The 41,390-nt window shown below is 50.3% G+C and carries 36 protein-coding genes, 1 tRNA gene and 1 rRNA gene; 20 read left to right on the top strand and 18 right to left on the bottom strand.

Annotated features, from left to right (window positions below):
• The first annotated feature begins 2 nt into the window (after positions 1-2).
• Positions 3-118, top strand: a 5S ribosomal RNA gene (gene rrf / locus ACSTTG_RS23690).
• 93 nt (positions 119-211) lie between these two features.
• Positions 212-302: transfer RNA gene (locus ACSTTG_RS23685), tRNA-Ser, on the top strand.
• A 150-nt stretch (positions 303-452) separates the two neighbouring features.
• On the opposite strand, the gene ACSTTG_RS23680 is transcribed toward ACSTTG_RS23685, so the two are convergent.
• On the bottom strand, positions 453-782 hold the full coding sequence (locus ACSTTG_RS23680; RefSeq protein ID WP_438476564.1) for a DUF3135 domain-containing protein: 330 nt from the start codon (positions 780-782) through the stop codon (positions 453-455).
• A 309-nt stretch (positions 783-1,091) separates the two neighbouring features.
• Between ACSTTG_RS23680 and ACSTTG_RS23675 the strand changes: the two genes are divergently transcribed.
• Positions 1,092-1,382 carry a co-chaperone GroES gene (locus tag ACSTTG_RS23675; RefSeq protein WP_438461252.1) on the top strand — a complete coding sequence of 97 codons (291 nt, stop codon included), beginning with the start codon at positions 1,092-1,094 and terminating at the stop codon, positions 1,380-1,382.
• Positions 1,383-1,439: 57 nt separating this feature from the next.
• The gene (gene groL, locus ACSTTG_RS23670; protein ID WP_438476562.1) at positions 1,440-3,086 is read left to right on the top strand and encodes a chaperonin GroEL; all 1,647 of its coding nucleotides are present in this window, start codon (positions 1,440-1,442) and stop codon (positions 3,084-3,086) included.
• A 145-nt stretch (positions 3,087-3,231) separates the two neighbouring features.
• On the opposite strand, the gene glpX is transcribed toward groL, so the two are convergent.
• Positions 3,232-4,239: a class II fructose-bisphosphatase gene (glpX, locus tag ACSTTG_RS23665; RefSeq protein ID WP_438461250.1), complete on the bottom strand. Its 1,008-nt coding sequence runs from the start codon at positions 4,237-4,239 to the stop codon at positions 3,232-3,234.
• 255 nt (positions 4,240-4,494) lie between these two features.
• Here glpX and zapB point away from each other — a divergent pair, with 255 nt between their 5' ends.
• Positions 4,495-4,737 (top strand): cell division protein ZapB, encoded by a 243-nt coding sequence (zapB, locus tag ACSTTG_RS23660; RefSeq protein ID WP_438461249.1) that lies wholly within the window; start codon positions 4,495-4,497, stop codon positions 4,735-4,737.
• Between the two features lie 62 nt (positions 4,738-4,799).
• Here the strand turns inward: zapB and metF are convergent, their stop codons facing one another.
• The 3 genes from metF to ACSTTG_RS23645 form a co-directional block, all read right to left on the bottom strand.
• Positions 4,800-5,696, bottom strand: coding sequence for a methylenetetrahydrofolate reductase (gene metF, locus ACSTTG_RS23655; protein WP_438461248.1), 897 nt, complete (start codon positions 5,694-5,696; stop codon positions 4,800-4,802).
• A 212-nt stretch (positions 5,697-5,908) separates the two neighbouring features.
• Positions 5,909-8,323: a bifunctional aspartate kinase/homoserine dehydrogenase II gene (locus ACSTTG_RS23650; protein WP_438476561.1), complete on the bottom strand. Its 2,415-nt coding sequence runs from the start codon at positions 8,321-8,323 to the stop codon at positions 5,909-5,911.
• Position 8,324: 1 nt separating this feature from the next.
• Positions 8,325-9,491: an O-succinylhomoserine (thiol)-lyase gene (locus ACSTTG_RS23645; RefSeq protein WP_438476560.1), complete on the bottom strand. Its 1,167-nt coding sequence runs from the start codon at positions 9,489-9,491 to the stop codon at positions 8,325-8,327.
• Between the two features lie 210 nt (positions 9,492-9,701).
• On the opposite strand from ACSTTG_RS23645, the gene metJ reads away from it, so the two are divergent.
• Positions 9,702-10,022: a met regulon transcriptional regulator MetJ gene (metJ, locus tag ACSTTG_RS23640; protein ID WP_438461245.1), complete on the top strand. Its 321-nt coding sequence runs from the start codon at positions 9,702-9,704 to the stop codon at positions 10,020-10,022.
• A 73-nt stretch (positions 10,023-10,095) separates the two neighbouring features.
• Positions 10,096-11,103 carry a substrate-binding domain-containing protein gene (locus ACSTTG_RS23635; RefSeq protein ID WP_438476558.1) on the top strand — a complete coding sequence of 336 codons (1,008 nt, stop codon included), beginning with the start codon at positions 10,096-10,098 and terminating at the stop codon, positions 11,101-11,103.
• Positions 11,104-11,151: 48 nt separating this feature from the next.
• On the opposite strand, the gene edd is transcribed toward ACSTTG_RS23635, so the two are convergent.
• Positions 11,152-12,948 (bottom strand): phosphogluconate dehydratase, encoded by a 1,797-nt coding sequence (edd, locus tag ACSTTG_RS23630; RefSeq protein WP_438461243.1) that lies wholly within the window; start codon positions 12,946-12,948, stop codon positions 11,152-11,154.
• The gene (locus tag ACSTTG_RS23625) at positions 12,948-13,466 is read right to left on the bottom strand and encodes a gluconokinase (RefSeq protein ID WP_438476557.1); all 519 of its coding nucleotides are present in this window, start codon (positions 13,464-13,466) and stop codon (positions 12,948-12,950) included. Before ACSTTG_RS23625 ends, edd begins: the two co-directional genes overlap by 1 nt.
• A gap of 151 nt (positions 13,467-13,617) precedes the next feature.
• On the opposite strand from ACSTTG_RS23625, the gene ACSTTG_RS23620 reads away from it, so the two are divergent.
• Together ACSTTG_RS23620 and ACSTTG_RS23615 are read left to right on the top strand one after the other, a co-directional pair.
• Positions 13,618-14,994: a GntP family permease gene (locus ACSTTG_RS23620; RefSeq protein ID WP_438461241.1), complete on the top strand. Its 1,377-nt coding sequence runs from the start codon at positions 13,618-13,620 to the stop codon at positions 14,992-14,994.
• A 9-nt stretch (positions 14,995-15,003) separates the two neighbouring features.
• Complete coding sequence (locus ACSTTG_RS23615; RefSeq protein ID WP_438461240.1) at positions 15,004-15,615, top strand: bifunctional 4-hydroxy-2-oxoglutarate aldolase/2-dehydro-3-deoxy-phosphogluconate aldolase; 612 nt, start codon at positions 15,004-15,006, stop codon at positions 15,613-15,615.
• A gap of 166 nt (positions 15,616-15,781) precedes the next feature.
• Here ACSTTG_RS23615 and gorA read toward each other — a convergent pair whose 3' ends face one another.
• The 3 genes from gorA to ACSTTG_RS23600 form a co-directional block, all read right to left on the bottom strand.
• Positions 15,782-17,137 carry a glutathione-disulfide reductase gene (gene gorA / locus ACSTTG_RS23610; protein ID WP_438476555.1) on the bottom strand — a complete coding sequence of 452 codons (1,356 nt, stop codon included), beginning with the start codon at positions 17,135-17,137 and terminating at the stop codon, positions 15,782-15,784.
• Between the two features lie 212 nt (positions 17,138-17,349).
• Positions 17,350-18,048 (bottom strand): glutathione S-transferase family protein, encoded by a 699-nt coding sequence (locus tag ACSTTG_RS23605; protein ID WP_438461238.1) that lies wholly within the window; start codon positions 18,046-18,048, stop codon positions 17,350-17,352.
• A gap of 169 nt (positions 18,049-18,217) precedes the next feature.
• Complete coding sequence (locus ACSTTG_RS23600; RefSeq protein WP_438476554.1) at positions 18,218-19,057, bottom strand: 23S rRNA (adenine(2030)-N(6))-methyltransferase RlmJ; 840 nt, start codon at positions 19,055-19,057, stop codon at positions 18,218-18,220.
• A gap of 193 nt (positions 19,058-19,250) precedes the next feature.
• On the opposite strand from ACSTTG_RS23600, the gene prlC reads away from it, so the two are divergent.
• The gene (gene prlC / locus ACSTTG_RS23595) at positions 19,251-21,293 is read left to right on the top strand and encodes an oligopeptidase A (RefSeq protein WP_438476553.1); all 2,043 of its coding nucleotides are present in this window, start codon (positions 19,251-19,253) and stop codon (positions 21,291-21,293) included.
• Positions 21,294-21,439: 146 nt separating this feature from the next.
• Here prlC and ACSTTG_RS23590 read toward each other — a convergent pair whose 3' ends face one another.
• From ACSTTG_RS23590 to ACSTTG_RS23575, 4 genes are all read right to left on the bottom strand, one after another.
• Complete coding sequence (locus tag ACSTTG_RS23590; protein WP_438461235.1) at positions 21,440-21,895, bottom strand: DoxX family protein; 456 nt, start codon at positions 21,893-21,895, stop codon at positions 21,440-21,442.
• 11 nt (positions 21,896-21,906) lie between these two features.
• A complete protein-coding gene (locus tag ACSTTG_RS23585) occupies positions 21,907-22,662 on the bottom strand; it encodes an HvfC/BufC N-terminal domain-containing protein (protein WP_438476552.1) in 756 nt (251 codons plus the stop codon).
• 1 nt (position 22,663) lies between these two features.
• Positions 22,664-23,557, bottom strand: a complete 894-nt coding sequence (gene bufB, locus ACSTTG_RS23580) for an MNIO family bufferin maturase (RefSeq protein WP_438476551.1) — start codon at positions 23,555-23,557, stop codon at positions 22,664-22,666.
• An 88-nt stretch (positions 23,558-23,645) separates the two neighbouring features.
• Positions 23,646-23,906, bottom strand: coding sequence for a BufA1 family periplasmic bufferin-type metallophore (locus ACSTTG_RS23575; RefSeq protein ID WP_438461232.1), 261 nt, complete (start codon positions 23,904-23,906; stop codon positions 23,646-23,648).
• A gap of 263 nt (positions 23,907-24,169) precedes the next feature.
• On the opposite strand from ACSTTG_RS23575, the gene uvrD reads away from it, so the two are divergent.
• Entirely contained in the window at positions 24,170-26,344 is a 2,175-nt protein-coding gene (gene uvrD, locus ACSTTG_RS23570; protein WP_438461231.1) for a DNA helicase II, read from the top strand.
• 669 nt (positions 26,345-27,013) lie between these two features.
• Here uvrD and ACSTTG_RS23565 read toward each other — a convergent pair.
• Both ACSTTG_RS23565 and rarD read right to left on the bottom strand, forming a co-directional pair.
• Positions 27,014-27,676, bottom strand: a complete 663-nt coding sequence (locus tag ACSTTG_RS23565) for a LysE family translocator (protein WP_438476550.1) — start codon at positions 27,674-27,676, stop codon at positions 27,014-27,016.
• Positions 27,673-28,575: an EamA family transporter RarD gene (rarD, locus tag ACSTTG_RS23560; RefSeq protein ID WP_438476549.1), complete on the bottom strand. Its 903-nt coding sequence runs from the start codon at positions 28,573-28,575 to the stop codon at positions 27,673-27,675. The genes ACSTTG_RS23565 and rarD overlap by 4 nt, the downstream gene beginning before the upstream one ends.
• Before the next feature lie 154 nt (positions 28,576-28,729).
• On the opposite strand from rarD, the gene recQ reads away from it, so the two are divergent.
• The 3 genes from recQ (at position 28,730) to ACSTTG_RS23545 (ending at position 31,745) form a co-directional block, all read left to right on the top strand.
• Positions 28,730-30,565 (top strand): ATP-dependent DNA helicase RecQ, encoded by a 1,836-nt coding sequence (gene recQ, locus ACSTTG_RS23555; protein ID WP_438461228.1) that lies wholly within the window; start codon positions 28,730-28,732, stop codon positions 30,563-30,565.
• A complete protein-coding gene (locus ACSTTG_RS23550; protein WP_438476548.1) occupies positions 30,558-30,881 on the top strand; it encodes a DUF3630 family protein in 324 nt (107 codons plus the stop codon). Before recQ ends, ACSTTG_RS23550 begins: the two co-directional genes overlap by 8 nt.
• 192 nt (positions 30,882-31,073) lie before the next feature.
• The gene (locus ACSTTG_RS23545) at positions 31,074-31,745 is read left to right on the top strand and encodes a 7-cyano-7-deazaguanine/7-aminomethyl-7-deazaguanine transporter (RefSeq protein ID WP_438461226.1); all 672 of its coding nucleotides are present in this window, start codon (positions 31,074-31,076) and stop codon (positions 31,743-31,745) included.
• Between the two features lie 73 nt (positions 31,746-31,818).
• On the opposite strand, the gene gppA is transcribed toward ACSTTG_RS23545, so the two are convergent.
• Together gppA and rhlB are read right to left on the bottom strand one after the other, a co-directional pair.
• The gene (gppA, locus tag ACSTTG_RS23540) at positions 31,819-33,315 is read right to left on the bottom strand and encodes a guanosine-5'-triphosphate,3'-diphosphate diphosphatase (protein WP_438461225.1); all 1,497 of its coding nucleotides are present in this window, start codon (positions 33,313-33,315) and stop codon (positions 31,819-31,821) included.
• Between the two features lies 1 nt (position 33,316).
• Positions 33,317-34,642: an ATP-dependent RNA helicase RhlB gene (rhlB, locus tag ACSTTG_RS23535; protein ID WP_438461224.1), complete on the bottom strand. Its 1,326-nt coding sequence runs from the start codon at positions 34,640-34,642 to the stop codon at positions 33,317-33,319.
• A gap of 109 nt (positions 34,643-34,751) precedes the next feature.
• Between rhlB and trxA the strand changes: the two genes are divergently transcribed.
• From trxA to fre, 6 genes are all read left to right on the top strand, one after another.
• On the top strand, positions 34,752-35,078 hold the full coding sequence (gene trxA / locus ACSTTG_RS23530; protein WP_438461223.1) for a thioredoxin TrxA: 327 nt from the start codon (positions 34,752-34,754) through the stop codon (positions 35,076-35,078).
• A gap of 202 nt (positions 35,079-35,280) precedes the next feature.
• Positions 35,281-36,540 (top strand): transcription termination factor Rho, encoded by a 1,260-nt coding sequence (gene rho, locus ACSTTG_RS23525; RefSeq protein WP_438461222.1) that lies wholly within the window; start codon positions 35,281-35,283, stop codon positions 36,538-36,540.
• Positions 36,541-36,648: 108 nt separating this feature from the next.
• Entirely contained in the window at positions 36,649-37,641 is a 993-nt protein-coding gene (locus ACSTTG_RS23520; protein ID WP_438476547.1) for a hypothetical protein, read from the top strand.
• A 61-nt stretch (positions 37,642-37,702) separates the two neighbouring features.
• Positions 37,703-39,550, top strand: coding sequence for a 4-hydroxy-3-polyprenylbenzoate decarboxylase (ubiD, locus tag ACSTTG_RS23515; protein WP_438476546.1), 1,848 nt, complete (start codon positions 37,703-37,705; stop codon positions 39,548-39,550).
• A gap of 255 nt (positions 39,551-39,805) precedes the next feature.
• On the top strand, positions 39,806-40,075 hold the full coding sequence (locus tag ACSTTG_RS23510; protein ID WP_438476544.1) for a 2Fe-2S iron-sulfur cluster-binding protein: 270 nt from the start codon (positions 39,806-39,808) through the stop codon (positions 40,073-40,075).
• A gap of 29 nt (positions 40,076-40,104) precedes the next feature.
• Positions 40,105-40,818 carry an NAD(P)H-flavin reductase gene (gene fre, locus ACSTTG_RS23505; RefSeq protein ID WP_438476542.1) on the top strand — a complete coding sequence of 238 codons (714 nt, stop codon included), beginning with the start codon at positions 40,105-40,107 and terminating at the stop codon, positions 40,816-40,818.
• Positions 40,819-41,390 lie beyond the last annotated feature (572 nt).

The following is a 41,390-nucleotide window of genomic DNA, read 5'->3' as shown; positions in this document are numbered from 1 at the left end:
TGCTTGGCGACCATAGCGATTTGGACCCACCTGATTCCATGCCGAACTCAGAAGTGAAACGAATTAGCGCCGATGGTAGTGTGGGGCTTCCCCATGTGAGAGTAGGACATCGCCAGGCTATTATTTATTTTCACTTTTTCGAAAAGTGAAGACAAAAGACAATATCGAACTAAAGCAGTAATAGTAAGACTTTGGTGAGATTACATATTGTGGAGAGATGGCTGAGTGGTTGAAAGCACCGGTCTTGAAAACCGGCATACGTTAATAGCGTATCTAGGGTTCAAATCCCTATCTCTCCGCCACATACTAAGCCCAAGTCGAAAGACTTGGGCTTTTTTACGTCTAAGGGACGAGAAGCGTGTACGCTATCTCTTCGAGGTGCGAGGCATTGTAATGCTCTTCCTCATTCCCCGAAGGGCATAGCCCGTCCTCGAACCTCGCCCCTGAAATGTCTAACTCAAAGAATCTTCGCGAGCACCAAAGTTAATGACATTTCCCTGCTTATCATCAAGCTTTCCCTCACTCAGCACCTGGCGAAATTTTTGAAACTGGACGAGCAATTCACGCCTAAGCAAGACGTTGGCGTGAATGGGGTTTTTACTTTGGCTGACGAGTCTGTCTAGGTGGCTCTGCTGTGCCCTCAGTCGTTGCTGCATTTGAGGTGAAGAGGCATCGATACAGGCTTGGCATAATGATGCTTTGAGCTCATCAAAGGCTTTAGGATCTTTTTGTGCGAGCTCTGCTAACTCATCAAAGCTCGGTAGGGCTGGGTGTGTCGTCATAATCACCATCCATGTCAATGACTTCACTTTAATTGTATGCAACCAGTTTTCACGCCGAGCACAATCTGTGCTCTTTCTCACAACTAAGAAGCTTTGGCTAACCTCAACTCGATGAAGCGTCCATTTTTGGGCCGCTAATCGCATTTTTTTTATTTCTACCCCTTGGGTTTGCTCGAAACACACCTCATATAAAGTCATAACAAGGTTCTGCAATGCGTTGTAATAAATGCGCTGCGAGAAATGCATTGCGAAAAGGCATTGTGGGACAATCACCTAACTAAACATGGAAATTATCAGGAGAGACGACCAATGAACATTCGTCCATTACACGACCGAGTTATCGTTGAACGCAAAGAAGTTGAATCAAAGTCGGCTGGCGGCATCGTTTTAACTGGTTCTGCTGCAGAAAAATCAACACGCGGTGTGGTACTTGCAGTAGGTAAAGGCCGTATCCTTGAGAACGGCTCAGTTCAGCCGTTGGACGTGAAAGTTGGTGACACAGTGATCTTTGCTGAGGGCTACGGCACTAAGACAGAAAAGATCGATGGTAAAGAAGTTCTTATCATGTCTGAAAACGACATCATGGCAATCGTTGAGTAATTTTTTGCTCTGATTCAAAAACGACTCAAAAAACAGAATTAAGAAAGGAAACTAAAGATGGCTGCTAAAGACGTTAAATTTGGTAATGACGCTCGCGTAAAAATGCTTGAAGGTGTAAACGTTCTGGCTGACGCGGTAAAAGTAACACTGGGTCCAAAGGGCCGTAACGTAGTTCTAGATAAATCTTTTGGTGCACCGACCATCACTAAAGACGGTGTATCAGTTGCGCGTGAGATTGAGCTGGAAGACAAGTTCCAGAACATGGGCGCACAGATGGTAAAAGAAGTTGCTTCGCAAGCCAATGATGCTGCTGGTGACGGTACGACGACGGCGACTGTACTGGCGCAATCTATTGTTAACGAAGGCCTTAAAGCTGTGGCTGCGGGCATGAACCCAATGGATCTTAAGCGTGGTATCGACAAAGCAGTTATCGCTGCGGTTGAAGAGCTAAAAGCGCTTTCTGTTCCATGTGCAGACACTAAAGCGATTGCTCAGGTAGGTACTATCTCTGCAAACTCTGACACCAGCGTTGGTAACATCATCGCTGAAGCGATGGAAAAAGTCGGTCGTGATGGCGTTATCACGGTAGAAGAAGGTCAGGCTCTACAAGATGAGCTAGATGTAGTTGAGGGTATGCAGTTTGACCGTGGTTACCTATCACCTTACTTCATCAACAACCAAGAAGCAGGCTCTGTTGACCTAGAAAACCCATTCATTCTTCTTATCGACAAGAAAGTTTCAAACATTCGTGAGCTACTACCAACACTAGAAGCGGTAGCTAAGGCGTCTCGTCCGCTACTTATCATCGCGGAAGATGTAGAAGGTGAAGCACTAGCAACCTTGGTTGTGAACAACATGCGCGGTATCGTGAAAGTCGCTGCAGTGAAAGCACCAGGCTTTGGTGACCGTCGCAAAGCGATGCTACAAGACATCGCGATCCTAACCGGTGGTACGGTTATCTCTGAGGAGGTGGGTCTTGAGCTTGAGAAGGTTGTTCTAGAAGACCTAGGTCAAGCTAAGCGCGTGTCTATCACTAAAGAGAACACAACGATTATCGATGGTGTTGGCCAAGAAGCGATGATCCAAGGTCGCGTGGCGCAGATCCGTCAACAAATCGAAGAAGCGACCTCTGATTACGACAAAGAGAAGCTACAAGAGCGTGTTGCTAAGCTTGCTGGCGGTGTTGCCGTGATCAAGGTTGGCGCTGCGACTGAAGTTGAGATGAAAGAGAAGAAAGACCGCGTAGAAGACGCGCTACACGCAACACGTGCAGCGGTTGAAGAAGGCGTGGTTGCTGGCGGTGGTGTTGCACTTATCCGCGCAGCATCAAAAATCACTGAGCTTGAAGGCGACAACGAAGAGCAAAACGTGGGTATCCGCGTAGCACTACGTGCAATGGAAGCGCCGATTCGTCAAATCACCAAAAACGCTGGTGACGAAGAGTCTGTGGTTGCTAACCAAGTTAAGCAAGGTGAAGGTAGCTACGGCTACAACGCAGCAACTGGTGAGTACGGCGATATGCTAGAGATGGGTATCCTTGACCCAACAAAAGTAACTCGTAGCGCACTACAGTTTGCCGCTTCGGTTGCTGGTCTAATGATCACCACAGAAGCAATGGTAACAGACCTGCCACAGAAAGATGCTCCAGCAATGCCTGATATGGGCGGCATGGGTGGCATGGGCGGCATGCCAGGCATGATGTAAGCCAGCCGATTAAACTAAAAAGGGTCCTCAGTGAGGACCCTTTTTTGATCTCAGCAACAATCCGTAAAATGTCGCCGCAGGTAACACCTGAAATGGACACAAAAAAGCGAGGTACATGTACCTCGCTTTTTTAGAATCTTATGAATTATAAGATGATATCGCGAACCTCAGGGTCTTTACGCTCTAAGTAGTGCGTCGACTTGATGCGACGAATAGTGCGACAGCGACCACGGATCAGTAGGGTCTCTGTTGTGGCGATATTACCCTGGCGAGTGATGCCCTCAAGCAGGTCACCCTTGGTGATACCGGTTGCGGCAAATACAACGTTATCACTGCGCGCCATATCTTCCATACGCAGCACTTTGTGCGCCTCAACACCCATCTCTTCACAGCGACGTAGCTCAGCTGCGCCGTAGATGCGGTTTTCTTCGCTGTCACCTTTTACATCGTGACGCGGCAGTAGGCGACCGTGCATGTCACCGTCTAGGGCACGGATAACGGCTGCAGAAACCACGCCTTCAGGCGCGCCACCGATACAGTACATTAGGTCAACTTCACTGTCTGGCATACAAGTCAGGATAGAAGCTGCAACGTCACCATCTGGCACAGCGAATACGCGTACACCCATTGCTTGCATCTCTGCAATGACAGCATCGTGACGAGGCTTAGCTAGGGTAACGACAACGAGGGTATCAACTGATTTACCGAGCGCTTGAGCAACATTCTCTAGGTTCTCTTTCAGTGGCTTATTGAGGTCGATGCAACCTTTAGCGCCAGGGCCAACAACCAGCTTTTCCATATACATGTCTGGTGCTTTTAGGAAGCTGCCTTTCTCGCCCGCTGCGAGTACAGCCAGTGCATTGGACTGACCCATTGCCGTCATGCGAGTCCCCTCAATAGGGTCAACCGCGATATCGACAGCATCACCACCGATACCGACATTTTCACCAATGTACAGCATTGGAGCATCATCAATCTCACCTTCGCCGATCACGATCTCGCCGCTGATCTCGGTTTTATTTAGAAGGGCGCGCATGACTTCAACCGCAGCGCCGTCCGCAGCGTTTTTATCGCCACGTCCTAGCCATTTGTAACCTGCTAGGGCAGCACCTTCCGTAACACGTGAAAAGGCCATTGCTAAATCGCGTTTCATGATGACTCCAAACAATATTTTAGGGGAAAGAAATTGGACGCGCAGATTCTAGCATAGTCGGGCGTAAACGTTTGCTTTTTTGCTTAACGCAGATCAAATCAGCGCTTATTGACAGGAGAAAGTCAGAGGTGGTTAAATCTCAGGCAGATGGCACAATTTCTTAAGATAGCAGGTGTTTCTGCACAAATGGCTAGGTAGAATGGGGCATACAGTGAAGAAAACCTTCATTCAAACGGATAATAAAGGTAGGCGATGATGTCTTTTGAAGTATTAGAGCAGTTGGAAGCAAAGATCCAAACCGCAGTTGACACTATCACTCTTCTGCAGATGGAAGTAGAAGAGCTGAAACAAGAAAAATCACAACTAGAAACTGAAGCGACAGATCTCCGTTCAGGCCGTGAAGCCTTGGAAGTAAAGGTTCAGCAGATGCAACAAGAGCATCAAGCTTGGCAAGAGCGCATTCGCGGTCTGCTAGGTAAAATGGACGAAGTTGAGTAATCGACGCCAGAATTAGAAAGAGCTGACCAAGGTCAGCTCTTTTGCTATCTACTGCTTTGTGATTAAACCACCTTTGGACGCACGCCTAGGGTGTGACATAGGGCGTAGGTCATTTCTGCACGATTGAGGGTGTAGAAGTGGAAATCTTTCACGCCCTCACGGCTTAAGATACGCACCATATCGATGGCTTGGCTAGCACCGACTAGCTGACGGGTCGTGATGTCATCATCCAGCCCCTCGAACTGTTTCGCCATCCAGTTTGGTACCTTAACGCTGTTTTGCGCAGCAAAGCGTGAGGCCTGCTTAAAGTTCGACACCGGCAAGATGCCCGGTACGATCTCGACATCAATCCCTGCTGCTACGCAGCGGTCACGAAAGCGCAGGTAGCTCTCAACATCAAAGAAGAACTGGGTGATAGCGCGATTCGCTCCGGCATCCACTTTGCGTTTTAGGTTAAGTAGGTCTGCTTGAGCACTCTTTGCTTCTGGGTGAACTTCAGGGAAAGCGGCGACAGAGATATCAAAGTCGTGGCGAGATTTGAGCAGTTCAACCAGATCGGAAGCATACATATCCGGCTTACCACCCCCCGGTGGAATATCTCCACGTAGCGCGACGATGCTCTCAATACCGTTGTGCCAGTAGTCATCCGCAATTTGGATCAGCTCTTCACGTGAGGCATCGATACACGTTAGGTGCGGTGCCGCAATCAGGCCAGTTGCCGATTTGATCTCTTTGATGATGGAATGAGTGCGGTCGCGCTCACCCGAGTTGGCACCGTAGGTCACCGAGACAAACTTCGGCTTGAGTGTTTTTAGGCGATGAACCGAATCCCACAATGTCTGCTCCATTTTCTCGCTGCTCGGTGGAAAAAATTCAAACGAAACATTGATGTTCTCATCTGATAACTCAGCGATATTTTGGTTAAGCGCATCGATATGGCTTGCGTGTGTGTAGCCCATAACATTCTCCCTGTGGTGAAACGGCACCGAAATCTGAATCCTTTAATCGACGTATAGACGTCTATATGGCTACAGAATGTAATGAAAGTGGATTAATGTCAATGGGATTGGTGTGAAATTTCTGCGTCAGATGAGAAGAAATCAATGACTGACGGAGTGGGGATATCGATGAGGGGCTGCTAAGCCAGCCCCTTTGCTTGTTTTACGCTAGATCACAGTCGGCTGGCAAGCAGATTAATATCCGATTGCAGCGCGCCGGCCGTGACTTCTCGACCTGCACCTGGGCCGCGGATCACCAGTGGATTGTCTTTATACCACTTACTCTCAATCGCAAAGATGTTGTCGCAAGGTAGTAGGTTAGCCAGAGCATGCTCGCGGTTAAGCGCCTCTACGCCGACCGTTGCGGTGCCATTTTTCTCAAGACGCGCAACGTATCTCAATACCTTGTCTTCGCGCTGAGCCTTCTCTAGGCGCTCTGCTAAGGCATCGCTAAGGATAGTGCCATTATCAAAGAAATCATCCAAACTCATGCTGCTGAGCGCCTCTGGCACCAGAGACTCTACCTTAACGCGCTCGGGCTCGATATGCAGTCCTGATTCGCGTGCCAAGATAACCAGTTTACGCATCACATCAGAGCCATCGAGATCGCAGCGCGGATCAGGCTCGGTTAAGCCCTGCTGCCAAGCCAAGTCGACCAACTCACTAAATGGAATCGAGCCATCATACTGCTGGAAGAGCCAAGACAAGGTGCCAGAGAAAATCCCTGATAGAGCGACAATCTCATCACCGCTCTCGCGCAGGTCACGCACGGTATGGTTTATCGGTAACCCTGCGCCCACAGTGGCGTTGTAGAGCCAGTGTCGGTTGATTTTGGCAAACGCATCTTGTACTTGATGGTAGTACTCGCTTGAGGCTGAGCCTGCGACTTTATTCGCCGAGATCAGGTGCATGCCTTGCTGGGCAATATCGAGGTACTGACCCGCTAATGTGGCACTGGCCGTGACATCGAGCACCACAGCGTCGTCAAAGCCGGTCATTGCACCGAGTTGCTCAATCCAGGCATTGCCATCATTAGGCACGGCTTCTTCACTAAAGTGCTCAGCCACCAAACTTGGGTCAATGCCTTGTGGGTTAAACCAGTATGTTTGGCTATCAACCACGGCAACCAGCTCAAAGCTCATGTTGTGACGTTTTTCGAGCTCTTGTTTTTGGTGGGTAAACAGCTCTAGCCAGCTTGAGCCTATGTTGCCTTTGCCACACAGGGCAATCGCAACGCGCTTTTGCGCTTGAAACAGTTGTGAGTGGATCTCAACAACGAGTGGCTCAGTATCCTGCTTGCGCGTGACGGCCACTAAGCTTAATCCCGACTCTGACTCACTGATAAACTCAATCGCAGAGCTTTTGAGTTGCTGATAGAAGCCAAAGCTGTGGGTCGCGTTTTTACCAACGCCAGCCCCCACTGCCGCGAGCAGGGAAAAGCCCTCTTTGAGCTTAATCTCCGCCTCAATTGCGGCATCTTGTAGGAAGGCAAGTGAGCCATTGGCTATCTCTTGAGTGTACGCTAGGCGCAGCATGTATTGATCGGGCTGCGAGTCATAAGACAAAGGCTCTAATTGAGCGCGCTTGAGCTTCTCAAGCACTTCTCGCTCGGCGCGTTGATAGTCGTGGTTATGAGAGAAGCGCAGCTGGATCAGCAAGACATCATCGAGTGAGGTGATAATCTTGGCTCCGCGGCCAGAGGCAAGGACACGCTCGATGCGAGTTGAGCCCGCTTCTGGTTCGTAGCTGCATCGTAGGTGCAAGTCCATGGTGCTTTGAGCAACAGGCTGCAAGGTACGGCTATGCAGCACGGGCGCAGCGAGGCGAGCGAGTTCATTGGCTTCATCGAGGCGCAATAATGGCAGCAGACAGGCATCGTTAACCAGTCTCGGGTCGGCACTGTACACACCGGCCACATCACTCCAGATCGTCACACGCGAGACTTCCGCCAGGGCGCCAATAATCGTTGCGGAGTAATCCGAGCCGTTTCGACCGAGCAATACGGTTTCACCGCGGAAGTTTTGCGCCATAAAGCCGGTAAAGACGACACGATGATGACTGTGTTGGGCCAGGAGCTCTTTGAGCAATGGATAAGACGCGCCGCGGTCGATCTCTGGCTGAGTGCCGCTTTCTGCGCGTAAAAACTGGCGAGAATCTTCTGCAACGGCTGCCAGGCCTTGTTCACATAACACTGCTGCCAATAGGCGTGCTGACCACATCTCACCATGGCCAAGCACAGACGCTCTGATCTTTGGATTAATCGGATAGGCCAGCTCCCCAAGGGCGCTAAACTCGGTGATTACGTTATCCAGTAGGCGCGCCTTACTGGCTTCATCCTGGATTAGCTCTTCGACTAATTCCAATTGGAATTGGCGCAGGGCCTGCAAGGTCTCGTGGGCGAGTCGGCCATCTCTCTCTAGGTTATCCAGAAACTCAATCAGCTGATTGGTGGTCTTGCCTGCGGCAGAAACCACCACCAGATCCTCGCTCGATGAGTAATCGCGCAGGATACTCACCGCCTTTCGATAGCACTCCGCATTGGCAAGGCTGCTACCGCCAAATTTGTGCAACTGACGCTGTTGAGTCATGTTAAAACGCCTCCTTAGCTTTGGTGAAGGCTTGTTCTAGGTCAGTAATAAGGTCTCGATGATCCTCAAGCCCGACAGAGAGGCGTAATAGGTATTGCGAGATCCCAGCTTCTGCTAGGGCTTCTTCTCCCATTGCGCGGTGAGTCATAGACGCAGGGTGACAGATCAAGCTTTCTACGCCACCTAGCGACTCGGCAAGTGAGAACAGCTCAAGTTGAGCGACGAAGAATTTCAACTGTTCGAACGAGCCGGCAAATTCAAAGCTTAACATCGAACCAAAGCCTGACTGCTGTCTTTTAGCGATCTCATGGCCTGGGTGACTCTCAAGGCTTGGGTGGTGCACTTTGCTGACTAGTGGCTGCTCGACCAGATAGTTGAGGATGTGCTGTGAGCTCTCTTCATGGACGCGCATGCGGGCGCCTAGCGTGCGAATTCCACGCAGGGTCATGTAGCTATCAAATGGTGTACCGGTTGCTCCAATGCAGTTACCCCACCAAGCGAGCTCCTCGGCATGCGCTTCGGTTTTGGTGATCACGACGCCACCAATCACATCGGAGTGGCCATTGATGTACTTAGTGGTAGAGTGGATAACAAAATCCGCGCCCAGCTCAAGTGGCTTTTGGTACACAGGTGTCAAAAAGGTGTTGTCGACGGCAACTAGGGCGCCGACTTTTTTGGCCTCGGCGCAGATTGCAGCAATATCAACCACACGAACTAAGGGGTTTGACGGGGTTTCAAGTAAGATTAGCTTGGGTTTTTGTGCCATGGCGCTGGCGAGTGCATCGTTGTCGGTTTGATCGACAAACTGTACTTTGAAGTCACCCTTTTGCGCTCGGGTGTTAAACAGACGATAGGTTCCACCATAGCAATCATGTGGCGCAATAATCAGGTCATCGGGACCCAAAAACGCCGAAACCCATAGATTAAGCGCGGAAGTGCCGCAGTTGGTGACGACGGCCCCACAGCCTGACTCTAGCTCGTACAAAGCTTGCTCAAGTAGCCCTCGATTTGGATTGCCAGAACGCGTATAGTCATACTTAGGCACATCCCCAAAGGCTGGAAAGCTGTAGTTGGTCGAGAGATAGATGGGGGGAACAACCGCATGGTGTTGAGTGTCTGATTCGATGCCAGTGCGAACGGCAATGGTGGCAGGCTTGCGTGCGCTCATATGAGTGTCCTTCCCAAAAAAATAATTGTGCTTCACAAAACCGTTACACCGACGGGGTATAACGGTATAAAATTCCATTAGCAGACACTTTACTGTTCCCACAACAAGACGTCAATACTTCTAGACGTCTATATGTCTTTGCTCTTAGCCTTAAATCCGGCTAAAATATCTCCCTTACTCACTCCAAACAAAAATGACTAAAGGTTTCTCATGGCAGACTGGAATGGCGACTACACTAGCCCATATGCTGAGCATGGCAAAAAAAGCGAACAGGTAAAGAAGATTACCGTGTCAATTCCGCTTAAAGTACTGAAAGTATTGACGGATGAGCGTACGCGTCGTCAGATCAACAACCTGCGCCATGCCACCAACAGCGAGTTGCTGTGTGAGGCATTCTTGCATGCGTACACCGGGCAACCTCTGCCAACCGATGAAGACTTGCGTAAAGACCGCCCTGATGAGATCCCGGCTGAAGCCAAAGCGCTGATGACCGAGATGGGGATTGAGTTTGAAGCGTTTGATGAAGAGTAGCGTGTAGGCTGCTCTCAATAGGATTGTGACAGGTGGGCGTGCGCTGACCTGTCTTTTAAGATCTCAGGGATATATGGTTCAACACAGTAAAAAGAGACGTACCACTCTACAAGATATCGCCGACCAGGTTGGCGTCACCAAAATGACCGTGTCGCGCTATATGCGAGACCCGAACTCCGTTGCAGAAAAAACCCGGATTAAGATTGCTCAGGTCGTCGAGGATATCGGCTATATCGAAAACCGAGCGCCTGCGATGCTGGCAAACTCGTCGAGTAAAGCCATCGGTATCCTATTGCCTTCTCTGTCTAACCAGATCTTTGCCTCGTTTGTGCAGGGCGTAGAAACGGTCACTAAGGCTAATGGCTACGAAACCTTGATTGCGCACTTTAGCTACGATGAGCAAGAGGAAGAGAGCAAGATTGCCTCGCTGCTCTCTTATCAGGTTGACGGCTTGATCTTGACCGAGAGTCATCACACTCAGCGTACGCTGCAGATGATTAAATCCGCCGGTGTCCCGGTGGTTGAGACCATGGAGCTGCCAGAGCAGCCGATTGATATGGCGGTCGGCCTAGATCATATTGCTGCTTCTTATGATGTGACTAAGCAGATGATTGCCGCTGGCAAACGCTCCGTCGCCTATTTTGGTGCACGTTTGGATACTCGAACCCGCCTACGTATGGCTGGTTATGACAAGGCGGTGATTGAGGCTGGTTTCACGCCGAAACATATTCTGACGGAGGCGCACTCGAGCTTCTCGATGGCGGATGACCTTCTAGATATGGCCTTTGCACAATACCCAGATCTTGATGGTGTGTTTTGCACCAATGATGATATCGCCGTCGGGGTACTACTGAGTGCCCAGCGCAGAGGTATTCAAGTGCCAGAGTCACTGTCTGTGGTGGGGTATAACGCGCTCGATATCGGTAATATCGTCAGCCCTAAACTGACCAGTGTCGATACGCCACGCTTTGAGATTGGGGTCAAAAGTGCCGAGCTGTTGGTCGCGCGCTTAAAAGGCGAGCCCATCGAGAACCACAGTGTAGATATGGGTTATCGAGTCAACTCTGGAGAGAGTATCTAAATAAAAATGGAGCCGACTGGCTCCATTTTTAGTTCTACGCGTAAGGGGTTAAACGATAAAGCTTGCACCGTCTTCAGCGCTCGAGACACTCTGTCTTAGGACGCTAAATAGGTTTCTTCCCCAAGTCTGCTGATTCGCCTCGGTATCGATCGCGAGTGGCTCACGTCCAGTCATATCAGACAGGTTGTTTAGCTCACCCGTTTCACAGTTGAGCTGGAGCCTATCGCCGTCACGGACCAAGCCAATCGCACCGCCTCGCAGGGCTTCTGGTGATAGGTGGATCGCTGATGGGATTTTGCCTGAGGCGCCAGATAAACGACCATCGGTGACCAAGGCCACTTGGTGGCCGGCTTTTTGGATATTACCCAAGATAGGCATAAGCTTGTGCAGCTCTGGCATGCCATTCGCCGCAGGACCGTTGTGCGTCACAACCACGACGCAGTCTTTGTTAAGCTCGCCACGCTGATAGGCCGCTTCAACCTCATGCTGACACTGGAAAACCACGGCAGGGGCTTCGATGATGCGCTGATCAGCTTTTACCGCTGACACCTTAACCACCGCTTTGCCTAAGTTGCCATCCAGTACGCGCGTTCCGCCCGTTTTCTGGAATGACTCATCACAGGCTGCAATCACGCTTGGATCCGCGCTTTGTGTGCACGTATGCCAGCTTAGCTTGCCATTTTCAATCTTAGGCAGGGTCATCTGGCTGGCAAAGTCACCAAACGCTGGTGTGACATCGCGATGTAGCAGCTGTGATTGATCCAGACGATGCAATAAGGCTGGTACGCCACCAGCCTCTTGGAAGGCGTTCATGTCCGCCGGGCCATTTGGATAGACACGGGCCAGTAGAGGTACTACCTCAGACAGGTCGCTGATATCTTGCCAAGTCAGCATCAGACCGGCTGCGCGAGCGACGGCGATCATGTGGATGGTGTGGTTGGTGCTGCCACCTGAGGCAAGTAGGGCAACAATACCGTTGATAAGGCTTTTCTCTGTCACTACTTCTGCAAGCGGGCGGAAGTTTGCTGAGCCTGCGCTCATCGAGGCAATCTTGATCGAGGCATGCTCAGTTAGGGCATGACGCAGCTCTGAATGTGGGTGGACAAATGCCGACCCCGGTAGCATCAGACCCATGGCTTCGAATACCAATTGGTTGGTATTCGCGGTGCCATAGAAGGTACAAGTACCCGGGGCATGGTAGGCGCGACACTCCATATCAAGCAGTGCTTCTTTACCCACTTCACCCGCGGCATACTTTTGGCGCACATCGACTTTTTCATCGTTGCTGATCCCGGTTGGCATCAGACCTGCTGGGATAAATGCGGTTGGTAGATGGGCATAAGTCAGTGCGCCCATCAGCTGTCCTGGGGCAATCTTGTCACAGATGCCGAGTAGTAGGGTGGCATCAAACAGGTTATGGCTCAGTGATAGAGCGGTAGACTGAGCAATCAGATCGCGAGAGAACAGCGACATATCCATGCCCGCCTGACCTTGAGTCACGCCATCACACATCGCGGGTACACCGCCGGCTACTTGGGCGGTATGACCATAGCCTGCTAGTGTTTGCTTAATCTGATCAGGGTAGGTTTGGTAAGGCTGATGCGCGCTGAGCATATCATTGTAAGAGCTGACCAGAGCGATGTTGTTGCGAGTAAAATCAAGCAGTTGTTCTTTTTCTGCTGAACAGGCCGCGGCTACCGCGTGGGCGAGGTTACCACAAGTCAGGGCTTTACGGCCCTTACCTTGCTCTGCCTGTTGCTGAGTGCGGGCTAGGAATGCGGCGCGTGAGGCTTGGCTGCGTTCGACAAGTCGTGCGGTAACGTCGAGGATCACTGAATGCGTCATTATGCCACCCCTTGTGTTGCTTGCAGTTGTGCTGCAGCGCGCTCGACGACATCATCGATGCTGCCTTCAATGCTCACGATAAGGGTTTGTGGCTCACCATCTGGGCGCTCAAGGGCATCGAACTGACTCTTCACCATGTTCTCTTTCATAAAGTGGCCCTTGCGCATGCGCATGCGCTCGAGGATCAGGTCCATATCACCGTCAAGGAAGACGAAGGTCACGTTGCTATTACCCTCGCGAATTTGGTCGCGATACTTCTTCTTTAGCGCCGAGCAGACAATGATGCCGTGCTCATTCTTATTTTCTAGGCTGTACGCGGCATCGCGAATACGCTCGAGCCAAGGACCGCGGTCCTCATCGTTGAGCGGTTGTCCAGAGGACATTTTCTGAATATTTGCACGTGGGTGGAGGTCATCTCCATCGATGAATTTACGTCCTAATCTGCTTGCCAAATGTTCACCAATGGTACTCTTTCCACAGGCACAAACACCCATCACAATGACACTACTACCAGCCATAACTTATCCTCATAACAAATTTTGCGCGTGATCTCACTTTTGGATTTCACTTTAAAATATGGGTTTATATTATTCATGTTATCGGTAACATGTTACCCGTAACTGAGATAAAAGTGAACTACATCACAAACAATCATTAAAAGGTGAAATCATGGAGCAGTTAGCCCAAGTCTCTGACCCTACCTACCTACTAACCATTGCTGCAGTCGCGATAGCTGCACTTTTGTTATTGATTATTAAACTAAAAGTCCACGCGTTTGCTTCGCTTACTATCGTAAGCTTAGGCACGGCAATCGCGACGGGTGTTTCTTCTGATCAAGTTGTACCGACGATGATGGGGGGCTTTGGTGGCACATTGGCCTCTGTTGCTCTACTCGTTGGTCTTGGCGCCATGATCGGTAAGATTCTTGAAGTGACCGGCGGGGCGAAAGTTCTGGCAGATACCCTGATTGGTCGCTTTGGTGAGGAGCGTGCTCCTCTAGCTCTAGGTGTTGCCTCGCTGCTATTTGGTTTCCCAATCTTCTTTGATGCGGGCCTAGTGGTGATGATGCCAATCATCTTCAGTGTTGCGGCTCGCTTTGGCGGCTCGCCAATCAAGTACGCACTACCTTCAGCCGGTGCCTTTGCGGTGATGCACGCATTTGTACCGCCTCACCCAGGGCCGGTCGCGGCAGCGGAGTTCTTAGGTGCGAACATCGGTCTACTGCTTGTTGTTGGTATCCTCGTTGCTATCCCAACTTGGTACCTAGGCGCTTACCTATTTGGTCTGTATGCGGGTAAGAAGTTTGATATCCCACTATCAAAAGCCTTCTTTAACAGCGATACCGTGATCGATGAGTCTAAGCTGCCAAAGTTCGGCACAGTAATGACCATCTTGGTTCTGCCGGTTCTGCTTATCTGTTTGGATACTGGTCTTAATACGCTGGCGGTTGCGGGTGTGATTGAAGGCTCAACACCAACGGTTGAATTCTTGCGTATGCTGGGTAAAACCCCGGTAGCTCTATTGATCACCTTGATTGTGGCGCTGGCTGTGTTTGCTAAAGACTACGGCATGGCAAAACTTGAGAAGCTGTGTGGTGATTCTCTAGCACCTATCTGTGGTGTTATCTTGGTGACTGGCGCCGGTGGTATGTTTGGCGGCGTGCTGCGTGCAAGTGGTATTGGTGACGCACTGGCAGGCGTTCTGACTGACACAGGCATGCCAGTGGTTGTCGCCGCGTTTGTTATCTCTACTTGTTTGCGTGTTGCTCAAGGCTCGGCAACCGTGGCACTGACGACGACGGCTGCTCTGATTGCACCAGTGGTCACGGCATCAACTGGCCTAAGCGAGCTTGACCTGTGCTTTATCGTGATTGCGATTGCTGGTGGCGCAACGGTGCTGTCTCACTTCAACGATTCTGGCTTCTGGCTAGTGTCTCGCCTGCTTGAGATGGATGAGAAGACCACACTAAAAACTTGGACTGTGATGGAAACCCTGCTGGGCACAATCGCTTTCCTTATCGTTGCTATCCTTAGCTTCATTCTGTAAAGGTTCGCTATGAAGACGCTAGAAGAGCAACTCAAACAAATCAAAATCGTCCCGGTTATTGCAATCAACGATGTCGCGCATGCTGAGCCCTTGGCAAAAGTGTTGGTGGACAACGGCCTACCTTGCGCGGAAGTGACGTTTCGCACGCCAGCGGCGGCGGAGTCGATTGCCAAGATGCGCACGGCTTACCCTGAGCTATTGATCGGCGCAGGTACCGTTTTGACCACAGAGCAAGTGGATATGGCGATTGAGGCTGGTGCGGACTTTATTGTCAGCCCAGGTCTTAACCCGACGACAGTCAAATACTGTCAGCAGCGTAATATCGCGATTGTTCCTGGGGTCAACAACCCAAGCCTGGTTGAGCAGGCGATGGAGCTTGGCCTAAAAACGCTGAAGTTTTTCCCAGCTCAGCCGTCTGGCGGCGTGCCGATGCTCAAAGCACTCTCGGCAGTCTACCCAGTGAGCTTTATGCCTACTGGTGGCATTACCCCTGCTAATGTTGATGACTACCTTAGTTTAGGCTCAGTCCTCGCCTGCGGCGGCACGTGGATGGTACCACCAGAGATGCTCGATAATGGCGACTGGGATGGTATTGCTGCGTTAGTTAAAGCACTCAATTAAAACAGGGGCGGGGTTCGAGTAACGCTGCGCTCCGAGGTGCGAGTATATCGAGCAAGTGAGAAATTCCTCGTGCCTCGTAGGGCAACGCCCGTCCCCGAACCCCGAACCTAAAAAACGAAAGGGTCATCATTACGATGACCCTTTTGCTATTTAATCGACGTTGCGCTTAGCGCATCGTGACAAATTCTTCAGACCCTGTTGGGTGGATAGCGACAACCGCATCAAAGTCCGCTTTGGTGGCGCCCATCTTCATTGCTACGGCAAAGCCTTGGATCATCTCGTCGACGGTAAAGCCGATACCGTGCAGACCGACAACCTTCTCATCTTCACCCGCGCAGACTAGCTTCATCTTACATGGTTGGCGGTGTTGAGTGACGGCAGTGTACATCGCGGTGAAGCCTGAGGTGTAGACCTTAACGTTGTCTTTACCATATTGCTCTTCTGCTTGCTCGGTGGTCAGACCGATAGTACCGATTGGCGGGTGGCTAAATACCACGGTTGGAACTAGGTCGTAGTCCATCTTAGCGTCTGGCTTGTTGTTGAACAGGCGCTCAGACAGCTGACGACCAGCTTTCACTGCCACAGGGGTCAGCTCGATACCACCTTCCATGATATCACCAACACAGTAGATGCCTTCTACGTTGGTTTGTTGGTACTCGTCTACCTTGATGTAGCCGCGATCGTTAGTCGCAACACCTGTCGCTTCTAGGTTGATGGCATCAGTTGCTGGGTGGCGACCGATGGCCCAGATCACTTGGTCTACATTTTGGCTATTGCCGTTCTCTAGATGCAGCGTCAGGCTACCGTCAGCCTCTTTGACGATCTCTTTTGGTGTTGAGTGGTTGTGCAGGGTTGGACCTTCCGCTGCCATCACCTCAACCAAGGTCTCAATGATCATTGGGTCGAAGCTGCGAATCGGGGTCTCTTTACGGCAGAACAGGTGAGTCTCAGTGCCAAGCGCGTGTAGTACGCCAGCAATCTCAACCGCGATGTAGCCTGCACCAATTACGGCAACGCGCTTTGGCTGCTCGCTTAGATCAAAGAAGCCGTTCGAATCAATACCGTACTCGGCACCCGGAATGCTAGGGATGCTTGGACGACCACCAACAGCAATAAGGATGTGATCCGCCGTGTAGTGCTCACCGTTGACTTCGACAGTGTTAGCGTCAACAAACTGAGCAAAGCCTTTGATGACGTTAACCTTGTTGTTGCCTAGTACGCGATCGTACGACTGGTGGATACGACCGATGTACGCCTGGCGGCTTTCTACTAGTTTGGCCCAATCGAAGCCTTTTACATCGACATCAAATCCGTAATCTGGAGCGTAAAGGTTGATCGCCTCTGCGACCTGCGCACCGTGCCACATCACTTTTTTCGGCACACAGCCTACGTTGACACAGGTACCACCGAGGTCTTGGGCTTCAATTAGAGCGACCTTTGCGCCGTACATCGCTGCGCGATTTGCTGACGCGATACCGCCGCTGCCACCACCGATACAGATATAGTCAAAATGCGTTGCCATTACTTTCTCCGAGAGCTTATTAAAATTGTTTGTGGATCAGATCGACCACAGCTAGGCCTAATCATAAAACGAGTCTAGCAACTTTCGCTAATGGGAAAAAGCGGCTTTGCTTATGACTAATAACGATTAATCATTGAATTAGCCTGGCTAAAAGCCAGGCATCGTTCGTCAAATACTGCATTTAGAGTGCTGTTTACACTAGTGTAAGGTGCCTAACCACAGCAGCTCGTTGAACCACAGTCGCGAAGTGGTGGGTGACTATCTTGCTTGGCAAGATAGGTATTGGTGAGATAAAAATCGATAAAACGCGCCTCGAAGTCATTCGAGACACTCTTCTCTGCTAGCCCAGTTTGTAGCAGTTGCGTTTGCCATGCTTGAACCTTAGGTAGTCCACATAATAAATCGTAGCCGCTGTGCTGCTCAACGATTGCCGCTCGATGCAAAAGGGGCAGCCAGGCGATATCGACATTGCTCAGCATATCGGATTTAAAAAAGCGGCTTTGACCCGAGAGTTGTTGTTCAGCTTTATTAAAGGCCACTCGCAACTTAGCGACTCGCTGCTCGAATGTTGTTTGGTCTTTGCTGCTCATTGCGCCGCACTGGGGAAGGTAGTGTTTGCTGCCCAGATAGCTCCAAGCTCGATCAAGCGCGCGCTGCTCATGGCTAACCTCTGGCTCTAAAGCGCCGTACTGGTCTTCAATATACTCAACAATTGCATCCGACTCGAACAGTGCGACACCCGATTCGGTGACCATCACCGGAACCTGACCATTAGGAGAAATATCGAGAAACCACTGAGGCTTATCACGCAGACTGATGTACTCAATTTGGTAAGGAAGTTGCCTTGCTTCCAGAGCGGCTGTCACGCGCTGAACAAAAGGACAAATCGTAAAACTAATAATCTTAATCATAAGGCTCTCACTAGTAAAAATAACGGATTTACCAATAAGACGCACTCAATCAAAAAAAGACGAAAAATAAATTCAAATAAGTAAGGAAAGATTGTTTGAGGAGCGCAGCACGCGCTAAATACTCGCTCCCCGAAGCAAAGCGTCCCCGCCCCTCGCCCCTATAAGGGGGTTATTCAGGCACGACCCACTCAACCTTAAAGTGGCCCGTGGCTGGCGCGATGGCTTGCTTAAGAAACGGCAGAATGGCGTTCATCTGGCTCTCAAGCTTCCACGGCGGGTTAATCACAATCATACCTGAGGCCGTCATGCCACGCTCGTTGGTATCCGGTGACACGCCAAGCTCGATCTGAAGGATCTTTTTGATCCCTAGGCTTTCTAGCCCCTCAAGCATATCGTCAATATCATGACGGTTTACCACTGGGTACCAAATCGCGTAGATACCGGTTGCCCAGCGCTTGTGGCTTTGAGCAATTGCAGAGACCACATCGCGGTACTCTTTAGCCAGTTCATACGGCGGGTCTATTAGGACTAAGCCACGGCGCTCTTTTGGCGGTAGGCTCGCTTTAAGACGCTTGAAACCGTCTTCTTTAAAGATTTTGACCTGACGGTCGCGATGAAACTCTTGCTCAAGCAGTGGATAATCACTTGGGTGGAGCTCAGTGAGAACCATGCGGTCTTGCTCACGCAGTTGTGCACGAGCCACACATGGTGAGCCGGGGTAGTAACGCAGGGTGTCGCCGTTATTAAGGACCTTGATCGAGTCTAGGTAGCTGGCAATCTCTTCAGGGATATCGCTTTGCTGCCATACGCGCGCGATGCCTTGTTTGTACTCGCTGGTCTTTTCTGACCACTCGTGGGTCAAGTCATAGCGGCCAACGCCAGAGTGGGTGTCGTGATAGACAAATGGCTTATCTTTCTGCTTGAGGGCATCAAGGATCAGGCTTTGAACAATGTGCTTCACAACATCAGCGTGATTGCCGGCGTGAAAACTATGACGATAACTTAGCAAAGTGGACTCTCAAAACGCTGTCTAGAGCGTATAAGGTGAATAAAACAGTTAGCCTTGATTATACGTCACTATTGAAATTTGCTGAACCTACCTATATTTAGATAGGAACGAAATAAAAAAAGACTGACGAATACGCTACTTAGCACCGCCAGCACCCTGGCTCATTACGTGCTTTGCACCACAAGGAATGATTATGTCTAATCCATTGTTGACGTTTACCGATTTACCGCCGTTTTCTCAGATCAAACCTGAGCATGTTAAACCTGCTGTCGAGCAGGCGATTTCTGATTGTCGTACCAAGATTGATGCACTGTTGGCAGACCTTGAACAGCCGAATTGGCAGAGCCTAGTGGCACCGATTGAGCAGGTGGATGATCGCTTAAGCCGCATTTGGTCACCTGTGAGCCATATGAACTCGGTAGTGAACAGTGAAGAGCTGCGCGAGGCTTACGAGAGCTGTCTGCCACTTTTGTCTGAGTACGGCACTTGGGTCGGCCAGCACAAAGGCTTGTTTGAGGCTTACAAGGCAATCAAGGCCAGTGAGGAGTTCGATACGCTCACTCAAGCACAAAAGAAAACCATCACAGATTCGCTGCGTGATTTTGAGCTTTCGGGTATCGGCCTCCCAGCTGACGAGCAGCACCGCTACGGCGAGATCAGTAAGCGTATGTCTGAGCTTGGCTCGCAATTTTCGAATAATGTCCTTGATGCCACTATGGGTTGGACCAAGCAGATCACAGACCCTACAGAGCTTGCTGGTATGCCGGAATCGGCGATGGCCGCTGCTCAGGCTGCGGCGCAAGCCAAAGAGCTTGAGGGCTACCTGATTACGCTAGACATTCCATCTTACCTGCCGGTAATGACCTACTGTGATAATCAAGCACTGCGTAAGGAGCTGTACGAGGCCTACGTGACTCGCGCCTCTGATCGTGGCCCCAATGCGGGTAATTGGGATAACAGCGAGATCATCAATGAGCAGCTTAAGCTGCGTCATGAGATCGCACGTATGCTTGGCTTCAATACCTTTAGTGAAAAGTCGCTGGCGACCAAGATGGCAGAGACGCCAGATCAGGTGCTGGGCTTTTTGAATGACCTGGCAACCAAAGCCAAGGCTCAAGGCGAGCGCGAAGTAGAAGAGCTGCGCCAGTTTGCGAGCAAAGAGTTTGGTGTTGATAGCTTGGAGCTGTGGGATATCGCTTACTACAGCGAGAAACAAAAGCAGCACCTATTCCAGATCTCGGATGAAGAGCTGCGCCCATACTTCCCTGAGCAGAAGGTGGTGAGTGGTCTATTTGAGGTGCTCAAGCGCGTATTTGGTATGCGTGTGGAAGAGCGTCAAGGTGTCGACACCTGGCATGAGTCAGTACGTTTCTTTGATATCTTTGATGCGCAAGACGCTCTGCGTGGTAGCTTTTATCTAGACCTGTACGCTCGTGAGCACAAGCGTGGCGGGGCATGGATGGATGAGTGCCGCGTGCGTCGCGTTAATGCCGATGGTGAACTGCAATCGCCAGTGGCGTACCTAACTTGTAACTTCAACCGCCCAGTGGGCGATAAGCCAGCATTGTTTACCCATGATGAGGTGGTGACCTTGTTCCATGAGTTTGGCCATGGTATCCACCATATGCTGACCCAGGTTGATACGGGCGCCGTATCGGGCATCAATGGCGTGCCTTGGGATGCGGTTGAACTGCCAAGCCAGTTCTTGGAAAACTGGTGTTGGGAAGAAGAGGCGCTGGCGTTTATCTCTGGTCATTATCAATCGGGTGAGGCACTACCGAAAGAGATGCTAGAGAAGATGTTGGCGGCGAAGAACTTCCAGTCAGCGATGTTTATCCTGCGTCAGCTTGAGTTCGGCTTGTTTGATTTCACTCTGCACACCGAGTTCGACCCTGAGGTTGGCCCACGAGTGCTTGAGACATTAGCGCAGGTGAAGAGCAAGGTCGCCGTGCTACCAAGCCTAGAGTGGAACCGCTTCTCGCACAGCTTCAGCCATATCTTCGCAGGCGGTTACAGTGCCGGTTACTACAGCTACCTATGGGCAGAAGTCTTGTCTTCCGATGCCTTCTCACGCTTTGAGGAAGAGGGGATTTTCAACCAAGAGACCGGTCAAAGCTTCCTGAATAATATCCTTGAGATGGGTGGCAGTGAAGAGCCTATGGAGCTATTCAAACGCTTCCGCGGCCGCGAGCCACAAATCGACGCCTTGCTACGTCACGCAGGCATCTCGGCTTAAAGCCAGGGGCGAGGTTCGGGGACGGGCTTCGCCCTACGGGGAGCGAGGAGTTTCCCAGTGTCGATTGAGATCGGGGAATAAGCAGCCAATGAGGCCTTATTCCTCGCTACTCGAAGCGCAGCGTCCCCGCACCTCGCCCCTGCGCTTTAGCGCGCCATGACTCGGCGGACTTGGCCGTCGGCGGATAGAGGGCCGGGTCCCCAGACGATTACGATAAGAATCATTAGTCCCCATAGCTGGTGGTCATAAAAGCCTTTCTCCCACAGTAGTGGGTAGGAGACCACGGCGATAATATTGAACACAAATAGAATCGCGGCCATTGGGCGGGTGATAAAGCCAATCGCTAAAAATACTGGCAGGATCAGCTCCGCGGCTGTGCCCATATAGGCTGCCATCTCCCATGGCAAGATTGGCACCTGATACTCGTACTCGAACAGGAATAGTGTGCTGTCCCACGAGGCGATCTTGACTAAGCCTGAATTGAAAAAGACCCAAGCGACCCATAAGCGGCAAAATAGCAACAGCAGCGGCACAAAGACCTGTTGGGTCTGCTCAATCAAGCGGTCATACAGCTCAATACTTCCCTTTATATTGTTTGTCATGGCGGCGTCCTCTAGTTATTTTTTAGCGTAAATCCAGCGATCAAGGCTTTTTCCATCAAGATATTGAGATGGCTCAGCAGTTCAGGTTCAATCTCACCCATGCTTTGCTTTGAGCGCAGACAAACCAGTAATTGATGGACTTCGGGCTCTAGTGTGATTGGGGTTCGGTGCCCATTGGGCAGGGTGTGGATCACCCCTAGTTGTGGGCAGTGAATGTCTAGGTTGTCAAAACAGTCGCTTTGCATGGCATTAAATAGGTCAAACACGGCAAAGGGGCTGGCGATCACCCGCGCCCATGGGTACAGCTCAAGTACTATCTGCGCCTGTTGCTCAGGGGCGATATTCGCCAACTGACCAATAGGAAGAATATGGCTCTCAAGCGGTTGATTGGCGAGATGCAGGGCGAGGTCCATTTGCCATTCAAAGCGGGCAACATCCTCAAGGTAAGGGGCGGCCTCGACCACCTTGGGAAATTGCGCGATGGTTTGGTCAAATTTGTCGCCATAGAAGCTGACATCCGCTTTGGTCAGTGGATGCTGCAAAACATGTTGACGCGCCATCTGAGTAAAGCACTCTTCTCCAACCAGCAGCTCAACCATTGGATAGGTGGCCGAGAGGACTTCACTAAGGCTAATCACAAAGTTGTTACGGTAGATTTGGATGCGATCGTTGGCACTAAAATGGTTGCTGACGATATCGCAATCCTCGCCATTGGCTTGGTAGCGCAATGCCTTGGCAAACTGATTTTGCAGTTGAGCCAGCTCCATCTTAACCTCCCATCGCTTGAGTTGTAGGATAAGGGCAGACCTGACCAAGTAGGGTGCGGGCTTTATCCGCTTCAGCCAATAGAACAGCAGGCTCTGGGATATCGAGATCCCACTCAATAAGGGTGTGACGCGGACCATGCTGCTCAAGCCAGTAACGATAGAGCTGCCAGACCTCATCGCTGACTGGGCGGCTGTGGGTATCTATCCAGATCTCGCCCTGCTCAAGGTGTTTGACAGTAAAGCCTGCAAGGTGGATCTCGTCTACGGCATGAGCCGGGATCTGGTCAATATAATGGCGGCTATCAAAGCGGTGGTTAAATGCCGACACATGGATGTTATTCAAATCGAGCAGTAAGCGACAGTCCGTTCGGCGCTGCACCTCAGCGAGAAATTCCCACTCACTGATAGTGGAGTGGTTGAACGCGAGATAGCTCGATGGGTTTTCAATCAGCATTGGTCTGGCGAGGGTGTCTTGCACCTCCACCACATTGCGACAAAAAACCGCTAACGCCTCTTCGGTATAAGGCAGCGGCAACAGATCATTGAAGTAGTGCCCACCGTGTTGACTCCAGCTGAGATGGTCGGAGATCAAGATAGGGTCGACTTCAGTGATCAGCTGTTTGAGCTGGGTTAGGTGGGCTTGGCTGATGCGCTCAACACTGCCAAGAGACAATCCAATCCCATGACAACTGATAGGGTAATGGCGAGCGATTTGACGTAACTGCTGGCGCGCCACTGAGTTGGGCTCAAAGTAGTTTTCGCTGTGGATCTCCAACCAACCCATTGAGGGTAACTCTTGAGCAAAATAGTCAATATGGGGCAGGCGTAATCCCACGCCGACCGCTTGCATCGAATCAAGATTAGGCTGTATGTGTGCTGGGCTTGGCGACGGCATAGTGGCTCCTTAGTATGCTTGATGGGCAAAGAAGAGGGGGAGTTGTCATCACAGGCTGACCACTCCCCCTTTTGTTATCTGGAGCGTATTACGCCGACTCAGTGCTGCCGCCAGTAAGCTTGCCACAAAGACCTTTTGGTACCACCACGAAGGCATCGGCTTGGTTATCTTCTTTTGATGTCCCAGCACATGAGCTAGATTTGGTTGCGCAGTCGTTTTGCCCGGCTTTGGCTACGCCATAGCACTTCTCTTTATCCATTGCGACGGCTTGAGTTGCCGTCAGCATAGTGCCGCCTAGAGCCAGTAGACCAGTAACAGCAGCAGTAACAGCTAGATTAGACTTTTTCATCATCGATTCCTCACATAGTTTCCTTTACGTTGTAGTCGCAAGCGGGTTAAAGATTGCCCAAATTGCTTACTGAACAAGATAGATGCAGAGGGAGAAAAATTTCGCCTTTTTAACAAAAAATCTACATTTCAAAGTGATCTTTTCACTAACCAAATGAAATTTATGGTGAAAAAATCCAAGAAAAATTCTCTGTTGCTGAACTGAAATTAAGCGCCTGATTACGTTATAATCTGACTTTATGTATAAATAACCAGTAAGTAGACATGATGGATCCCTCCCTATTGCTCGATGGCCTTAATGACAAGCAGCGTGAAGCCGTTGCCGCTCCCCTTGAAAATTTACTTGTCCTCGCTGGCGCGGGCAGTGGTAAAACCCGAGTGCTTGTTCACCGCATTGCATGGCTGATGTCAGTAGAGCAAGCATCTCCGTTCTCCATCATGTCAGTGACCTTTACCAACAAAGCGGCCGCTGAGATGCGCGGTCGTATTGAAGAGTTGATGATGGGCAGTGCCTCGGGGATGTGGAATGGTACCTTCCATGGTATCTGTCACCGCATCTTGCGCGCGCACTACCTCGATGCCAAGCTGCCAGAAGATTTTCAGATCATCGATAGCGATGATCAGCAGCGCCTGATTAAGCGTTTGATTAAAGCGCAGAATTTGGATGAAAAACAGTGGCCTGCGCGTCAGGTGTCGTGGTGGATAAATGGCAAAAAAGATGAGGGTCTGCGCCCAAGTCATATTGATGCCTACCATGACCCGATTACCCAGACTTACTTGCAGCTTTACTCAGCTTACCAAGAGGCGTGTGATCGCGCGGGTCTGGTGGACTTTGCCGAAATCTTGCTGCGCGCCCACGAATTGCTGCGAGATAAAAAGCACATCCGAGAGCACTATCAAGCGCGCTTTAAACACATTCTGGTGGACGAGTTTCAAGATACCAACAACATCCAATACGCCTGGCTACGCATGATGGCGGGTAAAGACAGTCATGTGATGATTGTCGGTGATGACGATCAGTCGATTTATGGCTGGCGTGGCGCCAAGATTGAGAATATCGAGAAGTTTACTCTCGAGTTTCCGAGCGTGAACACGATTCGCCTTGAGCAGAACTACCGCTCAACCAAGACCATCCTTGAGGCATCCAACACCCTGATCGCGAATAACACTGAGCGGATGGGTAAAGAGCTGTGGACCGATGGCAGCGAGGGTGAGCCGATCTCGGTTTACTCCGCTTACAACGAGCTTGATGAGGCGCGCTTTGCGGTCAATAAGATCAAAGAGTGGCAAGACAAGGGCGGTAGCCTGAACGATGCCGCGATGCTGTATCGAAACAATGCCCAGTCGCGTGTGCTGGAAGAAGCCTTGATTCAAGCCGGCCTGCCTTACCGTATTTATGGCGGCATGCGCTTCTTCGAGCGTCAAGAAATCAAAGATGCCTTGAGCTACTTGCGCTTGATGGCCAACCGTAATGATGATGCCGCGTTTGAGCGTGTGGTGAATACCCCAACCCGTGGCTTGGGCGATAAAACCCTCGAGACGATTCGTTTGGCAGCGCGTGAGCGTGGCTGCACCATGTGGGATGCAAGTAAGGCGCTGTTGGACGAGAAAGTGTTAGCTGGTCGTGCTTCAGGGGCACTGAGTCGTTTTATTGAGTTGATTGATGCACTTGAGGACGATACCGATGAGCTAGCACTGCACTCGCAAACCGACCACGTGATTAAGTTCTCGGGTCTATTTGCCATGTATGAGCAAGAGAAGGGCGAGAAGTCTAAGGCACGTATTGAGAACTTGGAAGAGCTGGTGACTGCGACGCGTCAGTTTGAAAAACCGGAAGAAGCTGAAGAGATGACGCTACTGACCGCCTTCTTGACCCATGCTGCGCTTGAAGCAGGTGAAGGTCAGGCAGATGAGTTTGAAGATGCGGTACAACTAATGACGTTACACAGCGCCAAGGGTCTAGAGTTCCCGTTGGTGTTTATGGTTGGCGTTGAAGAGGGCATGTTCCCTAGTCAGATGTCAGCTGAAGAGGCGGGTCGTCTCGAAGAGGAGCGCCGCCTGTGTTATGTGGGCATGACGCGAGCGATGGAAAAGCTCTACATCACCTATGCCGAGATGCGTCGCCTGTATGGTCAAGATAAGTACCACAAGCCATCGCGCTTTATTCGTGAGTTGCCAGAGAAGTGTTTAGATGAAGTGCGAATGAAGGCCAAAGTCAGTCGCCCGGCCAGCAGCGGACGTTTTAGTCAGACGGCGGTAAAAGAGAACTTTAATGAGACCGGTTTTACGCTTGGCGCACGAGTGAACCATCCCAAGTTTGGTGAGGGCACGATTATTAACTTTGAGGGTAGTGGTCCACAAAGTCGTGTTCAGGTCGCGTTTAACGGTGAGGGTATCAAGTGGTTAGTAACGGCTTATGCCCGCTTGGAGAAGCTGTAGGTCTCTAGCCGGATAGAGGGGGAGTTTCTTCCTCTTTTGGCTCTGAGCACGGTATGCAGATAAAGAAAAACCCCGAGGGCTTGCGCCCATCGGGGTTATGGTCTTACTCGCAGCAATCCGGCTACTAAAAGTGCTCCCTGCATCAAATCCTTGATAGTAGGCTGAATCCGTCAGCTTATTCCTTTCATCGCCGTCCTAGCGGTGTCCTCGACCTTATCCTGGTCCGCTAACAATCCTCGTTAGCTCACTTCACTTGTTCCCTGAGCGGTGTCCCTTTCATCGTCCTGATGACCGTTCCTTGCCTCGTCCAGAGGTGTCCATTTCCCATCCTTAGTAGCTACCATCCTAGTAACTATTGCGTCCGTTCAATGTCCAATTTGCTTTCCATGCCGACTGCTCTTCCTAAGCAACCGTATCTTCATCCTGAAGATTACCAAATCCTTGGCAGCTTCCTGTTCCATGCCGGTTTCCTTCCGACGAGTTCAATATTACGCCCTTTCCGTTTTCTCGCAATTCACGCTGGAACTTTTTCTTACCCGTAAAGGTTAGGTAATTTGATTAAGTTCTTTTATAACAATGACTTGTGTTTTGGTGTAGTGAATATTACTAAGCTTAAATGGAGATCTCCGTAGTGTTTTGTGAGAGATCTCTCACACGCCATCTTCCCTTTTAGCTACCAAGCCAGGCGTTCAAACTATGATAAATGATGGTAAAACCGACGCTGGAGAACACCAAACCACACAAACTATCGATAAAAGGCGTCACTGCCAGCAATTTTTTCTGTAGTCGCGGTGCTGAAAGCAGCCAAGCTAAGCCACCAAACCACACAAAAGAGATGAGCCACAACAGCACCAAGGCAGCGGTTTTCCCTGATAGTGACATCTCGGCTGGAACCAAGCTCGACATCAGGCTAACAAAAAACACCAACGCCTTTGGGTTGAGAATGTTGGTGATAAACCCGCGTCTAAACGCCTGAGCAAGACTATCAATCTTGAGCGTCGAGCGGCTCAGTGCAGATGTCTCCCCGCGGCAATGGCGGTTTTTCCATGTTGCATGCAGGGCGCAAAGACCAAGATAAGCAAGGTAGCTGCCGCCTGCGAGTTGGATGAGCGTATACAGAAGCGGCTGCTGGTGGATAAGGTAGCTCACACCCGTTAGGCTCAAAATAGAGTGCAGCAATATGCCAATAGACAGGCCTAAAGCGATATAGACACCGGTTTGACGACCATAACGAGTGGCATTTTGTACGACTAAGGCAAAGTCAGGACCGGGGCTCATCAGACCGATCAGGTGCACTGTGGTTAAGGTTCCTAAAATCAGCAGCTCATTCATCGCGATTTAACTCGCTTTGATTGCTTAACACCATCAAAGGTAAACAGAACCAGTGCGCTCCAGATAAAGGTGAAGGTAAGCACTTTATCGGCAGTAAATTGCTCACCATAGACACTGACTGCGAGCAAAAACATCAGGCTAGGGCCGATGTATTGGAAAAAACCGAGTGTTGATAGCTTAAGTCTTGTTGCCGCACCGGTGAAACACAACAGTGGTAGGGTGGTGACAAATCCAGCGCAGATGAGTAGCAGGTTAAGGGAAGCTGGGTTGTTGGTCATGATGGCTGTTGGAGAGTCTGAGATAACCAATAGGTAGAAAGCGGCCAGCGGTAGCATGATCACCGTTTCAATGAACAGACCAACCTGTGCTTCCAGTGCAATTTTTTTGCGCAGCAGACCATAGACCCCAAAGGTGAATGCTAAGGCAAAGGCCACGATCGGCACCGAGCCAAACGCGATCAGCTGAATGATGACACCGGCGGCGGCGAGGGCAACCGCGAACCACTGCAGCTTGCGCAGTCGCTCACCCAAAAACAGCATACCAAGTATCACATTGAGCAGTGGGTTGATGTAATAACCCAAACTGGCGTCCAACATACGATTGGTGTTTACCGCCCAGATAAATAGCAGCCAGTTCACCCCAACCAACAGCGCCGTTGTACACAAGTAAATCATGGTTTTTTTGGTTTTGAACGCATCGCGCACGGCATGCCAGCGTCGACCCAGATGGAGCAGGCCAGCAAGAAGGAACACGGACCAGATCACGCGGTGGCTGAGGATCTCAAGTGGCGAGACTTCACTGATGGATTTGAAATAGATAGGGGCAATACCCCACATGGTATAAGCAGCCATAGCCAGCAAAATGCCTTGGCGGGTGCGCTGCTGTTCGTCTAACGACATGGGTTCGAACTCTCAGTATTGGCAGGAAGGCTGTGAGTATAAAAGCGGCATACAAAATCACCTAACACTTTGCGGTTTTATTCATCACTGATCCCCACTACAATGTGCTGCTTTATCGCAACACGCAATCGCAACACCAAAACTGAGAAGGCAAATGACCGCAATCCTACAGGCTGAACAACCGACCTACGCTGATAGTGCTCAAGATGTATTAGAGCAGGTATTTGGCTATCAGACATTCCGTGATGGTCAGCTTGAGGTGATCGAGGCGGCGCTAGAGAGTAAAGACAGCCTGGTTATTCTGCCAACCGGTGGTGGTAAGTCGCTGTGTTATCAGGTGCCAGCCTTAGTCAAACAGGGGCTGACTCTGGTGATTTCGCCACTCATCTCACTGATGAAAGACCAAGTGGATCAGCTTAAGGCCAATGGCGTTGCGGCTGAGTGCATCAACTCGAGTATGCCGCGCGAGGAATTGATCTCTGTCTATCAGCGTATGAACTCTGGCCAGCTAAAGATGGTTTACGTCTCGCCAGAGCGGGTGCTGATGCGCGATTTTATCGAGCGCCTGCAAGGGCTTAATCTCGCGATGATTGCGGTGGATGAAGCGCACTGTATCTCACAGTGGGGACACGATTTTCGCCCCGAATATGCCTCACTTGGGCAGCTGAAACACTATTTCCCTAATGTGCCAGTGATGGCGCTGACAGCGACCGCCGACGATGCCACGCGCCGTGATATTGTTCAGCGCCTGGCCCTGATTGACCATACCGAGTACCTAGGCAGCTTTGATCGTCCTAATATCAGCTATACGCTGGTTGAAAAACACAAACCGGTATCGCAGATCGTGCGCTTCTTGGATCAGCAAAAAGGCCAGTGCGGCATTATCTATTGCGGTAGTCGCAAGAAGGTAGAGATGTTGACTGAGAAGCTGTGCAACAACCACATTCGTGCAGCGGGCTATCATGCTGGTATGGACGCGGATGAGCGCGCCTATGTTCAAGAGGCGTTTCAAAAGGACGATATCCAGATCGTGGTTGCTACCGTGGCATTCGGTATGGGCATCAACAAACCTAATGTCCGCTTTGTGGTTCACTTTGATATCCCGCGCAATATCGAGTCCTATTACCAAGAGACGGGTCGCGCGGGTCGTGACGGTCTGCCCGCTGAGGCGATGATGCTCTATGACCCAGCAGACATCAGTTGGCTGCGACGTATGCTTGATGAAAAGGAAGATGGGCCACAAAAGCAGGTCGAGGCGCATAAACTCAACGCGATGAGTGCCTTTGCTGAGGCGCAGACCTGTCGTCGTCAGGTGCTGCTTAACTATTTTGGCGAATATCGTGAAAAGCCTTGTGGTAACTGCGATATCTGCCTCGATCCGCCGCAACGCTTTGATGCCACCGAGCAGGCACAAAAAGCACTTTCGTGTGTCTACCGAGTCAATCAAAGCTTTGGTATCGGCTATGTGGTGGAGGTGCTGCGTGGGATGCAAAATATCCGAATTCGCGAGCAGGGCCATGACAAGCTGTCGACTTACGGGCTCGGACGAGAGAACAGCCACGATTATTGGGTGAGTATCTTTCGCCAGCTGATACACAAGGGCCTGCTGTTTCAAAACATCACTCGCAACTCAACCTTACAGCTAACTGAGGAAGCCCGTCCTATCTTGCGTGGTGAGCAGCCGCTTGAGCTCGCAGTGCCGCGTCTGGATATCTCAGCCCGCGCGGCGAAATCGGAAAAACTGTCCAACAAGCACTATGATAAGAAGCTATTTGCCAAGCTGCGTAAACTGCGTAAGTCGATCGCTGATGAGGATGGCTTGCCGCCATATGTTGTCTTTAGTGACGCCACCTTAATTGATATGGCGGAGATCTTACCAACCTCTTATGGTGAGATGCTGGCCGTCAATGGTGTGGGGCAGCGCAAGCTGGATAAATACGCCGATCCTTTCCTTGATTTGATTCAGGAGCATATTACTAATCATGGCTAACAGTGAAACGGATTTTGGGCTGGTGGACTACCAGCCAGAGCAGGGAAGACTGATACTGCGCTCACCGAGTTTTGATTTTGATAGTTTTCCGTCTTTGGGTGAGCGACTGGTGCGCCTGCTGTCGGCCAGCGTGGTCGAGCGTCAGCAAGATGCGGATATCCACTCTTGGCTGATCGATTTTGAAGGGTGTCGCTTGATGCTCAAGGCGGAGCATTATACAGAGAGCTTGTGGCTAGAAGCGCTAACACCCAGCGAATCTCGCGAGGAGTGTGACTTTTTGGCTAGCTTGTTTGAGCGCGGCTTTTCGCTTAAATAGGCGCCCAAACGTTTGCGTATCGAATATTGTTTGCCACGACTTGCAGAGCAAGGTGGTTAATGTATAATCGCCGACCGTTTGCTTAGGCCCGGTTTGTTCAGGCTTAAGTTGGTTTACATTGTTGGTGAGATTCACCTTAGCGTGAGTCGATTTGGGTTCCCTCACCCCCAAACCAAACTAAAAAGGCATCGCATGAGTCAATTTACTCCCGCGCAGCAGCGCAACGCCCTCATTTACCTAGTTCTATTTCACCTAGGCATCATTGCATCCAGTAACTACCTGGTACAGCTTCCATTTACTATTATGGGCTTCCATACCACCTGGGGTGCATTTACCTTTCCATTTATTTTTCTCGCCACAGACTTAACGGTGCGTATTTTTGGCGCTCAGTTGGCGCGTCGTATCATCTTCTTGGTGATGCTTCCTGCACTGGCGGTCTCTTATGGCTTATCGGTATTGTTCTTTGAAGGGCAGTTCCAAGGTTTCGCTCAGCTCGGCCAGTTTAATCTGTTCGTTGCTCGTATCGCGATAGCGAGCTTTATGGCTTATATGCTTGGTCAGATCCTCGATGTTCACGTGTTTAACCGTCTGCGCCAGCTTAAGCAGTGGTGGGTCGCACCGACTTGCTCGACCTTATTTGGTAATGCGCTTGATACACTGGCATTCTTTGCCATCGCCTTCTACCAGAGCCCTGATGCCTTTATGGCTGAGCACTGGGTCGAGATTGCGCTGGTCGACTATGTGTTTAAGATTGCCATCAGCCTAGGCTTGTTTGTGCCTATGTATGGTGTGCTGCTCAACTACCTGACCAAGAAGCTAACGTCAGTTAAGCAAGAGCTTGGAGCGACCACAGCGGCGCAATAAGCCAAGTTGGAAAGATAAAAAAACGCGACTCGATTGAGTCGCGTTTTTTGTTGTCCGTCACCCTTGATCAGAGTTAGCCATTGATAGTCAGTGGCCAGCCAATATCCGTTTGACGGTTGGCTTCAATCTCAAGCTCTGCAGCAGTCAGTGGGTTGGAGGACAACCAGTTTGTATCGATTGTTAAATTAAGTGATTCGCCATCGGCACTAAGTGTTACATCCGGCTCAAGCGAGGTGCGGCGACGGTGAGTCAGCAAGACCGCAAGGCGCAATAGGCGCAATACTCGTTTGGCATTGGCGCCAGATAGGGCATGCTGCTCGGGTAGCGAGGTGATTTGCTCACGATAGCGACGCGCCGCTTCGGCGAGGAAGTGTTTTTGCGCGCGGGTAAAGCCGGGCAAGTCTAGATTACTGAGTAGGTATGCCGAGTGTTCGCCGCCTTTTTTGAAGTCAATCGCGAGGCCGACTTCATGTAGCTTGGCGACACTATCAAGCAACACCGCGGCTTGTGGCTCGGTTAGCCACTGGTCACCACCAACCTGAGTGAGCAGTTTTTCCGCCATAGCGGCCACTTGTGTCGCGTAGTCGGTATCAATCTGATAGCGAGTCTGAACGCTGGCGATGGTGCGTGCGCGAATATCGTCTTGGCGCAACTCCTCGACCATTTCGTAGACCATACCTTCACGCAAAGCGCCTCCGGCGAGGGTCATTGATTGGATCTCGAGCAGCTCGAAGATGGCGATAAGGATGGTAAGCCCACTCGGGAAGACCAAGGCACGCTCGAGTGTCAGCCCCTCAATCTCAAGCTCTTCAAGGTGACCTGAGGTCATGGCCTGCTTTTGCAAGCGCTTGAGTTTGGCGTGGGTGATCACCTCATCCATACCTTGGGTCAGCATGATCTCTTGCAGTGCTTGCACGGTACCTGAAGCGCCCACGCAGACATCCCAGCCGAGCTGTTTATAGCGCTCTAGAATGGGAGACAGGGTTTGCTTGGCGGCCTCAATGGCGTTATCAAAGTTGCGCGTATTGAGCAGGCGGTCTTTAAAATGTTGCTCGAGCCAAGTGACACAGCCCATCTTGAGGCTGGTCAGCGCTTTAGCCTCAAATCCTTCACCAATGATCAACTCGGTGCTCGCGCCACCGATATCCACCACGAGGCGACGTCCGCTTCCTCCAGAGGTGTGGGCGACACCACGATAAATGGTCGCTGCTTCCTCTTCCCCTGAGATCACCTCGATAGGGTGGCCCAAGATCTGTTTGGCTTTGGCAAGAAAAATATCCACATTACCGGCGGTGCGCAGTGTTGCCGTGCCGACAATGCGAATATTTTCTACCGGGATATCTTGTAGTCGTTCTGCAAACAAGCTCAAGCAGTCCCAACCCCGTTGCATCGCTTCGCTACTGAGCATCTGGTTTTCATCTAGCCCAGCGGCGAGGCGAACCTTGCGCTTAATTTTGGCCATGGTTTGTATGCTGCCATCGATATGACGCACAACGAGCATATGAAAACTGTTCGACCCGAGGTCGATAGCAGCATAGAGCGGAGAAGGTACGGCTTGGCTTGAAAACAACTTATGATTCCCTTTGTTGACGCTGGCGAGGACGGCGCTGTGGCTTACGGTTGCTGTTGCGTGAGCCACCAGTGTTGGTGCGACGTGATTGAGAGTTACCTGAACGAGACTGAGTACGCGAGTTAGAACGCATGCGCAGTGGTGCCGGTAAGTCTTGGATCAAGGCATCAGCGTCGTAGTCCGATACTGGGATGCTGTGCTCGATGTACTCTTCAATTGCTGGAAGGTTAATCGCGTAATCTTCACAGGCAAAGCTGATCGAGTGACCGCTTGCGCCCGCGCGACCAGTACGGCCAATACGGTGTACGTAGTCTTCACAGTCATCAGGCAGATCAAAGTTGAATACGTGGGTCACTTGAGGGATGTGTAGACCACGTGCCGCCACATCGGTTGCCACTAGGATATCCACTTCACCGCGGGTAAATTGCTCAAGGATTTTTTCACGCTTCTTTTGCGGTACATCACCAGTCAAAAGACCGACACGGTGACCATCGGCCGCCAAGTGGCCCCAAATAGACTCACACTTGTGCTTAGTGTTGGCAAAGATAATCGCGCGATCTGGCCACTCTTCTTCAACCAATGTTTGTAGCAGCGCCATCTTGTGTTCGTTCGATGGGTAGAACAGCTCTTCTTGAATGCGGTGCCCGGTTTTTTGCTCAGGCTCAACCACAACGTGCTCTGGGTTGTGCATGTGCTCAAACGCCAGCTCTTGCACGCGGTACGACAGCGTTGCCGAGAATAGCATGTTGAGACGCTCTTTAGGCTCCGGCATACGGCGGAACAAGAAGCGGATATCTTTAATAAAGCCAAGGTCAAACATACGGTCTGCTTCGTCCAGAACCACGGCTTGGATGTGGTTAAGGTTGAAGACGCGCTGCTTGTAAAAATCGATAATACGACCGGTGGTACCAATCAGGATATCGACGCCCTGCTCAAGCTTGCCTAGCTGTTTGTCGTAGCTTTCACCACCGTAAGCAAGACCTGCCTTGATGCCCGTTGACTCGATCAGAGGCGCTGCATCGTTGTAGATCTGGATCGCCAGCTCACGCGTTGGCGCCATGATGATCGCGCGCGGTTGGCTTGGTTTGCGACCTTCATGCTCAGGTGTGTTAATAAGGTGGTTAAAAGTAGCAGTAAGAAACGCTAGCGTTTTACCAGTACCCGTTTGGGCCTGGCCTGCAATGTCACGGCCGGTGAGCAAGACCGGCAACGCCAAAGCTTGGATAGGGGTACAATAATCAAACCCTTTTTTTTCCAAACCTTCAGTAACTTGAGGGTGTAAACCCAAGTCGGCGAACTTTTGCTCTGTGATATGCGTCTTTTTCATTCCTATAGAATATCAGCTTAAGCTTGCAATACGGAAGTAAATACATTCCAATAGGGAATTAAATTACTGGTTACTACCCCACCAGTTTGAAAAAATATTGGAGTGAATAATGAGCGACAAGATTTTGCAGCTAACCGATGACGGTTTTGAAAACGATGTAATCAACGCTGCCGGCCCAGTTCTAGTAGACTTTTGGGCTGAATGGTGTGGTCCGTGTAAAATGATCGCGCCGATTCTTGATGAGATCGCCGGCGAGTACGAAGGCAAGCTAACGGTTGGTAAACTGAATATCGACCAGAATGCAGGCACGCCACCTAAGTTCGGTATTCGCGGCATCCCAACTCTGCTTCTGTTTAAAGATGGTGCTGTTGCGGCGACTAAAGTTGGCGCACTTTCTAAGACTCAATTGAAAGAGTTCTTAGAGGCAAACCTTTAATCATTGCAAGTCCTTGCTAAACCGCGCTAATTTTAAGCGCGGTTTTGTTTTTGTATCTCAACTAGATCTAGACTAGTCTGATATTTAGTGCTAATTTATCGCACGTTAATTAGACAAACGTTCATTTCTTGGTCGATCCTGTGACCAAATCTATCTTAACTAACAAACAGATCCTATTTTGACTAAAAAAGTATCCACTACAATGAATCTTACAGAACTGAAGAACAGACCTGTGTCTGAGCTTGTTAAGCTGGGCGAAAGCTTAGGTTTGGAAAACCTTGCTCGTCTAAGAAAACAAGACATTATCTTCGCCATCCTTAAAGCACACGCGAAAAGTGGTGAGGACATTTTTGGTGATGGTGTTCTAGAGATTCTTCAAGACGGTTTTGGTTTCCTGCGTAGTGCAGACAGTTCTTACCTTGCAGGTCCAGACGATATCTATGTTTCTCCAAGTCAGATTCGTCGTTTCAACCTGAGAACAGGCGATTCGATTGCTGGTAAGATCCGTCCACCGAAAGACGGTGAGCGTTACTTCGCGTTGCTTAAGGTGAACACGGTTAACCATGACAAGCCTGACAATGCGCGAAATAAGATCCTATTTGAAAACCTGACCCCACTGCACGCCAATGAGCGTATGGTGATGGAGCGCGGTAATGGTGCGACAGAAGATATTACTGCTCGTATCCTCGACCTTGCATCTCCTATCGGTAAAGGTCAGCGTGGTTTGATTGTTGCTCCGCCAAAAGCGGGTAAAACCATGTTGCTACAGAACATTGCTCAAAGCATTGCTTACAACCACCCAGAGTGTGAGTTGATGGTATTGCTTATCGACGAGCGTCCAGAAGAAGTGACCGAGATGCAGCGCCTAGTAAAAGGTGAAGTGGTAGCATCAACGTTCGATGAGCCAGCATCACGTCACGTTCAAGTGGCAGAAATGGTGATTGAAAAGGCTAAGCGTCTGGTAGAGCACAAGAAAGATGTAGTTATCCTGCTTGACTCAATCACGCGTCTAGCGCGTGCTTACAACACCGTTGTACCTTCATCAGGTAAAGTACTGACCGGTGGTGTGGATGCCAATGCATTGCATCGTCCTAAGCGTTTCTTTGGTGCGGCACGTAACGTTGAAGAGGGTGGTAGCTTGACCATCATCGCGACCGCGCTTGTGGATACTGGCTCTAAGATGGATGAGGTTATCTACGAAGAGTTCAAAGGTACTGGTAACATGGAACTACACCTGAACCGTAAGATCGCTGAGAAGCGTGTCTTCCCTGCGATCGACTTCAACCGCTCAGGTACTCGCCGTGAGGAACTTCTGACCAAGAACGACGAACTGCAGAAGATGTGGATCTTGCGTAAGATTGTTCACCCAATGGGTGAGACCGACGCAATGGAGTTCTTGATTGATAAGTTGGCGATGACCAAAACCAACGATGAGTTCTTTGACGCAATGCGTCGTCAATAAACCGATTCCATTCGATATTTAAGAGCGCTGCCTACTGGCAGCGCTTTTTTATTGCGTTATTCACTAACTCCTCCCACACTTAACCCTAAAGTTATTCAGGAAATCCCGATGCGTCGCCAATGGTTAAAAAACCTCTTGCTCAGTTCACTCTATGTAGTGTCGTCTGTTGCCCAGGCGCTTGAGCTCTCTTCTGAGCAAGTAGAGGCGTGGCTGGCAGACACACGGCTGCAGGGCAGAAGTCAGGAGTTGCTCATACAGCTAAGCGATAATCAGGTTGACTCGGTGAAATTCTCGCTTGAGAGACTTGCCATGCCGCAGCAAGAAGTCGTCAGGTATATGCTGATGACAGAGATAGAGCAGGCTGAGTTGGTACTCACTCAACAACAGGCTTCCTTGGTTGACCTTCACCGTGAGATGCAACCTTCTTATCATGTGCTCGAGGTTGGGGATGGCTACGAGTTTATTGCCCCTGCTTTTAATTTCCCGGCAACCGCTAGCCGGATAATTAAGCGCTGGGAGGTAGAGCGCGACACCCTCAACCTAGCAAAGCAAGCAGAGCTGGGGAACTTGGTTCTTCGTGACTACCTGAGTGGTGATGATTTGCAAGTGGTTCAGCGGGAAGAGCTGCTGATCCAAGAGCTCCCCAACCTATCAATTCACGCACTTTCAACATTGACCGACCAACTCTTGGATCAACGCCTCACTACTTGGCTTCCTAGTTCCAAAGTGATGGTTAGCCTTGCTCAAGTATCACAAGAGCAAGGTATCTATGATCTGCTGTGGAAAATGCGCGCGGACAGTAACACTAAGCAGGAGCTGCTTCGATTAGCCGAAATGGACAGCGAATTCGCTTATCAGCAAACCATGCTAGCAGCGAGCAATCCCGCTTTGACTGAGCAGGCCCTGCGTCAATTAGCCCGCAGTAAGCCAATGCCAGAAGAGGTACGTTCTTTTTTGATCGCTCGTATGAGTATCGAAGAGGAAGCGCCCATTGTAGCCGGTGAATTAGTTGCCCAAGGCTATCGTCAGTGGCTGACTGAGTTGGTACTCGAGAATCGCGATATTCGCGTCAAAGAGATCAATAGCATCCTGGCAAAGTAAGTGTTTCGTGCTTAGGGCATTTGGTATACTCGACAGATAACAATCTGCCAGTAGAAGGCTTATGAGCTTTAAGGACTTACGCGACTTTATCGACCATCTGGAGCACAGAGGTCTACTCAAAAGAATCTCCCACCCAGTTGATCCCGATTATGAAATGACCGAGATCAGCGATCGCACCTTACGTCAAGGTGGCCCCGCCCTGCTGTTTGAAAACCCGATTGGCTATGACATGCCGGTACTGACCAATTTATTTGGCACGCCTGAACGGGTTGCACTCGGTATGGGACAAGACAATGTTCAAGCCCTGCGAGAAGTCGGTAAGCTGTTAGCCTTTCTTAAAGAGCCTGAGCCGCCAAAAGGCTTTAAGGATGCAATAGCCAAATTGCCGGTGTTCCGTCAGGTACTCAATATGCCTGCTAAGCGTTTGCGCAGTGCACCGTGTCAGCAAGTCGTGTGGCAAGGGGATGAGGTTGACCTAGACAAGGTGCCGGTGATGAGTTGTTGGCCTGAGGATGTTGCGCCCCTTCTTACTTGGGGTTTAACCATTACGAAGGGCCCACATAAGAAGCGTCAAAACTTGGGTATCTATCGTCAGCAAAAGATTGCCAAGAACAAAGTGATCATGCGCTGGCTAGCCCATCGCGGTGGCGCCTTAGATCTGCAAGACTGGATAGCGACGCATCCCGGTAAGCCTTTCCCTGTTTCAGTCGCCTTTGGTGCTGATCCCGCCACTATTTTAGGGGCAGTCACTCCGGTGCCAGATACTCTATCAGAGTATGCTTTTGCTGGGTTGCTCAGAGGCAAGCGCACTGAGGTGGTCAAGTCTCTCAGTAATGATCTCGATGTTCCAGCAAGTGCAGAGATTGTGATGGAGGGCTATATCGACCCGACTGAGTTTGCCGATGAGGGGCCTTATGGTGATCACACTGGATACTATAATGAGAAAGAGCAGCATCATGTGTTCACCATCACTCATATCACGATGCGTACCAAGCCTATCTATCACAGCACCTATACTGGTCGCCCGCCAGATGAGCCTGCAGTTCTCGGTGTGGCGCTGAATGAGGTGTTTGTTCCTATCTTGCAGAAGCAGTTCCCAGAGATCGCTGACTTTTATCTGCCACCTGAGGGGTGCTCCTATCGGATGGCGGTGGTGACGCTCAAGAAGCAATACCCTGGTCATGCCAAACGCGTGATGATGGGTGTTTGGTCTTTCTTGCGCCAGTTTATGTATACCAAGTTTGTAGTCGTGTGTGATGAAAGTGTCGATGCCCGAGATTGGAACAGTGTGTCGGCTGCGATAAGTGAGCACATGCTGCCGGAGCGCGATATTGTGATGATGGACAATACGCCAATTGACTCACTTGATTTTGCCTCACCGGTTGCTGGTCTAGGTTCAAAAATGGGCCTTGATGCCACAGTCAAATGGCAGGCAGAGTTGGGGGAAGAGTTTGCGAAAACTGAGCCTGTGGACCTGGAATCGTTAGAGCTTCAACTGCAAAAGGACACCCATGATCTAAAAGCCTGTTTTGTCCCCCAAGCAGCAAACGGTGCTATCGTTGTGCTTGATATCGCCAAGCAGCAGGTCGGGCAAGGTCAGCAGGCAATCGAGCAGGCAGCAGCGATTGTCGCTCAATATACAACGGCAAAGTTCATTATTGTTTGCGATGATGATGTTAATGTCACGGATTGGAATGACATTATCTGGGCGATTACCACCCGTATGGATCCTTCTCGCGACAGCCACTTTATCTCCGTGCCAAATCAGAGCTCAAAAGTCATCGGTTTGGATGCGACAAATAAGTCTGGTAGTGAGATCACTCGTGAGTGGGGGCATCCAATTAAAAAATCACCGCAACTAGTAACGAAGATTGACGATCTTTGGCAAGACTTGAATATACTCAAGTAACCTCAAGATGCAGCTTCAGCGAGATTTGCTTGGTTTGCAGCCAAGGCGGTCACTCGAAGATTTAGTGGTTCTAAATCGAGGGTGACCAACGCTGGCTGCGAGCCAAGCAAACTAGCCCGGAGGGAGCCAATAGACAGGCTCATCTCCGCGTCAAATAACTTTAAAAGGGGTGACCATTTCTGCAGCTATTTTCCTTGATATGAGCCTGTCTATTGGCTCTGAAGTCTGCATCTTGAGGTCACTTGAGTATATAATATGACCTACAAAGTCTCATTAGTACCTGATGGCTTGAGTTTTGTTGCTCAAGAGGGCGAGACCGTGCTGGAGGCAGCGCTCAACAATAATACAAGCCTCCCAAATCGCTGTCAGGTTGGTGCGTGTGCAGCGTGCCTGTGCCGTTTGGTATCGGGACAAGTCACCTACCAACTCGAGCCCCTTTTGACCGAGAAAGAAAAAGCGCAAGGCTGGATATTTGCCTGCCAAGCGATTGCCCAAACAGATATAGAAATAACGTTCTCGGAGTAATCACTCCTGAATAGGAAAGAAAAACCAAGATGACAATTAAATGTAAAGTAAAGTCGATTGAGCCTTTGGCTTGTAATACCTACCAGATCTTGCTTCACCCAGAGGCGCCAGTGGCCTTTAAGGCAGGGCAATACCTTACTGTGGTGATGGGTGACAAAGACAAACGCCCATTCTCTATCGCTAGTAGTCCTTGCCGTCATGAGGGTGAGATAGAGCTTCATATCGGTGCAGCGGAGCACAATGCGTATGCTATAGAAGTAGTTGAAGCCATGCAGGCAGCATTGGAAGTGGGTGGTGATATCCTGATTGAGGCGCCGTTCGGTGAGGCTTGGGTACGAGAGCAAAGTCAGCGTCCATTATTATTGATAGCAGGTGGTACAGGCTTCAGTTATGTACGTTCTATTCTTGATCACTGTATCGCTCAGTCAATTACGGTACCTATCTACCTATATTGGGGAGCGAAGGATTCTTGTCAGCTATATGCGCAGTCAGAGTTAGAACAAATTGCTCAGGAGCAAAACAATGTTCACTTTGTCCCGGTAATTGAAGGTAGTCAGGCAAACTGGCACGGCAAGGTTGGTAATGTGCTTCAGGCCGTAGAGCAAGACTTCGAGACGTTAGAGGCATACGATATCTATATAGCGGGCCGATTTGAGATGGCCGGTGCGGCGAGAGAGATGTTTACCCAAAATAAACAAGCTCTGACCGATCATATGTACTCAGATGCGTTTGCTTTTATATAAAACAGCATAAAAGGTGAGAGAAAAGGAGGCAAAAGGCCTCCTTTTTTGTTGTTTTGATGGTTTATCCATCAGTTGAAGGGAAAAATGCACTTTTTTCAAAAAAAGACTTGTGCCACAGAATAAGCCGCCTATAATGCGCCTCCACTGACACGGCAGAGCCCATAAGGCTTCAGCGATAATTGTCAGTGAGGCAATCAGTCAAAACTTGTTCCAGGCGGAACAAAATAAAAATTCAAAAAAGTGTTTGACACTAGAGTTTAAATGACTAGAATAGCCGCCTCTTCCGAAGTGATTCGCATCACAAAGAAGAGAAGCTCTTTAAAAATATAAACCTATCAATCTGTGTGGGCACTCGTTGATGATAATCCAATTAGAAATTTCTCTTTTATAGAGAGGGGTTTCAAATTAGGTTTCAATGAACTGAGTGACCAATTTGAATGAGCAATCATTCGAGCACAGTCAATTCACATATCGTTAGATATGAATTCAGTATTCATTGAGCCGACAAAATCTTAAATTGAAGAGTTTGATCATGGCTCAGATTGAACGCTGGCGGCAGGCCTAACACATGC

This window comes from Vibrio glycogenivorans (genome assembly GCF_051660965.1).
Taxonomy (GTDB): domain Bacteria; phylum Pseudomonadota; class Gammaproteobacteria; order Enterobacterales; family Vibrionaceae; genus Vibrio.
The sequence above is the reverse complement of the archived record's forward strand: the minus strand, read 5'-3'. Positions and strand labels throughout refer to the sequence as shown.

Coding starts and splice junctions, on each gene's coding strand:
- ACSTTG_RS23680 (WP_438476564.1), bottom strand. CDS start 782: ATGACGACACACCCAGCCCTACCGAGCTTTGATGAGTTAGCAGAGCTC.
- ACSTTG_RS23675 (WP_438461252.1), top strand. CDS start 1,092: ATGAACATTCGTCCATTACACGACCGAGTTATCGTTGAACGCAAAGAA.
- groL (WP_438476562.1), top strand. CDS start 1,440: ATGGCTGCTAAAGACGTTAAATTTGGTAATGACGCTCGCGTAAAAATG.
- glpX (WP_438461250.1), bottom strand. CDS start 4,239: ATGAAACGCGATTTAGCAATGGCCTTTTCACGTGTTACGGAAGGTGCT.
- zapB (WP_438461249.1), top strand. CDS start 4,495: ATGTCTTTTGAAGTATTAGAGCAGTTGGAAGCAAAGATCCAAACCGCA.
- metF (WP_438461248.1), bottom strand. CDS start 5,696: ATGGGCTACACACACGCAAGCCATATCGATGCGCTTAACCAAAATATC.
- ACSTTG_RS23650 (WP_438476561.1), bottom strand. CDS start 8,323: ATGACTCAACAGCGTCAGTTGCACAAATTTGGCGGTAGCAGCCTTGCC.
- ACSTTG_RS23645 (WP_438476560.1), bottom strand. CDS start 9,491: ATGAGCGCACGCAAGCCTGCCACCATTGCCGTTCGCACTGGCATCGAA.
- metJ (WP_438461245.1), top strand. CDS start 9,702: ATGGCAGACTGGAATGGCGACTACACTAGCCCATATGCTGAGCATGGC.
- ACSTTG_RS23635 (WP_438476558.1), top strand. CDS start 10,096: ATGGTTCAACACAGTAAAAAGAGACGTACCACTCTACAAGATATCGCC.
- edd (WP_438461243.1), bottom strand. CDS start 12,948: ATGACGCATTCAGTGATCCTCGACGTTACCGCACGACTTGTCGAACGC.
- ACSTTG_RS23625 (WP_438476557.1), bottom strand. CDS start 13,466: ATGGCTGGTAGTAGTGTCATTGTGATGGGTGTTTGTGCCTGTGGAAAG.
- ACSTTG_RS23620 (WP_438461241.1), top strand. CDS start 13,618: ATGGAGCAGTTAGCCCAAGTCTCTGACCCTACCTACCTACTAACCATT.
- ACSTTG_RS23615 (WP_438461240.1), top strand. CDS start 15,004: ATGAAGACGCTAGAAGAGCAACTCAAACAAATCAAAATCGTCCCGGTT.
- gorA (WP_438476555.1), bottom strand. CDS start 17,137: ATGGCAACGCATTTTGACTATATCTGTATCGGTGGTGGCAGCGGCGGT.
- ACSTTG_RS23605 (WP_438461238.1), bottom strand. CDS start 18,048: ATGATTAAGATTATTAGTTTTACGATTTGTCCTTTTGTTCAGCGCGTG.
- prlC (WP_438476553.1), top strand. CDS start 19,251: ATGTCTAATCCATTGTTGACGTTTACCGATTTACCGCCGTTTTCTCAG.
- ACSTTG_RS23590 (WP_438461235.1), bottom strand. CDS start 21,895: ATGACAAACAATATAAAGGGAAGTATTGAGCTGTATGACCGCTTGATT.
- ACSTTG_RS23585 (WP_438476552.1), bottom strand. CDS start 22,662: ATGGAGCTGGCTCAACTGCAAAATCAGTTTGCCAAGGCATTGCGCTAC.
- bufB (WP_438476551.1), bottom strand. CDS start 23,557: ATGCCGTCGCCAAGCCCAGCACACATACAGCCTAATCTTGATTCGATG.
- ACSTTG_RS23575 (WP_438461232.1), bottom strand. CDS start 23,906: ATGAAAAAGTCTAATCTAGCTGTTACTGCTGCTGTTACTGGTCTACTG.
- uvrD (WP_438461231.1), top strand. CDS start 24,170: ATGATGGATCCCTCCCTATTGCTCGATGGCCTTAATGACAAGCAGCGT.
- ACSTTG_RS23565 (WP_438476550.1), bottom strand. CDS start 27,676: ATGAATGAGCTGCTGATTTTAGGAACCTTAACCACAGTGCACCTGATC.
- rarD (WP_438476549.1), bottom strand. CDS start 28,575: ATGTCGTTAGACGAACAGCAGCGCACCCGCCAAGGCATTTTGCTGGCT.
- recQ (WP_438461228.1), top strand. CDS start 28,730: ATGACCGCAATCCTACAGGCTGAACAACCGACCTACGCTGATAGTGCT.
- ACSTTG_RS23550 (WP_438476548.1), top strand. CDS start 30,558: ATGGCTAACAGTGAAACGGATTTTGGGCTGGTGGACTACCAGCCAGAG.
- ACSTTG_RS23545 (WP_438461226.1), top strand. CDS start 31,074: ATGAGTCAATTTACTCCCGCGCAGCAGCGCAACGCCCTCATTTACCTA.
- rhlB (WP_438461224.1), bottom strand. CDS start 34,642: ATGAAAAAGACGCATATCACAGAGCAAAAGTTCGCCGACTTGGGTTTA.
- trxA (WP_438461223.1), top strand. CDS start 34,752: ATGAGCGACAAGATTTTGCAGCTAACCGATGACGGTTTTGAAAACGAT.
- rho (WP_438461222.1), top strand. CDS start 35,281: ATGAATCTTACAGAACTGAAGAACAGACCTGTGTCTGAGCTTGTTAAG.
- ACSTTG_RS23520 (WP_438476547.1), top strand. CDS start 36,649: ATGCGTCGCCAATGGTTAAAAAACCTCTTGCTCAGTTCACTCTATGTA.
- ubiD (WP_438476546.1), top strand. CDS start 37,703: ATGAGCTTTAAGGACTTACGCGACTTTATCGACCATCTGGAGCACAGA.
- ACSTTG_RS23510 (WP_438476544.1), top strand. CDS start 39,806: ATGACCTACAAAGTCTCATTAGTACCTGATGGCTTGAGTTTTGTTGCT.
- fre (WP_438476542.1), top strand. CDS start 40,105: ATGACAATTAAATGTAAAGTAAAGTCGATTGAGCCTTTGGCTTGTAAT.